This window comes from Aestuariivita boseongensis, assembly GCF_001262635.1.
Taxonomy (GTDB): domain Bacteria; phylum Pseudomonadota; class Alphaproteobacteria; order Rhodobacterales; family Rhodobacteraceae; genus Aestuariivita; species Aestuariivita boseongensis.
In genome coordinates, this window is the sequence record NZ_JXYH01000025.1 from 1 (window position 1) to 55,919 (window position 55,919).

General features: G+C 62.1%; 52 protein-coding genes and 1 pseudogene. 18 read left to right on the top strand and 35 right to left on the bottom strand.

Features of this window, described 5'->3' with window-relative positions; all coding sequences use genetic code 11:
- Window positions 1-350: 350 nt before the first annotated feature.
- Window positions 351-1,268, bottom strand: coding sequence for a DMT family transporter (locus tag TR61_RS11085; protein ID WP_082181940.1), 918 nt, complete (start codon window positions 1,266-1,268; stop codon window positions 351-353).
- A 225-nt stretch (window positions 1,269-1,493) separates the two neighbouring features.
- On the opposite strand from TR61_RS11085, the gene dctP reads away from it, so the two are divergent.
- Genes dctP through TR61_RS11105 form a run of 4 tightly spaced genes read left to right on the top strand, consistent with a single transcriptional unit; the run spans window position 1,494 to window position 5,910 of the window.
- Window positions 1,494-2,525, top strand: a complete 1,032-nt coding sequence (dctP, locus tag TR61_RS11090; RefSeq protein ID WP_050930058.1) for a TRAP transporter substrate-binding protein DctP — start codon at window positions 1,494-1,496, stop codon at window positions 2,523-2,525.
- Entirely contained in the window at window positions 2,525-3,070 is a 546-nt protein-coding gene (locus TR61_RS11095) for a TRAP transporter small permease (protein ID WP_050930059.1), read from the top strand. The genes dctP and TR61_RS11095 overlap by 1 nt, the downstream gene beginning before the upstream one ends.
- Entirely contained in the window at window positions 3,067-4,374 is a 1,308-nt protein-coding gene (locus TR61_RS11100) for a TRAP transporter large permease (RefSeq protein WP_050930060.1), read from the top strand. Before TR61_RS11095 ends, TR61_RS11100 begins: the two co-directional genes overlap by 4 nt.
- Window positions 4,375-4,377: 3 nt before the next feature.
- The gene (locus tag TR61_RS11105) at window positions 4,378-5,910 is read left to right on the top strand and encodes an AMP-binding protein (protein WP_050930061.1); all 1,533 of its coding nucleotides are present in this window, start codon (window positions 4,378-4,380) and stop codon (window positions 5,908-5,910) included.
- On the opposite strand, the gene TR61_RS11110 is transcribed toward TR61_RS11105, so the two are convergent.
- Window positions 5,892-6,827 carry an NAD(P)H-dependent flavin oxidoreductase gene (locus TR61_RS11110; protein WP_050930062.1) on the bottom strand — a complete coding sequence of 312 codons (936 nt, stop codon included), beginning with the start codon at window positions 6,825-6,827 and terminating at the stop codon, window positions 5,892-5,894. The two genes, TR61_RS11105 and TR61_RS11110, sit on opposite strands and share 19 nt — an antisense overlap.
- A gap of 200 nt (window positions 6,828-7,027) precedes the next feature.
- On the opposite strand from TR61_RS11110, the gene TR61_RS11115 reads away from it, so the two are divergent.
- Complete coding sequence (locus TR61_RS11115) at window positions 7,028-8,587, top strand: class I adenylate-forming enzyme family protein (protein ID WP_050930063.1); 1,560 nt, start codon at window positions 7,028-7,030, stop codon at window positions 8,585-8,587.
- 35 nt (window positions 8,588-8,622) lie between these two features.
- Window positions 8,623-9,321: a hypothetical protein gene (locus TR61_RS11120; protein ID WP_050930064.1), complete on the top strand. Its 699-nt coding sequence runs from the start codon at window positions 8,623-8,625 to the stop codon at window positions 9,319-9,321.
- Between the two features lie 30 nt (window positions 9,322-9,351).
- Here TR61_RS11120 and TR61_RS11125 read toward each other — a convergent pair whose 3' ends face one another.
- A complete protein-coding gene (locus TR61_RS11125; RefSeq protein ID WP_050930065.1) occupies window positions 9,352-10,029 on the bottom strand; it encodes a TetR/AcrR family transcriptional regulator in 678 nt (225 codons plus the stop codon).
- Window positions 10,030-10,121: 92 nt separating this feature from the next.
- Between TR61_RS11125 and TR61_RS11130 the strand changes: the two genes are divergently transcribed.
- A complete protein-coding gene (locus TR61_RS11130; RefSeq protein WP_050930066.1) occupies window positions 10,122-10,925 on the top strand; it encodes an enoyl-CoA hydratase/isomerase family protein in 804 nt (267 codons plus the stop codon).
- A gap of 6 nt (window positions 10,926-10,931) precedes the next feature.
- Here the strand turns inward: TR61_RS11130 and TR61_RS11135 are convergent, their stop codons facing one another.
- The 16 genes from TR61_RS11135 to TR61_RS11210 all read right to left on the bottom strand — a co-directional run bounded on the left by TR61_RS11135 (window position 10,932) and on the right by TR61_RS11210 (window position 31,032).
- Window positions 10,932-12,191 (bottom strand): thiolase family protein, encoded by a 1,260-nt coding sequence (locus TR61_RS11135; RefSeq protein ID WP_050930104.1) that lies wholly within the window; start codon window positions 12,189-12,191, stop codon window positions 10,932-10,934.
- The gene (locus tag TR61_RS11140; protein WP_050930067.1) at window positions 12,184-13,173 is read right to left on the bottom strand and encodes a zinc-dependent alcohol dehydrogenase family protein; all 990 of its coding nucleotides are present in this window, start codon (window positions 13,171-13,173) and stop codon (window positions 12,184-12,186) included. Before TR61_RS11140 ends, TR61_RS11135 begins: the two co-directional genes overlap by 8 nt.
- Complete coding sequence (locus TR61_RS11145; RefSeq protein ID WP_050930068.1) at window positions 13,170-14,840, bottom strand: AMP-binding protein; 1,671 nt, start codon at window positions 14,838-14,840, stop codon at window positions 13,170-13,172. Before TR61_RS11145 ends, TR61_RS11140 begins: the two co-directional genes overlap by 4 nt.
- Window positions 14,841-14,846: 6 nt before the next feature.
- Complete coding sequence (locus TR61_RS11150; RefSeq protein ID WP_050930069.1) at window positions 14,847-16,088, bottom strand: cytochrome P450; 1,242 nt, start codon at window positions 16,086-16,088, stop codon at window positions 14,847-14,849.
- Window positions 16,089-16,188: 100 nt separating this feature from the next.
- The gene (locus TR61_RS11155) at window positions 16,189-17,790 is read right to left on the bottom strand and encodes a TRAP transporter large permease (protein ID WP_245626876.1); all 1,602 of its coding nucleotides are present in this window, start codon (window positions 17,788-17,790) and stop codon (window positions 16,189-16,191) included.
- Complete coding sequence (locus TR61_RS11160; RefSeq protein WP_050930070.1) at window positions 17,787-18,299, bottom strand: TRAP transporter small permease subunit; 513 nt, start codon at window positions 18,297-18,299, stop codon at window positions 17,787-17,789. Before TR61_RS11160 ends, TR61_RS11155 begins: the two co-directional genes overlap by 4 nt.
- Before the next feature lie 69 nt (window positions 18,300-18,368).
- The gene (locus TR61_RS11165) at window positions 18,369-19,466 is read right to left on the bottom strand and encodes a TRAP transporter substrate-binding protein (RefSeq protein ID WP_082181944.1); all 1,098 of its coding nucleotides are present in this window, start codon (window positions 19,464-19,466) and stop codon (window positions 18,369-18,371) included.
- 218 nt (window positions 19,467-19,684) lie between these two features.
- The gene (locus TR61_RS11170; protein WP_050930072.1) at window positions 19,685-21,286 is read right to left on the bottom strand and encodes an AMP-binding protein; all 1,602 of its coding nucleotides are present in this window, start codon (window positions 21,284-21,286) and stop codon (window positions 19,685-19,687) included.
- Window positions 21,287-21,312: 26 nt separating this feature from the next.
- Window positions 21,313-21,771, bottom strand: coding sequence for a DUF3237 domain-containing protein (locus TR61_RS11175; RefSeq protein ID WP_157440893.1), 459 nt, complete (start codon window positions 21,769-21,771; stop codon window positions 21,313-21,315).
- A 34-nt stretch (window positions 21,772-21,805) separates the two neighbouring features.
- Entirely contained in the window at window positions 21,806-22,984 is a 1,179-nt protein-coding gene (locus TR61_RS11180) for an acetyl-CoA C-acetyltransferase (protein WP_050930073.1), read from the bottom strand.
- A gap of 33 nt (window positions 22,985-23,017) precedes the next feature.
- On the bottom strand, window positions 23,018-23,239 hold the full coding sequence (locus tag TR61_RS11185) for a biotin/lipoyl-binding carrier protein (RefSeq protein ID WP_050930074.1): 222 nt from the start codon (window positions 23,237-23,239) through the stop codon (window positions 23,018-23,020).
- Window positions 23,240-23,252: 13 nt separating this feature from the next.
- Window positions 23,253-24,818 (bottom strand): acyl-CoA carboxylase subunit beta, encoded by a 1,566-nt coding sequence (locus TR61_RS11190; RefSeq protein ID WP_172676968.1) that lies wholly within the window; start codon window positions 24,816-24,818, stop codon window positions 23,253-23,255.
- Between the two features lies 1 nt (window position 24,819).
- Window positions 24,820-26,811 carry an acetyl/propionyl/methylcrotonyl-CoA carboxylase subunit alpha gene (locus tag TR61_RS11195; protein WP_050930076.1) on the bottom strand — a complete coding sequence of 664 codons (1,992 nt, stop codon included), beginning with the start codon at window positions 26,809-26,811 and terminating at the stop codon, window positions 24,820-24,822.
- On the bottom strand, window positions 26,808-27,623 hold the full coding sequence (locus TR61_RS11200; RefSeq protein ID WP_050930077.1) for an enoyl-CoA hydratase-related protein: 816 nt from the start codon (window positions 27,621-27,623) through the stop codon (window positions 26,808-26,810). Before TR61_RS11200 ends, TR61_RS11195 begins: the two co-directional genes overlap by 4 nt.
- 11 nt (window positions 27,624-27,634) lie before the next feature.
- Window positions 27,635-29,257, bottom strand: coding sequence for an acyl-CoA carboxylase subunit beta (locus TR61_RS11205; protein WP_050930078.1), 1,623 nt, complete (start codon window positions 29,255-29,257; stop codon window positions 27,635-27,637).
- Window positions 29,254-31,032: an acyclic terpene utilization AtuA family protein gene (locus TR61_RS11210; RefSeq protein WP_245626877.1), complete on the bottom strand. Its 1,779-nt coding sequence runs from the start codon at window positions 31,030-31,032 to the stop codon at window positions 29,254-29,256. The genes TR61_RS11205 and TR61_RS11210 overlap by 4 nt, the downstream gene beginning before the upstream one ends.
- Window positions 31,033-31,142: 110 nt before the next feature.
- On the opposite strand from TR61_RS11210, the gene TR61_RS11215 reads away from it, so the two are divergent.
- Genes TR61_RS11215 through TR61_RS11225 form a run of 3 tightly spaced genes read left to right on the top strand, consistent with a single transcriptional unit; the run spans window position 31,143 to window position 33,828 of the window.
- Entirely contained in the window at window positions 31,143-31,883 is a 741-nt protein-coding gene (locus TR61_RS11215; RefSeq protein WP_172676969.1) for a TetR/AcrR family transcriptional regulator, read from the top strand.
- Window positions 31,880-32,641, top strand: a complete 762-nt coding sequence (locus TR61_RS11220) for an SDR family NAD(P)-dependent oxidoreductase (RefSeq protein WP_050930081.1) — start codon at window positions 31,880-31,882, stop codon at window positions 32,639-32,641. The genes TR61_RS11215 and TR61_RS11220 overlap by 4 nt, the downstream gene beginning before the upstream one ends.
- Window positions 32,638-33,828 carry an acyl-CoA dehydrogenase family protein gene (locus TR61_RS11225; RefSeq protein WP_050930082.1) on the top strand — a complete coding sequence of 397 codons (1,191 nt, stop codon included), beginning with the start codon at window positions 32,638-32,640 and terminating at the stop codon, window positions 33,826-33,828. Before TR61_RS11220 ends, TR61_RS11225 begins: the two co-directional genes overlap by 4 nt.
- 7 nt (window positions 33,829-33,835) lie before the next feature.
- Here TR61_RS11225 and TR61_RS11230 read toward each other — a convergent pair whose 3' ends face one another.
- From TR61_RS11230 to TR61_RS11295, 15 genes and pseudogenes are all read right to left on the bottom strand, one after another.
- Window positions 33,836-34,210 (bottom strand): EthD domain-containing protein, encoded by a 375-nt coding sequence (locus tag TR61_RS11230; RefSeq protein WP_050930083.1) that lies wholly within the window; start codon window positions 34,208-34,210, stop codon window positions 33,836-33,838.
- A 412-nt stretch (window positions 34,211-34,622) separates the two neighbouring features.
- Window positions 34,623-35,417 carry an ATP-binding cassette domain-containing protein gene (locus TR61_RS11235; RefSeq protein ID WP_050930084.1) on the bottom strand — a complete coding sequence of 265 codons (795 nt, stop codon included), beginning with the start codon at window positions 35,415-35,417 and terminating at the stop codon, window positions 34,623-34,625.
- On the bottom strand, window positions 35,414-36,286 hold the full coding sequence (locus TR61_RS11240; RefSeq protein ID WP_050930085.1) for an ABC transporter ATP-binding protein: 873 nt from the start codon (window positions 36,284-36,286) through the stop codon (window positions 35,414-35,416). Before TR61_RS11240 ends, TR61_RS11235 begins: the two co-directional genes overlap by 4 nt.
- A complete protein-coding gene (locus TR61_RS11245) occupies window positions 36,283-37,134 on the bottom strand; it encodes an ABC transporter permease (RefSeq protein WP_050930086.1) in 852 nt (283 codons plus the stop codon). Before TR61_RS11245 ends, TR61_RS11240 begins: the two co-directional genes overlap by 4 nt.
- Window positions 37,127-38,137 (bottom strand): ABC transporter permease, encoded by a 1,011-nt coding sequence (locus TR61_RS11250; protein ID WP_172676970.1) that lies wholly within the window; start codon window positions 38,135-38,137, stop codon window positions 37,127-37,129. The genes TR61_RS11245 and TR61_RS11250 overlap by 8 nt, the downstream gene beginning before the upstream one ends.
- Window positions 38,138-38,198: 61 nt before the next feature.
- Entirely contained in the window at window positions 38,199-38,792 is a 594-nt protein-coding gene (locus TR61_RS11255) for an ABC transporter substrate-binding protein (protein ID WP_342669429.1), read from the bottom strand.
- Window positions 38,793-38,797: 5 nt separating this feature from the next.
- Window positions 38,798-39,063 (bottom strand): annotated as a pseudogene (locus tag TR61_RS20380) (phosphonate C-P lyase system PhnL family protein); the annotation flags it as partial.
- A 277-nt stretch (window positions 39,064-39,340) separates the two neighbouring features.
- On the bottom strand, window positions 39,341-40,423 hold the full coding sequence (locus TR61_RS11260; RefSeq protein ID WP_050930087.1) for a protein-glutamate methylesterase/protein-glutamine glutaminase: 1,083 nt from the start codon (window positions 40,421-40,423) through the stop codon (window positions 39,341-39,343).
- Between the two features lie 6 nt (window positions 40,424-40,429).
- Complete coding sequence (locus TR61_RS11265) at window positions 40,430-41,287, bottom strand: CheR family methyltransferase (protein WP_050930088.1); 858 nt, start codon at window positions 41,285-41,287, stop codon at window positions 40,430-40,432.
- The gene (locus tag TR61_RS11270) at window positions 41,284-41,814 is read right to left on the bottom strand and encodes a chemotaxis protein CheW (protein WP_050930089.1); all 531 of its coding nucleotides are present in this window, start codon (window positions 41,812-41,814) and stop codon (window positions 41,284-41,286) included. The genes TR61_RS11265 and TR61_RS11270 overlap by 4 nt, the downstream gene beginning before the upstream one ends.
- Window positions 41,804-44,002 (bottom strand): HAMP domain-containing methyl-accepting chemotaxis protein, encoded by a 2,199-nt coding sequence (locus TR61_RS11275; protein WP_050930090.1) that lies wholly within the window; start codon window positions 44,000-44,002, stop codon window positions 41,804-41,806. The genes TR61_RS11270 and TR61_RS11275 overlap by 11 nt, the downstream gene beginning before the upstream one ends.
- Window positions 44,003-44,019: 17 nt before the next feature.
- Window positions 44,020-44,550, bottom strand: coding sequence for a chemotaxis protein CheW (locus tag TR61_RS11280; RefSeq protein WP_050930091.1), 531 nt, complete (start codon window positions 44,548-44,550; stop codon window positions 44,020-44,022).
- Between the two features lie 14 nt (window positions 44,551-44,564).
- The gene (locus TR61_RS11285; RefSeq protein WP_050930092.1) at window positions 44,565-46,550 is read right to left on the bottom strand and encodes a chemotaxis protein CheA; all 1,986 of its coding nucleotides are present in this window, start codon (window positions 46,548-46,550) and stop codon (window positions 44,565-44,567) included.
- A 4-nt stretch (window positions 46,551-46,554) separates the two neighbouring features.
- Complete coding sequence (locus TR61_RS11290) at window positions 46,555-46,920, bottom strand: response regulator (protein ID WP_050930093.1); 366 nt, start codon at window positions 46,918-46,920, stop codon at window positions 46,555-46,557.
- Window positions 46,917-47,201 carry a hypothetical protein gene (locus TR61_RS11295; protein ID WP_157440894.1) on the bottom strand — a complete coding sequence of 95 codons (285 nt, stop codon included), beginning with the start codon at window positions 47,199-47,201 and terminating at the stop codon, window positions 46,917-46,919. The genes TR61_RS11290 and TR61_RS11295 overlap by 4 nt, the downstream gene beginning before the upstream one ends.
- Before the next feature lie 206 nt (window positions 47,202-47,407).
- On the opposite strand from TR61_RS11295, the gene TR61_RS11300 reads away from it, so the two are divergent.
- From TR61_RS11300 to speE, 4 genes are all read left to right on the top strand, one after another.
- Window positions 47,408-49,042, top strand: a complete 1,635-nt coding sequence (locus TR61_RS11300; protein WP_050930095.1) for a hypothetical protein — start codon at window positions 47,408-47,410, stop codon at window positions 49,040-49,042.
- Window positions 49,043-49,351: 309 nt separating this feature from the next.
- Window positions 49,352-49,651 (top strand): PilZ domain-containing protein, encoded by a 300-nt coding sequence (locus TR61_RS11305; RefSeq protein ID WP_050930096.1) that lies wholly within the window; start codon window positions 49,352-49,354, stop codon window positions 49,649-49,651.
- A 355-nt stretch (window positions 49,652-50,006) separates the two neighbouring features.
- On the top strand, window positions 50,007-50,525 hold the full coding sequence (gene speD / locus TR61_RS11310) for an adenosylmethionine decarboxylase (RefSeq protein ID WP_050930097.1): 519 nt from the start codon (window positions 50,007-50,009) through the stop codon (window positions 50,523-50,525).
- On the top strand, window positions 50,522-51,367 hold the full coding sequence (speE, locus tag TR61_RS11315) for a polyamine aminopropyltransferase (protein WP_050930098.1): 846 nt from the start codon (window positions 50,522-50,524) through the stop codon (window positions 51,365-51,367). The genes speD and speE overlap by 4 nt, the downstream gene beginning before the upstream one ends.
- Before the next feature lie 36 nt (window positions 51,368-51,403).
- Here speE and TR61_RS11320 read toward each other — a convergent pair whose 3' ends face one another.
- Window positions 51,404-52,735 (bottom strand): CoA transferase, encoded by a 1,332-nt coding sequence (locus tag TR61_RS11320; protein WP_050930099.1) that lies wholly within the window; start codon window positions 52,733-52,735, stop codon window positions 51,404-51,406.
- A 287-nt stretch (window positions 52,736-53,022) separates the two neighbouring features.
- Here TR61_RS11320 and TR61_RS11325 point away from each other — a divergent pair, with 287 nt between their 5' ends.
- From TR61_RS11325 to TR61_RS11335, 4 genes are all read left to right on the top strand, one after another.
- Window positions 53,023-54,219 carry a tyrosine-type recombinase/integrase gene (locus TR61_RS11325; RefSeq protein ID WP_050930100.1) on the top strand — a complete coding sequence of 399 codons (1,197 nt, stop codon included), beginning with the start codon at window positions 53,023-53,025 and terminating at the stop codon, window positions 54,217-54,219.
- On the top strand, window positions 54,209-54,919 hold the full coding sequence (locus TR61_RS11330; protein WP_050930101.1) for a peptidoglycan recognition protein family protein: 711 nt from the start codon (window positions 54,209-54,211) through the stop codon (window positions 54,917-54,919). The genes TR61_RS11325 and TR61_RS11330 overlap by 11 nt, the downstream gene beginning before the upstream one ends.
- A 70-nt stretch (window positions 54,920-54,989) precedes the next feature.
- A complete protein-coding gene (locus TR61_RS19930) occupies window positions 54,990-55,166 on the top strand; it encodes a helix-turn-helix transcriptional regulator (RefSeq protein WP_157440895.1) in 177 nt (58 codons plus the stop codon).
- 110 nt (window positions 55,167-55,276) lie between these two features.
- Window positions 55,277-55,543 (top strand): hypothetical protein, encoded by a 267-nt coding sequence (locus tag TR61_RS11335; RefSeq protein ID WP_050930102.1) that lies wholly within the window; start codon window positions 55,277-55,279, stop codon window positions 55,541-55,543.
- Window positions 55,544-55,919 lie beyond the last annotated feature (376 nt).

Below are 55,919 nucleotides of genomic sequence, written 5' to 3' on the forward strand. Positions count from 1 at the left end.
ACCACATTGACGGACGTGACCAAGCGAAGAAAATTCAAATATATAAATGTCTTATGCAGAGTCTGAGATGTTCCTGTTAAGTTTCGCGCGCTTCCGATAGTCGCGTTCTGCGAGAGGTAGAATGCAGCGCATCCCACAAGACCCTTGCGCTCCCGACAACGATCAGCGAACTGCGGTTGCGCAGTTCGCCGAGCACAGGAGACACCTCAGGCCTGTGCCCTGACCTGGATCGACCCACGCGTTTATCTTTGGCAGCCGACCAGGCTGGAGGACCACGCGTTGCGCGAGCGACGGCGGGCGATGTGCGGGGTTCAGGCGACGCATTTGGTTTCGCGCTTTTCGCTTGATGGTCAAAGGCTCGGCCGCTGACCGCTTTTCCTTTCGCGATAGGCAATCAGCAACCCGGATGAGAAGATCACCGCGCCGCCGATCCAAGTGTAGATGTCCGGTATCTCGGAGAAAACCAGCATACCGATTAGGGCGGTCCAGATCAGTTTCAGGAAATCGAACGGCATCAGGGCGGTCGGGTCGGTTTCCTTGAACGCCTGGCTTAATGACACCTGAGCCAGCGATCCGCACAGCCCGATCAGTGCCATCCATGCCAAATTCTCCCACGATACCGGTTGCCAGACCCAGATCGCGGGGCCGATGGAAAAGAGGCACAGGAAGATGCCCATATAGGCGACGATGGTGATGCTGGAATCGGTCCGCGACAGGATCTTGATCTGCATCATCGCAACGGCCCAGAGCAGGGCGGATCCCGTGACCAGAAGCGCGCCGGTATCGAGTGGGATGATCCCGGGCCGCAGGATGATCAGCATGCCCGCAAAGCCAAACGCGATCGCCAGCCAGCGGTAAATTTGAAACCTCTCACCAAGGAACAGAACGCTCAGAACCGCCATGAACACGGGCGCTGTGAAGCTGAGGGCCGTGACAGTGGCCAGCGGTGTCAGGCTGAGCGCGGTGAAAAACAAAAACATCGCGAGGATGTTGATGATGCCGCGCGCGGCGTGCAGGCCGAGGCGGGTGGTGCGCAGCATCGCGAACCGCGACCGGATCAGCAGCGGCATCAGAACAGCCAGGCCAAAGACGTTGCGGAAAAAGGCAACCTGAACCGGCGGCAGCTCTTGCGAGACAAAACGGACAAGAGCGTGCATCACCGAAAAGGCGATGGTGGAAAAGCACATCAGTTGAATGCCGCGCAGCGTGGGTGATTGCTGACGCCAGCGCGCAAAAAGGCCGGCTGTCGTCAGGGGGTCGCGGGGCACAGTGATGCCGTTTCTGCGCAAGGATTGACACGGGTCGCCCCTGAGCGGGTTCGATGCCGCGGCAAAGCAATCCGAGGTTGAATGGCAGGCGAAATGCCCAGCAACTTGAGCCTCCTGGTGTTGACAAAACAAAAAACCAAACGATTGTTAGGTTAAGGGGTGTAGCTGCTGCGGCGCAGACTGTCGAGTGTGCCATCCCGCTGAGCGTTTTTTAGGGAGGAAAACATGTTCAAATCTGCTGCGCGTTTTGCTGGCGCTGCCGTTCTGTCCTTGCTGGCATTTCAGGCAACCGCCGAAGAATATCCTGATGTGACCTTGCGCATGGCGCATCCGCTGCCGGAAAGCTGGCCTGCCGTTCAATGGGACAAGTGGTGGGCCGAAGAGGTCACGCGCCGGTCGGACGGCAAGATCAAGATCGAGATTTTCTGGTCTGGCCAATTGGGTGGTCTGTTGGAGATCAAAAACCTTGTGTCCTCTGGTGCGGTCGATCTGGGTGTGTTCGCGCAAGCTGTGCACGCCTCAGAAATGCCGATGACGTCGATCGCAGCGGGTCTTCTGAACCGGGTGTCGGCTGATGCGCCTACAGCACAAAAGCTGGCCGGTGAGGTCTATGGCGCGGAATCGACCCAAGCTGAGCTGGCCGAGCTGAACCTGCAGCCGATCAAATGGACCGTCACATCGCCCTATCGTCTGACCTGCAACAAGCCGATCAACCAGATGTCGGATCTGGAAGGTCTGCGCGTGCGTGCGGTTGGCGGGGCCTATGTTCCGATCTGGATGGAAGCCTATGGCATGGTGCCCACACGTGTGCAGGCGCCGGAAATCCGCGAAGGTCTGCAGCGCGGGACGCTGGATTGCAACTTTGGCCCCATCGAATGGGTGCCGTTCTTTTCACTGCAATCGGTGGCGCCCTATATCTCGGACATCAACACGGGCACGTTCACCACGTTCCAGCTTTATGCTCCGCAAGATCGCTGGAACAGCTGGCCGGAAAGCGTGCGTAGCCTGATGACCGAAGTGGCGCAGGAGGCGATGATGAAAGACCTCGAATGGCTGGAAGGGGCCGAGGCCGAGGCCTATGCCACCTTTGAAGAGGCTGGCGGTCAGCGCATCGAACTGGCCGATATGGACGCCTTTGTCGCCAAATCGCCCGACATGATCGCGATCTGGGAAGAGCGGATGACAGCCGACGGCATGGGCGACGCGATCGCACCGATCGTGCCGATGCAGCGCGAAGCGGCCAAAAGCTTCGAGTAATGGCTGACGCCGAAAAAAACGCCGCGGGGGGGCATCACGCCGATGCCTCCCCCAATGCCTTGGGGGCTGGAGCGACATTGGCTGAACGTGTGGCAATTTCGATTTGCGCCGCGGTTCTGTTCGTCGTGATGATTGTGGGCGCGGCCGACATCATATCGGGTGAGATCTTTGGCACGTTCTTACCCTTCAAGGTCGATATGTCCGGAACCTTGGCTGCGGCTGCCATTTTCCTCGCCTGGCCTTTGGTGCAGCGCAGGCGCGATCATATCGGCGTTGATCTGTTTCTGCCGTTCCTGCCGCGCAGCCTGCGCTTGCTGGGCTGGTGGCTCAGCCAGGCAGCGGGGCTGTTGGTCTTTGGACTGATCGCCTATGGAACGGCGCAGCTGGCCATCGACAGCGTTGAGATCTGGGAAGTGTCTGCGGCGACGCTGGGCTATCCGATCTGGCCTGCGAAAGTGGCCTGCGCCCTCGGGGCTGCGCTGACCATCATGGTCTTTGTGCTGCAATGTCTGAAGGGACCGAAAGAGGACGCATCCACCAAATGAGCGGTCTGGAACAAGGCGGTGTCGCCTTTGCCTGTCTGTTGCTGCTTTTGGCCGTCGGCGTGCCGGTGGGCTTTGCCCTGGCCAGTGTGGCCGCGATTGGCCTTTACCTGAGCGTTGGCGCGTCTTTCGTTCTGACAACCTTCAAGACCACGCCCTATACTTTGGCCAGCGATTACACCTTTGTCGTGGTGCCGATGTTCGTGCTGATGGGGGCGATTGCCGGGCGCGCGGGGATCATTGGCGATCTTTATTTCGCGGCGCAAGCCGTGCTGAGCCGGGTGCGCGGCAGCCTGTTCATGGCCACGATCATGGCGCAGGCGGGGTTTGCGGCGGCCTCGGGCTCGACCGTGGTGGCGTCGGGTGTTTTCACGCGCATGGCGCTGCCCGAGATGTTGAAGTTCCGCTATGATCCCGGTGTCTCCGCCGGCTGCATCGCGGCGGCGGGCACGCTGGCGGGGCTGATCCCGCCCTCCATCGCGATGGTGCTTTACGCGCTTTTGACGGGCGAGCCGGTGGGCGCGCTGCTGATCGCGGGCATCCTTCCCGGGGTGTTGACGGCCGGGGCCTATATGTTTGGCATCCGCCTGTTCCTGATCGTGCGGCCCGAATGGGCGCCGGAGGTGAAAGAGACGATCACCTGGCCCATGCGTTTCCGCGCCCTGTCCAAGGTGTGGAGCGTTCTGCTCCTGATGATCCTTGTGATGGGGGGCATTTATTCGGGGCTCTTCCCACCTTCGGCGGCGGGCGCAGTAGGTGCTGCGGGTGCACTGTTCATCGCGCTGTCGATGCGCCGGATCGGAGGAAACCAGATCTGGGAGGCACTGCTCGAATCCGCGCGGATCACGGCGATGATTTTCCTGATTGTCATTGGCGGTCTGGTCTTCTCGCGCTTTTTGCTGATCAGCGGGTTCATTGGCGATATCCGCGCCTTTGTCACCGCGACCGAGCTTGGCGTGGCCGGGTTTCTGGCGATGACGGTGGTGTTGTTCCTGCTGCTGGGGATGTTCCTTGATTCCGTCTCGCTTCTGGTGATCGCGGTGCCGTTTCTCTATCCGATCAGCCAGACGCTGGGCATTGATCCGATCTGGTTTGCGGTGATCATCGTCAAGCTGATCGAGATTGCGGCGATCTCACCCCCTGTGGGGCTGAACCTTTATGCGGTGTTGGCCTCGGCCGATGGGCGGGTGAAGACGGGTCAGCTTTTCAAAGGGGTGCTGCCGTTTCTGGCCATCGAAATGGTGGTGCTGGCGCTTTTGCTGGCCTTCCCTGCGATTGCGACCTTCCTGCCTGCCACAATGGGGTAAGCCATGCGCCTGATTGACTTTTTCGACCGATCCGCCGCCCTGACGCCCGAGGCGGTGTTCGTCAAACACGGCGATGTCAGCCGCAGCTATGCGCAAAGTCAGGCGGCCACCGATCGCATCGCGGCCGCGTTGATCCGCGACGGGTTTGGCCCCGGCACGCGCGTGGGTGTCTACATGCCCAATGACTGGCGCGGGCTGGAGGCGATGTTCGGCTTCTGGCGCGCGGGCTGCGTGATGGTTCCCGTGAACGCGCGCAATGCGGTGACGCAGAATGCGCAGATCCTGGCGGATGCGGGGGCCGAGGTGGTGTTCTATCACTCAAGTTTCGCGCGGGAATTGGACGAGGTGCGCGCCGCTTGCCCCAAGGTGACGCTGACCATCTGCATCGATGACGGGATGGCGGACTGGATGGCCCCCGACGGCACGCAGGCGCCGCATATCGCGCAGGCGCCTGACGATCTGTGGACGCTATATTCCACCTCTGGCACCACCGGGAAATCCAAGGGGGTGCGGCACACGCATCTGAGCAACATGGTCGCCTGCATGGATATGCTGCACGCCCTGCAGGTGCATGGGGCGGTCAATCATCTGGTCGTGGCCCCGATGACCCATTTCGCGGGGTCATTTATCTTTGCGCTGACGGTGACGGGCGGCACGCATATTCTGCTGGACAGTGTTGAGCCGGAGGCGATCCTGGCCGCGATTGAGGCGGAGCGCGCGCAGATCCTGTTTCTGCCGCCCACGATCATCTATCGGATGTTGTCCTCGCCCGATTTGGGGCAGCATGACTATTCCAGCCTGCACCGCTTTGCCTATGGCGCAGCCCCGATGGCGCCGCAGAAGCTGCGCGAGGCGATCGCTGCCTTCGGCCCGTTGATGACCAATTTCTTTGGCCAGGCCGAGGGGATTGGCCCGATCTGTTTCCTTTCGCCCGAGGATCATCGCCCCGATGCGGGCGGTGTGTGGGAGGATCGGCTGATGTCCATCGGCAAGCCGTCGATCCTGCGGCAGGTGGCGATTGTGGATGACGACGGCCAACCCCAGCCGCCCGGCACGCGGGGCGAGGTGGCGGTGCGCAGTTGGGGCGTGACGCAGGGCTATGAGAACAATCCGCAAGCCACGGCCGAGGCGTTCAAGAACGGCTGGTACCTGACCGGCGATATAGGCGTGGCGGATGCCGAGGGTTATGTCACGCTGGTCGATCGCAAGAAGGACATGATCGTGTCGGGCGGGTTCAACATCTATCCGGCGGAGGTGGAGCGGGAGCTGCTGTCGCACCCGGATGTGCAGGAGGCCGCCGTGATCGGTGTGCCGGACCCTGATTGGGGGGAGGCGGTCAAGGCCTTGGTCGAGCTGCGCGCAGGGGGAGCGGTGTCAGAGGCGGAGCTGATTGCGCTGTGCAAAGACCGGCTGGGCAGCATGCGCGCGCCCAAATCGGTGGAGTTTCGCGATGAATTGCCCCGCAACGCGACCGGCAAGGTTCTCAAGCGTGAGATCCGCGCGCCGTTTTGGGAAGGCTACGACCGCGCGATCTGACGGGCCGTCTGGTACTGCCGGGCCAGATCGTCAATCAGATCGGCGGCGGGCCGGATACCCGTCACTTGGCCCACACCGTGGCCCATGCTCCAGACCGTTTTCCACGAGGCCAAGTCCAGCGCGCCGTGATGAAGCGCCTGGCCTTTCTCGTCGATAATCCCTTCGGCGATCAGGCTGTCGCGTGCGAAATTGGCCGGGATGCCGGTGACCAGATCAGAGAGCATGATGCCGTCTGCGTCCGTCGTGGTGACCATGTCCTTGTGCCCCGGCTGGGCGAGGCTTTCTTCCGTTGCGATAAAAGGCGTTCCGGCATAGCCCAGATCGGCGTCCAGAACCTCGACCGCGTGCAGCGCGCGGCCTGTGCCGATGGCTCCCGCAACGGCGATGGGGCCGTCAAAGAACTCGCGCACCGCGGCGACAAAGGCAAATGGGTTGAGCCAACCGGTGTTTCCACCCGCGCCCGCGGTCAGCAGCACCAGCCCATCCGCGCCCGCGGCCACGGCCTTGCGCGCGTGGCGCAAGCTGGCAACATCGGAAAAGACCAGCCCGCCATAGTCATGCACCGGCCCCGTGACCGCATCGGGCGCACCGACCGAGGCCACCACCAAAGGGGCCTGCGCGCGCACGGTGGCGGCCAGATCATGTTCCAGCCGTGCGTTCGAATGATGCACGATCAGGTTGACGCCCCAGGGGGCGGCGCCGTCGGCTCCTTCTGCAATCTGCGCAAGCCACCGGTCCAGATCCTGCGGAGTGCGCGCGTTTACGGAAGGAAAAGCCGACAATGCTCCGGCGCGGGCGGAGGCGATGATCAGCTCAGGCCCCGAGATCAGAAACATCGGCGCCACAAAGAGCGGCAGGCGCAGCCGCGCCTTCAGATCTGCGCGCAGGGCGGGTCCGGTTCGATCCTCTGGCCACATGGTTTGTCCTCCGATCTGCCTTCAATATTCTAACAATCAACTGTTTGGCAACTGCGCAAAAATGCGCTAAGTTTTCAGGTGGGAGAGAGAGGCTTGTCACCGACGGTCGCGCGCATCCGGGCGCGGGGTGTCGGACGTGCCCAAAATGACGCTGACGCACCGATGCGCAGCGCACTGACAGGATGGGGAAGACGCAATCCATGACTGATCGACTGGACGACCCGCAGGTCTATTTGCCCGATCTTTTCGCTACGCATGCGCGCCACTATCCCGGCAAGGATGCCGTGATTTGTGGCGATCAGACGCGCAGCTGGGGCGATTTTGTCGGCAATATCAACCGCGTGGCCAATCACCTGATCGCGGCAGGCGTGCAGAAAGGCGACCGCGTTGCGGTGATGATGGGCAATTCAGTGGACATGCTGGAATGTCTGTTCGGAGTGGTGCGGGCGGGGGGCTGTGTCGTGCCCTTGTCGGGGCTTTTGACCGCGGAGCAGCTGGAAAGCCTGCTGAGCGATTGCGATGCGGTTGCCGCTTTTGTGTCGGCCGAGTTCGAAGAGCGGGTGGCGCCGCTGGCCGCCAAGCTGCCGGGGATCCGGACCTGGATCGCCCATGGGTTCCAGACTGACGGGTGGGGCAATGTCGCCGATATCTATGCGACATCGCCCGACACGATGCCTGATATCCGCCACGCGCTGACGGATGCGTTCAACATCATCTATTCCTCGGGCACCACGGGGCTGCCCAAGGGGATCGTGCAGACCCACCGCGCGCGCCTGCATTGGGCGTTTTCCAACGCGGTGGAGATGAGCTTTTCGTCAGACAGCCGCGCGCTGACGACCACGCCGCTTTACTCGAACGGCACGTGGTTGATGATGCTGCCCATTCTCTTTGCCGGGGGAACGCTGCATGTGATGCCCGCGTTTGATGCGGCCGCGTTCCTGAAGACGGTCGAGCGGGAAAAGATCACCCATACCTTCATGGTCCCCGCGCAATACCTGATGGTGCTGGAGCGGCCCGAGCTGGATAGCACGGATTTAAGTTCCCTGCGCACGGTTCTGTCGGCCGGATCGCCCCTGCGCCGCGACACCAAACGCCAGATTATCGAGCGGATTTCACCGGGCTTGTTTGAACTTTATGGCTTTTCCGAGGGCTTCGCCTCTATGCTGAAGCCGCATCAGCATGCGGAGAAATTCGACACCGTCGGCACCCCGGTTCTGGGGTTCGAGGTGCGCATTCTGGATGACGAGGGCAATGAATTGCCGCCCGGCGAACCGGGGGAGATCGCAGGGTACGGCGCGGGCATCATGTCGGAATACAACAAGCGCGATGCGCAAACGGCCGAGCTGATCTGGCGGGATGAGCGCGGGCGCACCTTCATCCGGTCCGGCGATGTCGGCGTGATGGATGAGGACGGGTTCCTCAAGATCGTGGACCGGAAAAAGGACATGATCATCTCGGGCGGGTTCAACGTGTTTCCCACGGATGTAGAGGCCATCGTCGGCCAGCATCCTGACGTTATGGATGTCACGGTCATCGGCGTGCCGCATCCGAAATGGGGCGAAAGCTGTCTGGCGCTGGTGATCCCGGCCTCCGGCGCGTCGCCTGATCCGGAGGCGATCAAGGCCTGGTCCAATGAACGTCTGGCGAAAACGCAGCGCCTTGTTGCCGTCGAACTGCGTGAGGACTTCCCGCGCAACGCGCTGGGCAAGGTGATCAAGAAAGACCTTCGCGCCCCGTATTGGAAAGATGCTGCGACCTGAGGGGGGTGGGGCGCCGCAGCGTATGGGAGGAAATTATGAAGACATTTGTTAAACCGCTGGCCGCGGCCTCGTTTGTTGTGTCCGGGCTTTTGGCCTCAGCCGCTGGGGCAGAGACGGCCCCGCCGCCGCCCTATCTAATGACCGGGGCCAACACCGTCACCATCGCCGTGACCTGGGATGCGGACAGCCTGGACGGTTTGCTGCCCGATGGCGTGGAACCTGCTGACGATCTGTCGGGCGGTTTGAACGTTTATGATGCCGAAGGCGGCTTTGGTCTGACGCCCTACAGCGCGGCCTATGCCTATATCAACGTGAAGGGGTTTGATTCCGCCATCGGCGCGCCGGCGCGGTATATCATTGGCGGCTGGTATGGCCCGGATCCCAAGGTCGCGGCGGCGATGAACACCCATTTCAACGCGGGCGTTGGCACCGGGGATGCCAACCAAAGCGGGTCGGGCGACACATGGACCGGCACCGGCGGCGATGGCACCGGGTCGATCACGATTGTCATCAAACCGGGCAGTGAATGCGGCCCCGCGGCAGGCACGCTGAATTACGTGGGCACAACAGGTGAGGCCGGGCTGAAGATCCCGTTCACCGGGTCCTTCTGCGGGGGCGAGGCCGTGTCCGTCGATATTCAGGGCGCAGAAGGCAGCGCCTTGGCACAGGTGAAAGTGGATCAGATCCTGGGCGGTGGCCGCCTGCTGGACGGCATCTTTACCTTCGCCGATTAAGTGAGTTTTGCGTGACGTCCCGCCGGGGCGTCACGCCGCATCGGGGCGGATGGCCCTGACAAAGGATGTCGCGATCTTCTCGGGCGATGTTCCGCGTTTCTTGGAGTACCACACAGGCACCCAGTTCAGCGCACCCAGCAGCTGAAGGCGCAAAAGCCTGCGATCCGCATCATCCGGCAGGTCGATATCCTCAAACAGGCGTTTGAAGATCTCCTCATATTCGCGGCGATGCGCTTTGAGCTTCTGGTTCAGCTCTTCACGGTCCTCGGCGAAATTGGGTGAGATGATCGTGACCAGATTGCCGCTGCCCAGAAGCGCCTTCAGGTGAGCGACGGCGGCACGTTCCAGCCGATCCCACGGCGTTGTGCCCTTGGCGATGGCGGCCTCGGTATCGGCGATCATGTCCGTGACCACCCGCTCGTGAATGGCCAGCAGCATGTCTTCTTTTGACGGGAAGTGATAATAGAGCGAGCCCGGCAGCATATCGACAGCAGCTGCGATATCGCGCATGGAGGTGCCGTCAAACCCGTGGCGCGCGATCAGTGCAGATGCTTTGCGAAGAACATCTTCGCGCTTGTTTCTGCGACGCGGTCGCTGTTGAGTTTGCGTGTCGTCTTGCGCGCGCGCACGTGCCTGTTGCGGTGCCAAAGACCCGGCCTCCCTTTTTGCTGGCCCGCGGGCGAGACGGGCGGCTGTGATCAGGCGCATATATGTACGCCTTGGCCGTTATTCTACCGATTGTTTGTTTGAATTTCGAGGATGAAAATTCTAGGCTTGGTTTGCATTTGGGGAGGTGTGAAATGTCCGGTGGTCAGACGGTTTTGACGGTCAATGGCGCGATTGCAGAGATCGTGTTTCACAATGCCGATCAGGGGTTCATGGATCGCGCGATGGAAGCCGATCTGCTGAAGGCGATAGAGCAGATTGCAGGCGATCCGTCGATCCGGGTTTGTGTTCTGTCCGGGGCTGAACCGGGCGTGTTTATCCGGCATTACGATCTGAAGGTGCTGGCCCCGCAGGCCGCGCAGATGGCTGCGCGCGAGATGGTTTTTACCACTGACCGCCCGGTGCCCGAAGCGCCCATTCATATCGCCATGCGGCTGATGGAGGGCAGCGAGACGATTTTTATCGCGGCAATGACCGGCACCGCGATGGGGGGTGGGTTCGAATTGGCGCTGGCCTGTGATCTGCGCATCGTGCAGGCGGGCGATCACGAATATGGTTTGCCGGAGATCAATCTGGGCATCCTGCCGGGCGCGGGGGGCACGCAGCGCTTGCCGCAGATTGTCGGCCAGTCGCGCGCGCTGCACATGACGCTAACCGGCGATACGCTGAGCCCGGATGAGATGGTGGCGGCGGGCCTTGCCTCGGCCTCAGTGGCCGATGCGCGGGCGGAGGCCTTGGCGCTGGCGCAGCGCATGGCGGGAAAGCCCGCGCGGGCGGCCAGTCATATCAAGCGGCTTGTGCGTCAGGCGATGTCGGCGGGGCCTGAGACTTTTGCGGATGAACGCACGCTTTTCTGCGATCTGATGGTGCAGCCGGACGCAAACCGGCTGCTGACCGAAGGGGCAGAGGGCGCGCGGCGGATCACCGACGAGCCTTGAGCCGGCTCACGCGGAGGGCGCTTCCAGAAGGATGACAGAGCAGGCGGCCTCGTCAAAGCCGATCACACCGCCGCCGTTTTCCGCCAGCGCGATGCGCGCGCGGCCCGTTTGCCGGTCACCCGCTTCGCCGCGCAGTTGCAGCGCCAGTTCATGGATCATCGACAGGCCCGTGGCACCGACCGGGTGCCCCTTGGACACCAATCCGCCCGACAGGTTGACCGGCAGGCGGCCGCCCAGCTTGGTCGCACCATCTTCGACCAGCTTGCCGCCTTTGCCATCCTCGGCAAATCCCAACATCTCCAGCTGGAAGATCTCGCAGAACGACGTGGCATCGTGGAGTTCGATCAGGTCAACATCCGCTGGCGTCAGCCCGGATTTGGCATAGGCCTTTTGCGCCGCCACGCGGCTGAGGCCCGGTTCGGATGGATCGCGATACTTGCCGCCCGTCAGGACCGAAGCGCGGACCTTGACCGCGCGGTCGCGGATGTCCTTGGGTTGGCGCGCAAGGACCTCTTCCGACACGAGGATCGCAGCGGCCGCCCCGTCGCCGATGGGCGCGGCCATGGAGCGCGTGATAGGCCAGGAGACCTCACGATCGGCCAGAGCCTCTTCCACCGGAACCTCGAAGCGATACTGCGCCTTTGGGTTCATCGATCCGTGCCAGTGGTTTTTCGATGCGGCGATGGCAATCTGTTCCTGGGTGGTGCCATAGGTCTTCATGTGCCAGGCGGCCTGCATGGCATAGGTGTCCATGAAGACGGTGCCGCCGGCGGCGTTGGGGTCAAAGGGTTTACCTGCCTCTTCCCCGCGCTTGGCGTAGTAGTCGTGCCATTCCTGCGGGTCCATCTGGTCGATGCCGCCTTCGAAAATTTCCAGCGTGCGGGCGGCGTCGCCTTGCACGAAGGTTTTTTCGACGCCGATGGCCAAAGACACATCCATATCGCCCGAGGCCACGTCTTTCCACGCGCCGTGGAAGGCCATTGACGCCGTCGCGCAGCCGCCTTCCACGTTGATCATGGGCACCCGTTCGGGGAAGAGCCCCTCGCGCACCAGTGGGGTGAAGCAGACCTGCCCGCGGATGTTGCGTTGACCAAAGGTGCCCATGCCGCAATTGCCGAACCAGGCCTGTTCGATGGCGTCGCCGTTGTCCCAACCGGCATCGGCGATCACGTCCAGATATGCCTCGCGACTCAGGTCTTTGAAGCTGTCCCCGGGGCGTTTGCCGAAGGCGGTGCAGGAGGTGGCAAGCACATAAACATCACGCATTGTGGTCTCCTTCCAGAAGGATTTTTCCGTTGCGGCCACCGCGCGCGGCATGGGCGACGGCCTCTTTGATCTGATCGAGCGGATAGCGCGCGTCCACGTCCGTTTGCAGCACACCTTCGGCCAGTTTGGCCTCAAGGAAGGCATGCAGGTCGCGCATCTTTTCGGGGGTCGCGGTGCGGTACCAATCGAAAAGCCAGAAGCCCTGCAGCCGCACATCGCGGAAGACGACATCGCGTGCGTCCATCTCGTTCGGTTGGCCCGAAAGGAGGCCATAGGCCACCACCGTGCCGCGATCGGCCAGTGCGGCGCCAAGGGCGCGGGTGGCGGTGCCGCCCACGGCATCCAGCGCGAGTTTTGGCGCGCCGTCTGCGGCAGCGGTGATGGCGGCGGCGAGGTCCTGGCCCTCGTCCACGATGACGACGTCCGCGCCGTCAGCCGTCAGCGCCTCGGCCACATCGGCGCGGCGGACGATGTTGACCGTATGCAGCCCGCGTTCACGGGCAAAGCGGATGACCATGCGCCCCACGTTGGAATTGGCGGCGTTCTGCACGACCCAATCGCCCGGTTGCAGATCGACGATATCGCTCAGCATCAGGTGGGCGGTGCCCGGATTGGCGCGCATCAGCGCCGCCTGTTCGGGATCCGCGCCCGCCGGGGCCTTTGGCGCCATGCGTTCGTGCAGGATCAGGGTATCGGCCCAAAACCCACCGCCTACGGGCAGCACGGCATCGCCAACGGAAAGCCGTGTGACCCCTTCGCCCACCGCATCCACGATACCATAGGCCCCCACGCCGGGAGTGGCCGGCAAGGTGATAGGTTCGGCGCCATAACGGCCCTCGATCGAGAGTAGATCGGCGGGGTTGATCGTCATCACCTGATTGCGCACACGCACCTCGCCGGGGCCGGGGGTGGGGTCGTCTTCTTCGATGATCTCGATCACCTTGGCCGGGTCGCCATGCTGTCGGAAGATCGCGCGTTTCATGCCTTGCTCCGTTTCTTGAGATCGCGCAGGTCCACCACGCCCGGGGCGCAGCGCGGGTCGTCCACATCGGGAAAGATCAGGCCCTTGCGCACTTTCTGCGTGCCGGTGCGCGGCAGATCATCGACGAAAGCCACCCAGCCAGGCAGCTTGTAATAGGCCACCAGTTCACGCGCGCTGTCAAAGATGGCCCGAGCGGTGTCCGCGTCGCGGGGCGTGCCCGATTTGGGCAGGATGCAGGCCATCACTTCCTCGTCGCGCATCTCGTCCACAACGCCTATGACGGCGACGGCCTCGACCGCCGGATGGCCGATCAGGGCGTTTTCCACTTCGGCGGCCGAGATGTTTTCGCCCGAGCGCCGGATGATGTTTTTGCGTCGTTCCACGAAATGCAGCATGCCGTCGGGTTCCTGCACCACCACATCGCCGGTGTGAAACCAGCCTGAGCGCCACGCCTCGGCGGTGGCGTCGGGGTTTTTCAGGTATTCGCGGAAGAAGCCTTGGCGCGGGTCGGGGCCGTGGGCGCGTACGACCAATTCGCCTTCGGTGCCGGGGCGGACGGGCGCGCCAGCCTCATCAACGACGCGGGCATCGAGATCAGGGGTCGCTGTGCCAAAGGCGCGGGTGTGGATGCGGCGCGGCTCGATGCAATCGCCGAGGAAGCGGCCGGTTTCGGTCATGCCCCAGACCTCGACCATGGGCACGCCGAAGCGATCTTCGAACTCCTGATGGATGCGCGGTTCAAGCCCTGCGCCGAGGCCGAAGCGCAGATTGTGTTGCTCCTCGGCCGGCTCAGCGTCGCGTTTCAAGAGGATTGGCGGGATGATCCCGAGGTAGTGCATCGCGGTCGCGCGGGTGGTGACGATGTCCTGCCACCAGCTGGCCGGGTGGAACCGGTCGGGCAGGATCAGGCAGTTGCCGGTCAGGATCAGCGCGGTCAGCGTGTTGATGCCCGCGTTCACGTGGAAAACCGGCAGCGGTACAAAGATGCGGTCGGCGCGCAACTGCAGCGCCAGCCGTCCGCCGAGGCGGGCATAGGCGAGGCCCACGGCGAAATGGTATTCGTGATCGATCACGCAGCCCTTAGGCCGCCCCGTGGTGCCAGAGGTGTAGATCAGCGCGGCCTCGGCCTGCTGTCCGGTGCCGCGGGGGTGAGGCGCGCTCGGCGCTTGCGGGAGCGGATCGGTCTCCAAAACCGCCGCGACGCCCAGCTTGCCCGCAACACGCTGAAGCTGATCGATATTGTGGGGCAGACCAAGGGCCAGGTCGGCCTCGGAATGCTCCAGCAGGTAGGTGAGTTCGTGGTCCAGATAGTCGGGATTGACCGGCACCTGCGTGGCCTGCAGCGCATAGAGCGCGAGCTGGGTGAAGATATGTTCGGGCCGGTTATCAAGCATCAGCGCCACGCGATGGCCCGCGCCGTAGCCTGCGGCGCGCAGCCGGTCGATGCGGCGCTGAACCTGTGCCAGCGCATCGCCGTAGGTCACCTCAAACCCGTCCGGGTGATAGGCGCGCCCCTCGCGTGGCGGCACGCACAGGAAAGGCAGATCGGGATGCATCTGAGCGGCTTCGACAAAGGCCTCATAGGCGGTGTCGCACCGGGTGGCGAGCGCCTCGGCCGCCTCGCGGGCGGGCGTGCCGTCGATCTGTGGGGGAAGCGCGCGGGCCATCGCGGTTCAGCCGCGCAACAGGACAGGCAGGCGGCGTGTGCCGCGCGGCACCATCGCGTCGAGCCATTCGGGCGGCGCAGACGGATCCAGGGCGAGGTTCGGGAAGCGGGCAAAGAGCCGTTCGACGGCGATGCGCCCTTCCTCTCGCGCGAGTTTCGCGCCAAGGCATAGGTGGATGCCTTGTCCGAAGGTCAGGTGGCGGTTCTGCTGGCGGGTGATGTCGAAGCGGTCGGCATCGTCAAACATGCGCGGATCGCGGTTGGCGGAATTGACCATCACAAAGACACGCTCGCCCTCGCGGATCTGCCGCCCGTGCAGGTCGTGATCCTGCGCGGCCACGCGCACAAGCGCATTCGTGGGGCCGTCAAAGCGCAGCACTTCTTCGATCGTGCTGTCGATCAGGGCGGGGTCGGATTTGAGCTTGGCCAGCTGATCGGGGTGGCGCAGCAGCAGAAGCGTGGCGTTGCCGATCAGGTTGGTCGTCGTCTCGTGCCCGGCAAAAAGGACAAGGATGCAGGTGGCGATCAGCTCGTCCTCGCTGAGTTTGTCGCCTTCGTCGCGGGCGTTGATCAGGTCCATCAGGAAGCCGGGCTTGGGGTTTTCCGTGCGTTCCTTGATCAGCTGGGCGAAATAGGATGACATTTTCTGGCAACCCCGCGCGGCGCGTTCGTATTTGTCACCTGAATTGCGTGCGCCGCCGATGAAGACGGCCATGTCGTCTGACCATTCCTTGAAGTCGTCCAGCATGTCGCGCGGCACATCCAGCAGGTCCATGATCACAAAGGCGGGCAGTTGCAACGCGTATTCGCGGATGAGGTCCACGTCATTTTTGCCCGAGGCTTCCAGCCGGTCCAGCAGCATATCCGTGATCTCGATAATCTGCGGGCGCATGTCTTCGATGGCCTTGGCCGTGAAGGCGTGGCGCATGATCCGACGGACGCGCGTGTGATCGGGCGGATCGCGGAAAGCAAGCCAGAGGTTGAGATAGTGGATGATGTCCTTGAGCAGTTCGGCATCGGCTGGCGGCAGGGCGTTATAAAACTGCGTCAGCCGCTTGACCGACAGATCGTCAGACAAGAGCAGGTCGCGCACATCGGTATAACGCGTGATGATCCAGGATTTCAGAGAGGGGCTCCAATGCACCGGGTCGTCTTCGCGCAAGCGGGCATAGACCGGGAACGGATCGGCCATGACGGCAGGGTCCGAGGGATCATAGATGATATCCTCTGCGGTATGCGCGGCGGTCATGTGATGTCCTCCCAGAGTAATCGCATCTACCAAACGTTCGTTTGATTAGTACAGTAGTTCTAGTCGTCCTCAGTCCAATATTCAAGCGCCTGGCCCGAGCTCATTGCAGGATCAGCGACGGCAGCCAGGTTGCCGTGGGCGGGTAAAGCGCCAGGATCAACAGGGTGAAGAGCTGCAACCCGATGTAAGGTGTGGCACCGCGCCAGATCTCCATCGTGGCCACGCTGGGCGGGGCGACGCCGCGCAGATAGAAAAGCGCAAAGCCAAAAGGTGGTGTCAGGAACGAGGTCTGCAGGTTCAGCGCGATCATCACGCCCAGCCAGACGGGATCGGCCCCCATGACGATCAGGACCGGGCAGAGCACGGGCACGAGGATGAAGATGATTTCCAGGAAATCCAGGAAGAAGCCCAGGATGAACATCAGCACCATTGTGAAGATCATCGCGCCGGTGAGGCCTGCGGGGATGCCGGACATGAATTCGTGAATGGTGTCCTCGCCTCCCAATCCCCGGAAGACGAGGGTGAAGAGCGTTGCACCGATAAGGACAGTGAAGATCATTGCCGTGATGCGGGCCGTGCGGAAGGTGACATCCATCAGCGATCCGCTGCGGAAGGTCACCCAGAGGCTGGCGATCACACCCAGACAGATGATCCCGCTGAGGGCGAAACTGGCCCAGATCGCCAGTTGTTCGCCTGCAGACGTGACCTCGCGGCCCAGGCGCATGTCGAAGATCATCAACAGGATCACGATGATCGTCGCACTTGCGACCGAGGCCATGATTAGAGGCCGTGCGCGCGCGCTTTCGCGCCAGGCCGCAAGAAAGAGCGCGCCGACCGCACCCACGCCCGAGGCTTCGGTCGGTGTGGCGACACCGGCGAGGATGGATCCCAGCACTGCGACGATCAGAAGAAGGGGTGCGGCGAGCGCGCGGATGATCAGTTGGGCGGTGGTCTCGGCCTCCATCTCGACGCCTTGCGCGTCAAGGCGGATGGCTTCGGGGGGCAGGGCGGGGGCCATGTGCGGATTGCGCCAGGTGAGTGTCAGCTGCCACAGCAGATAGAGCCCCACCAGGATCAGACCGGGGATCAGGCATCCGGCGAACAGATCCGCCACACCGACGCTGCGGCCCGACGGATTGCCCATGGTCAGGTTGGCTTGCTGGTTCGCGAAGGTCAGGAAATCGCCCAAAAACACCAGCACGATAGACGGCGGAATGATCTGGCCCAGCGTACCCGCCGCACAGATCGCGCCCGAGGCGCTGGCCGGGTCATAGCCGTTGCGCAGCATCACGGGCAGCGCCAGCACGCCCATGGTCACGACCGTCGCCCCCACAATGCCGGTGGATGCCGCCATCAGCGCGCCCACCAGCGTGGTGGCGATCAAAAGGCCGCCAGGTTTTTCGCCGAAGAGCCGCGCCATGGCGGTCAGCATCTGTTCGGCCACTTTGGAGCGTTCCAGCAAAAGCCCCATGAAAATGAAGAGCGGGGCCGCAACGATGACGCTGTTGTTCAGAACGGCCCAGACCCGTTGCGGCAGGAAATTCAACGTGGCGACGCGGAAAAGACCCAGCTCGCCCGCCAGAAAGGCAAATCCCAGCGCCACACCGGCCAGAGTGAAGGCGACCGGAAAGCCCAGAAGCATCAGGCCGATCGTTACGATAAACATCCAGATATCCGGATGGGTCATCAGCCAGTCGATCACGGTGTGTCCTCTCCGCCGGTGATCACGTCATTGAGCGCACGGAGCACAAAGGCGATGGCCGCCAGCCCCAGCACGACGCAGAACATCAAAAGGCAGGTCTTCAGAAGCCAGACATAGGGAATGCCCGAGATTTCCATCGACCCTTCGCGGGTTTTCCAGGACCGTTGCACATATGGCAGCGACCGATCCCACATGAGCCACAAGAAGGGGCCGATGAAAAACACCGTGCCAAGGATGTCGATGATCGCCTTCTTTCGGCGGCTCATCATCGAATAGAAGATGTCCACGCGCACATGTTCGTTTTCCTTCATGGCCCAACCGGCAAGGCCCACCGCAAGGATGGCAAAACAATAACCGATCGCCTCGAACAGCCACACATGGCCCAGCCCGAAGACATAACGCAGGACCGCATTGGCAAAGACCAGCAGCACAAGCGGGATCATCAGGCAGGCCAGCACTTTGCCCACCAGAACGGTGATCCGGTCAATCATGTCGGCGATAAGGAGCATTGAGAGGGTTCACATGCCTTGAAGATAGGCGCGCACCCGCACTTGGCGGATGCGCGATAGGGTGCGAGATCAGCCTTTCATCGCCTCGGCCTGTTGGGCGCGGGCACGATAGAACGGCACCTCGGCCGCCATCGAATACTCGACAGCCTTGTTCAGGTAATCCGAATAGCTGGCATAGATTTCGCCCGACATCTCATCGACCTCACCCAGCTCGGCGACGGTTTCGGCGGATTTTTCGACCAGTGCGTCGATCACATCCTGCGGATAGCTGCGCACATCGACGTTATGCTCGTTCTTCAGCGTCTGGAAGAACTGGGCGTTGTTGTAGGCCCATGCGCCGACGTTGATCGAGTTGATGGATTCGATCACGCGCTGGACGATGGCCTGGTTTTTCGGACCCAGCTCATCCCAGACATCCGCATTGATGGCGATTTCACCGGCGGAGTTGGGCTCCTGGAAGCCCGGCGCATAGTAGAATTTGGCGTGCTGGTAGAAGCCCGACACGGTATCCAGCCACGGGCCCTGCAGCTCGGTCGCATCCAGCGCACCCGATTGCAGCGCCGGGAACACCTCTTGCGCGGGGATCAGCACCGCGTTGGCGCCCACGCGGCGCATGACCTCGCCACCCAGACCGGGGATGCGCATGGTGATGCCGCGCAGGTCTTCGAGGTTGTTGATTTCCTTGTTGAACCAACCGGCCATCTGGATGCCGGTCTGGCCGCAGGTGAAGGGGATCACGCCGACCATTTCGCGGAAGGCTTTTTGCTGCAGCTCCTGACCGCCGCCGTGATACATCCAGCCCATATGTTCGACCGCAGTGAGGCCAAACGGGATCTGCGAAAAGAAAGCCGCCGGTTGCCACTGGCCGGTCAGGTAGACGGGGGTGGAGTGCAGACAGTCTGCAGCACCTGAGCCCACGGCGTCATAGACCTCGAAGCTGGCCACCAGCTCGCCTGCTGCGGCGACATCGACGGTGAGTTCGCCGTCGGTCATCTGATCGAGGAAATCCCGGAAATTATAGGCCATCGAGGCCAGGCCGGGGAAATTATGTGGCCAGGACATGACCATCTGCAGGGTGCGTTTGCCTTGCGCATATGCCGGCGCAGCCAGTGCGGCAGGCGCCGCAATGGCCCCGGTTTTCAAGAACTTACGGCGATTGAGTGTCATGCTTTTCCTCCCTAAGCATTTGCCGGAGCAAGCTCCGCTAAAGCGCTGCACGGTTTTATTTTTGCAAGACCGGATTTATGTGCAGCGTCGGTCTGGCCTTGCAGGTGAGTGTCAGTGAGATGCGGCATTTAGTCAACCAAACGATTGCTTGGTAAACTGCGCCTTGGTGTTCTTTTTTGTGTCATCCTCCCATCTGATCACGACCTGGTGCGGCCGCGCTAGCTGCCGATCTTCTCGCGTTTGACGGTGATGCCGGCGGCTTCCCTGTTCCAGGTATCCTTGGTCACCCCTGCATCGCGCAGGATGTGTTTCTGCACCTTTTGGGTGGGTGTTTTTGGCAGATCGTCGATCACGCGGATGTAGTGCGGCAGCATGAAATGGGCCATGCGGTCGCGCAGATGGTCGAACAGTGCTTCGGGGTCGATCGTGCGGCCCTTGGCTGGGACGACGACGACCAGAACCTCGTCTTCGTTGAAGGCGCTGGGCACCGGGACGGCGGCGCTTTCGGCGACATCGGGGTGGGCGTTCACCTCGGCCTCCACCTCGAATGACGAGATGTTTTCGCCGCGCCGCCGGATCGCGTCTTTGATGCGATCGACGAAATAGAAATACCCGGCCTCATCGTATTTGAACGCGTCGCCCGTGTGGAACCAGCCATTGCGCCAGGCTTTGGCCGTGGCTTCGGGGTTTTTGTAATAGCCGTGGTTCAGCCCCCAGACCGTATCGGTGCGCACGATCAGTTCACCCGCGACGCCGGGGGGCAGCTCGCAGTCGTTTTCATCCACCACGCGCGCCTCGACCCCGGGGCGCAGCACGCCGCAGGTGCCGTTTTCAGGCGGGTAGGGGTCTGACACCATGGGCGAGGAAATCTCGGTCATGTTGAAGGTGGTGCGCACCGTGATGCCGTGCCGCTTGCCCAGCTTGCGCGCATCGTCGTTCCACGGCACGCAGATGGATTTTTTCAGCGTATGATCTTGATCGTCATCGCGTTCGGGCAGCCCGTTGAGAAAGGTGATGATCGCGCCCAGAAGCAGGGTGTTGGTGATCTTTTCGCGCCGCACCGTGTCCCAGAAGACATCTGTTTTGAAATGCGTATCCAGATGGCAGGAGCTGCCGGTGCCAAGCGCGATGTTGAAAAAGACCGTTCCGCCCACATGAAAAAGCGGCAGGTTGACCAGCGTATGATCGCTTTCCTCGGTGTAGTCATGCGCCACCGGACCCATGGCGTGACCCTGCACATAAGAGGACAGCACGGCTTTGGAGGGTCCGGTCGTGCCGGAGGTGAAGATGATGTATTGCGTGTCCCAAGGCGCGATCTCTTCGGGAATGCCGGGCAGGCCGGTATCGGCTTGCAGGGCGCTGGCGGGGTGGCAGGTGAACCCGTCCAGCGTGGCCTCACCACCGGTGACGATCACGTCCGAGAGAACCCCGCAATCGATCTGGGCCAGACGGTCCAGCAGATCGGCATGGCAGACCATCAGTTTGGCGTCCGACAGCTTGACCACATGTTCCAAGAGCGCGCCTTTATAGGCCACGTTGACCGGCACATAGACCGCGCCGAGGTAATTCAGCCCGAACCATGTCAGCAGCGCCTCCCATGAGTTGGGCTGCCACGAGAGGACGTGATCGCCCTTTTTCACGCCCATCGCCTGAAAGGCTGCGGCGGCGCGGCGGGTCTGATCGAGGGTTTCGGCCCAGCTCCACCGTGGGCCACCTTCGAAACTGACGAAGAGATCATCGGGTTTGCGGGCCGCCCAATGTTCCAATTGATAGGCCAGAACACACTCTTCCTTGGCGGGTATGCGCGGGTCGTAAACCATGGTGTGATCTCCTTTCTGGTGGGGGCCTAGAGGATCTGATGCACGCGGTAGGTGACGCCGCCGGGCCGGTCCTGGCCGATGCCGACGGAAACGATGCCATTGAGCCAGGCATAGGTGTCCGCCCCGGTTTCGAAATAGGGCGTGGTGCGGAAGTAATACTCGTCTGCGCGCACGGGCTCTCCGGCGGCGATCCGGCGCATGACATCGGCCGAGCCGTGCCGCGCGCCGCGATATGTGGTGTAGATCAGCGCGCCATCATCGGTTTCCAGCGTGATGCGCACATCCAGTTGGAACACGCGGTCAGACCGCACCAACACCCAGTCACCGCCGCCCGGCAGGACGCGACCCTTCAGGCGCGGGCCTTCGAACGTGCCGCCGCGCACATAGGCGATATAGCGTTTGCCGGCCGGGGTGGCGCCCACGGGTTGGGGCGGCTCGATCTCGGCCGACATCTCGAACAGGAATTCCGATTTCAGGTGGTCCAACGCGCTCTCCTCCCAAATTGCGCGGCCGGTGGTGTCAGAGCCTTTCGACGATGGTCACATTGGCCTGCCCGCCGCCTTCGCACATGGTTTGCAGGCCATAGCGTTTGCCGCGGTCTTTCAGGGCGTGCACCAGCGTCACCATCAGCTTGGCCCCCGATCCGCCCAGCGGGTGGCCCAGGGCAATGGCACCGCCATGCACGTTCAGCCGCTCAGGGTCAGCATCGACGCCTTTCATCCAGGCCATCGGGATCGAGGCAAAGGCCTCGTTTACCTCGTAAAGGTCGATGTCGTCGATGCTCATGCCTGCCCGGTCCAGCGCCCGCTTGGTCGCCGCAATGGGTGTGTCGAGCATCACCACCGGGTCGCCCCCGTGGACCGAGATGTGGTGGATGCGCGCCAGCGGCTCGACGCCTAGGTCTTTCAGCCCCTTTTCGCTGACGACCATCAGACCGGCAGCCCCGTCGCAAATCTGGCTGGCCGACGCGGCGGTCAAACGTCCGCCCTCCTGCAACAGCCGGACCTGAGAGATCGCCTCGTAACTGGCGTCATAGCGGATGCCTTCATCCGCCTCGGCCATCGGGCCGGGCACCGATCCGTCGTGGAGGCGCTGTTCCACCGCCACGATCTCGTCCGTGAATTTGCCCGCCTTGGTGGCAGCGGCGGCCTTCTGATGGCTTTCCAGCGAGAAACGATCCATGTCTTCGCGTGACAGATCCCAGTTCTTGCAGACCATCTCGGCCCCGGTGAACTGGCTGAAGAAGACATCAGGGTACCGTTTTTCCATCAACGGGCTTTTGTAGAACCCAAGCCCCGCCTTTTCGGGCAGGTCCATCGGCGTGCCGATGGGCACGCGGCTCATGCTTTCCACACCAGACGCAATCACGCAGTCCATCGTGCCCGACATCACCGCTTGGGCCGCGAATTGCAGCGCCTGTTGCGAGGATCCGCATTGCCGGTCGACCGAAGTTGCGGGCACCGTCTCGGGCAGGGACGAAGCCAGCACAGCCCCGCGCGCCACGTTGGTGGATTGCTCTCCGATCTGGGAGACGCAGCCCATGATCACATCATCGATGCGGGCAGGGTCAGCGCCGGTGCGGCGGACAAGATCATCCAGCACCTGTGCGGCCAGATCGACCGGATGCCAGCCGGAAAGCTGGCCGCCCTTGCGGCCTCCGGCGGTGCGGGTTGCGGCGACGATATAGGCTTCGGGCATGGTCAGTTCCCCTTTTCCTGCGGGTTTGGCATGTCAGCTTTCCAGTATCACGACGACCTGACCAGCGCTGATCAGATCGCCCTCGGCGACTTTGATTTCCTTCACCACGCCGTCGCGCGGGGCGGAAATCGGGATCTCCATCTTCATCGATTCAACCATCACCAGCGGGTCGTCTTCTTCGACCGTCTCACCGGGAGAGACGGGGATGGACCAGACGGTACCGGCCAGTTCGGATTCAACATTGATCAGGCTCATCTTCTCTCCGGTCTCAAATGGGCGATATCGGTCTCAGCCGCGCTGGCGCAGGATCGGCGCGGCGCGCGGGGCTGTTGGCGAATGTGTCGATCAGGATGCGGCGCGTGTCGCGCGGGTCGATGATGTCATCGAGGCCGAAACCGCTGGCCGCATCCAGCGCGCTGGTCTGGCCCCGGATCATCTCAATCAGCTCGGTCCGGCGCGCCTGCGGGTCGGGCGCGGCCTCGTAATCCTTGCGGTAGGCCACGTCGACCGCGCCTTCGATGGACATGGCGCAGATCTCGGCCGTGGGCCAGCCCAGGGCGATGGTGGCGTCAAAAGCGCGTCCGCCGCCCATGGCATAGTACCCCCCGCCATAGCCCTTGCGCAGCACGACCGAGGCCAACGGCACGGTGGCAATCCCCATCTCGAAAAACAGCCGCCCGCTGCGGCGGCCCAGCCCGGTATCCTCGGCCGCGGGGCCGATCGAGATGCCCGGAATGTCGATGAGCGACACAAGCGGCAGGCCAAACGCATCGCACATGGCGATGAAATGCGCGGCCTTCTCGCAGGCGGCCGCGTCCAGAATGCCGCCCTTGCGCATCGGCTGGTTGGCGAAGATGCCCACGGGCCGCCCGCCGAGGCGCGCAAAGGCGGTGATCATGTTGCGGGCGTATCCGGGTTTCAGCTCGAACACGCTGCCTGTGTCGGCGATCGCCTGGATCACCTTTTTCATGTTGTAGACCTTGCGGCTGTCTGCAGGCACCAGATCCAGCAGCCCATCGTCGCGCCGGTCGGCGGGGTCGTCGCAGGGGATCACCGGGGGCGCTTCGCCCGCGTTTTGCGGCAGGTAGGAGAGGAACCGGGCGATGGCGTTCAGGCACTCTTCCTCTGTCTCCACCGCAAGATCGGCGATACCCTGCGCGTCGGCCTGGCGATCCGCGCCGCCCAGTTCTTCCTTCGTGATCTCGGTCGTGGTGCCCGCTTTGACGAGCGCGGGGCCCGCGATCCCCATGGTTGATTTGCCGCGCAGCATCACCACGAAATCGCAAAGCGAGGCATAGGCGGTTGGCCCAGCAAAACCTTGACCCATGATCGCGGTCACCATCGGCACCCATCCCGAGAGCGAGGCCAATTCGCGAAAGACCGGCGAGGCGGCGGCGAAATGCGCGGCGTTCATGCCGTCCTGAATGCGGTGCCCGCCGCCTTCGAGCAGCATTACCATCGGCTGGCCGCGCTCGCGGCTGAATTTGACCAGCCGCCCGCATTTGGCATCCGCCACCGTGCCGATGGAGCCACCCAGTACGGTGAAATCCTGCGCCAGCGCGTTGACTGGCCGCCCGCCGATGCGGCCCGTTCCGGTGACCGCGCCATCTGCCGGGGCAACCAGATCGCGGCTCATCTCATGCCCGCGATCCGGCTCCACCAACCCGCCGATTTCCTGAAAACTGCCCGGATCAAACAGCTTGTCGATCCGCTCGCGCGCGGTGGCCATTCCAACGGCCCGACGCTTGGCAACGGCCTCGGGCCGGCCCGCATCGCTGATCGCGTCGCGCGCGGCCTGCAGGGCGGCCAGTTTATCGGCTGAGGTTTCCGTCATCTTATCCATCCCCGTCGATCTGCAGCAGCCTGTCTCCGGCGGTGACCTGCAAACCCTGCGCCGCGTCGACCGCCGCCACGACACCGTCCATGTCGGCGCGGATCTCATGCTGCATCTTCATCGCCTCGATCACCGCCAGCACATCGCCCTTGGCGACCTTTGCGCCGACGGCGACGGAAACCTCCAGCACCAGACCGGGCATCGGGGCCGCGATGATCCCGCTGCCGGCGGCGTCTTCCGCGGAAGCCGCCAGCGCGATCTGGTTTTGAAAGTCATGGACTCTCCCGTCGCGCGACAAGGTGATCGCGCCCCCGTCCTGCCAAATGTATCCCATGGAGCGGGATTTTCCATCCAGCCGCACTGTGCAGCGGGTGTCGGTGAGGGTCAGCACCTCGATCATATGCCGCGTTTCGCCTGCCTCGATCCGCAAAAGCCCGTCTTTATCTGGTGTCACTGTCACGTCAAAGCGCGTGTCGCCCGCGCCCATCACGAACCGGGTGGGCATTGGCCCACCGCTGGCCCAGTTGAGAAGCTCTGCCGGGACGCCCAGGCTGGCTGCGTGATGCGTGTCGCGTTCCAGCCGATAAAGCAGGGCCGCGGCGCAAGCGGCGTCTTGCAGCGTCGCCTCAGGCGCGGCGCGGCGGGCTTTCGGGAACTGTTCATCGATAAAGGCGGTGGTGGCCTGACCGTCGACAAAGGCGGTGTCCTCCAGCACGTCGATCAGGAAGCGCTGGTTGGTGGTCAGACCGATCAGCAGGCTGTCTTTCAACCCGCCCACCAGCTGGCGTCGCGCGGCCTCGCGGTCAGGACCCCAGGCGATCATCTTGCCGATCATCGGGTCGTAGAAGGGTGAGATCTCTTGCCCCGTCTCGACGCCCATATCGAAACGCAACCCATCTGAATGGGCCGGTTCCCAAAGGCGAATATGCCCGGTGCGAGGCAGGAAGTTCTTTGCCGGATCCTCGGCGTAAAGCCGGACCTCGATGGCGTGGCCGTTCAGGCGGATGTCGTCCTGCGTCAGCCCCAGCGGGCGGCCTTCGGCCACGCGCAACTGCAACTCGACCAGGTCGAGGCCAGTCACCAGTTCGGTGACGGGATGTTCCACCTGCAGGCGAGTGTTCATCTCAAGGAAATAGAACTGCCCGTCATCGCCCAGCAGGAACTCCACCGTGCCTGCGCCGCGATACCCGATGGCGCAGGCGGCCTCTACCGCAGCGGCGCCCATATCGGCGCGTAGTTTGGGCGTCATCACGGGGCAGGGGGCCTCTTCGACCACCTTCTGGTGCCGGCGCTGTACCGAGCAATCGCGTTCGCCCATATGAACGGTGGTGCCATGGTCATCGGCAAAGACCTGCACCTCCACATGGCGGGGCCGCAGGATCGCCTTTTCCAGGATCAACTCGCCCGAACCGAAGGCGTTTTCCGCCTCCGACGCGGCGGCGCTGAGCGCCTTGGGCAGCGTTTTCAGATCCTCCACCAGCCGCATGCCCCGGCCGCCACCGCCCGCTGCCGCCTTGACCATGAGCGGCGCGCCGATCTTTTCGGCTGCGGCCAGAAGGGCGGCTTCGGACTGGTCTTCACCCTCGTATCCCGGCACGCAAGGAACGCCCGCGGCCAGCATGCGCCGCTTGGCCTCGGCCTTGTTGCCCATCAGCGCGATGGCCTCGGCGGGCGGGCCGATGAAGACCAGCCCGGCGTCATCGCAGGCGCGGGCGAACTCGGCGCTTTCCGACAGGAAGCCATAGCCGGGGTGGATCGCCTCGGCCCCAAGCTCTTTCGCGGCTTTGAGAATGGCCTCGATCGACAAATAGCTTTGCGTGGCGGGGGCCGGGCCGATGCAGGCCGCGTCATCGGCTGCGCGTACATGCGGTGCGCCCGCGTCGGCCTCGGAATAAACGGCCAGCGTGCGATAGCCCATCGCGCGGGCGGTGCGGATGACGCGCAGGGCGATCTCGCCCCGGTTGGCGACGAGGATGGAGGAGAAACGGCTCATGCCTGATCCTCCGGCGCGCGGGCCCAGGAGGGCGGGCGTTTTTCAAAGAACGAGGCGATGCCTTCGCGGCCTTCCTCAGACAGGATGCACCCGGCAAAGGCGCGGGCGGCGGTGGCGATGCCGGCGTCCTTATCATCGGCCTGACCCAGCAGGATGTCCTTGGTCACGGCCACGGCGCCGGGGGCGCAGCGGCGCAGCGCCTCGCGCAGCTTGGCTTCTTCGGCGTCCAGCGCCTCGGCATCCGCAACCACGGTGCTGACGAGGCCCAGTTTACCGGCGTCCAAACCGGTAAAGCGCGGGGCGGTCAGCATCAGTTGGCGCGCCTTGGCCAGGCCGACCCGTGCGCGCACGTAAGGTGCGATTTGGGCCGGTGGGATGCCCAGCGTGGTTTCGGTGAGGGCAAAGGCCGCGTCCTCGGTCGCGACGGAGATATCGCAGGCGCACATCAGCCCCAGCCCACCGGCCATCGCGCCGCCTTCGACCAGCGCGACCGTGACCTGAGGCATCCGATCCAGCAGGTGAAAAAGCGTGCCTGCCGCGCGGCTGGCGGCCTCGATATCGGCGCGGTCGGGCGGGCCGCTTTGGAAATCGGCCTTGGATTCCGCCAGATCGCCCCCGGCGCAGAACCATCCGCCATTGCCGCGCAGGGTGATGCCGCGCACGGTGCGATCTTCGCGCAGAGCCAGCAGCGCCTCGGTCAACTCAGACGTCATCTGCCGGGTCATGGCATTGCGCCGTTCGGGACGGTTCAGGCGGAGGGTCATCCAGTGACCATCCCGGATCAATTCTATGGTTTGAGGGGTGTTTTTCATGCCTGTCCCCCTCACATCCGCGCCACGCCAAAGGCGTTGGGGCGCACGGTCCGCCGCCGCGCCTCGGCGCAGGTTTCCAGCGCAAAGCCCAGAACCTTGCGGGTGTCGCGCGGGTCGATGATGCCCTGATCCAGCATCCGCCCCGAGGTATAAAGCGCATCCGATTGGCCGTCGAAATGGGCGATCAGGCGCTCTTTCTGCTGGGTGAGCTGGTCTTCATCCACCTCAACGCCGCGCCTTGCCGCACTGCCACGCGCCACCTGATCCATGGTCAGGGCGGCCTGCTGGCCGCCCATCACGCCGGTGGTGGCGTTGGGCCAGGAAAACAGGAAATCCGGCGCGAATCCCACGCCCGACATCCCGTAATTGCCTGCGCCGAAGCTGGCCCCGATATAGAGGGTGATCCGCGGCACCCGCAGGTTGGACACCGCCTGGATCATCTTGGCGCCATGTTTGATCATGCCCGCGCGCTCATAATCGCGGCCCACCATGTAGCCGGTTGTGTTCGACAGGAAAATCACCGGCATATCGGCCTGATCGCAAAGCTGGAAGAACTGCGCCGCTTTGGTGGCGCCGTTGGGGTCGATCGGGCCGTTATTGCCGACGATCCCGCAAGCCCGGCCAAAAAGGGCTGCCTGCACGCAAACGGTGGAGGCGCCATAGCGCGGCTTGAACTCTTCAAAGACGGACCCGTCCACGATCCGCGCGATCACCTCACGCACGTCATAGCTTTTGCGATAATCCACCGGCACCAGCCCCGCGATCTCATCCGGGTCGAGCGTGGGGGGATCATAGGCGCGCATGGAGCCGGGCGCGGAGTTTTTGTTCCAATCCAGCCGCTTGACCAGATTGCGCGCGATCAGCAGGGCGTGGGCATCGTCCTCGGCGCTGTATTCCACAAGGCCCGAGACGGTGGCGTGCATTTCGGTGCCGGCCAGATCTTCCTCATTGGTTTCCTCACCGGTTGCGGCGCGGACAAGCGCAGCGGCGGCCAGGGAGGCCCGCCCGCGCCCTTTGACGGAGATCACATAGTCGCTGAGCCCCGGCATATAGGCCCCCCCGGCTGTTGCGGGGCCGTGCAGGACGGCGATTGTCGGAATGCCCGTCGCGCTCAGCTGTGCCAGTTTGCAGAACATGCGGCCCGCAAAGGCCCAGCTTTCAACGGCATATTGCAACAGATCCGCGCCCGCGCTTTCCACCAGATGCACGAAGGGCAGTTTGTACCGCATCGCGATATCCAGGCAGGCCTGAAATTTGTCCGAGGTCTTGGCCACGGCAGAGCCTGCCGCAATGCCGCTGTCATCCACGAAGATCACGCAGCGGGTGCCGTTGATGAACCCGATGCCCGACAGTGCGCTTGCGCCGGGGATGGATGCGTCCCGATCAGCGGTGTCCACAAGGTAATTGGCCAGCGCGTAAAGCTCCAGATAGGGCATGCCGGGATCCAACAGGCGGTGTAACCGTTCGCGCGGGGTCAGCTGACCGCGTTCGTCAAAGCGCGGGCGGCGGCGTTCGGAGAGGGCGGCTGCGCGGGCTTTCAGGTCGTGCACCTTGTCCATCAGCGCCAGCATGTCGGCGCGGTTGCGCTGGAAGGCGTCGGACTTGGGGTCAATAATGGTGGTAAAGGGGGTCACGACAGAGCCTCCAAAAGCGATCTGGGCACCGTCACCGGCGTTTGCAAAAGGATCTGGGCAAAGCCTTTGCCCAAGGCATCGTTGCGCAGGCTTGCCACGCCGCCGCCGCCCAGAGCACGGGTCAGAACCACGTTCATGGCGTTGCAGCCGGGCAGGAGATAGCGCGTGACCTCTCCCTCCAGAACATGCGCGAAGCGGTCTTGGAGGGTTGTTTCGTCCAGGCTGTGCCAGATGTGGGGCAGGGCGTCGGGCGTCCGCGCGATGATGCCGATATTGGCGCTGTCACCCTTGTCGCCGCTGCGCCCCCAGGCCAGCCTTTCCAGCGGCACGGTGACCGGATCGACAGGTGCGAGCGGGCGGTTTGGCGGCGTCGGGCGGGTGAGCGTATCGGGGTCAAAGGCCTGACCCTCCGCCACGGCGCAGGGCAGGCGAGTGTTACCAAGGTCAATCTCGACCGGCACATTCGCCTTGGGCAAAAGGAAGGAAAAGAGCCGGACCAGCGGCGAGGGCCGCGCCCGCGTGCCAAAAAAACCCGAAAGCCCCGGAGGCGCGGAGAGACCCATCCCCGAGGCCGCGCGCAACAGTACGTCCAATCCGCGTTTGTCGGGATGGCGGGCGGCGTATTTGACGACGACCTCGGTTGCCTCCCCCGCCATGGCCGCATTGCCGGTCTGACTGCCCGCGCCAAGGATCTCGACACTGGTTTCGGTGAAATCGGCAAGGTTCATCCGCCGCAGCGCCATGCGGGCCCGCGAAAACACCGCGTCGCAAAAGGCCTGCGCCTTGGCGGCGGCGTCGCTGCCATAAAACGTCGCGGTGCTGCCCACGCGCCAGCCATCCAGATAGGTGGCCGAGACCTTGTAGTCGGTGGTTGGCGGGGTGCCGCGGGCCCCGGTCAGGCGCACCCGGTTTTCGGCGACTGGCGTCAGCGTTACGGCAGAGACATCGCAGATCACGTCCGGCACGACATAGGCCTGAGGGTCGCCGATTTCGTACAGCATCTGCTCGGCCACGGTGCCGACCGAAACGAGCCCACCGGTGTCATCGGGCTTGGTGATCTCGATCGTGCCATCGGCGGAGATGTCGCAGATCGGATAGCCGATGCGATCCAGGCTGTCGGCCACCAGATGCCAGTCGGTAAAGTTGCCCCCCGTCGCTTGCGTGCCGCATTCGAGGATATGGCCGGCCAGGGTGCCCGCGGCCAGGTGGTCATGATCATCCGCGCCCCAGCCGAAGGCATGGATGCAGGCCCCCAGCGTCACGGCGCTGTCCACACAGCGCCCGGTGATGACGATATCCGCGCCGGCCTCTAGCGCCCCGGCGATGGGGAAGGCCCCGAGATAGGCGTTGATGGAAAAGACCGCCTCCGCATCGGGGAAGGGCGCGCCGGTGAACATCTCTTGCGGGGACAGCATGGGCGCGTGCTCTGTCAGGTCATCGCCCAGCACCACGGCTACGGTCAGGTCCAGCCCCATTTCGGCAACCATCGCGCGGACCGCCGCAGCACAGGCCTGCGGGTTCACGCCGCCCGCGTTCGAAATCACCCGCACCTTCTGGCGCGAGATCTCGGGCAGGGTCTGGCGCATCACCACATCGACAAAATCGCGGGCATAGCCCTGATCAGGGTCCTTGGCCCGGGCGCGCGCCATGATCGACAGCGTCACCTCGGCCAGATAGTCGAAGACCAGATAATCCAGTTCGCCGGCATCCAGCAGTTGCGCCGCCGCCGTGGGGTCATCGCCCCAATAGCCGCTCGCGCCGCCGATCCTGATCACTCCCTCGCGCATCCCCTGAACCGTCTCCCCTCGGTAATCGGTATTGCGTCAGGACTGAAATGAAAGCATATTCAGTATAGATGAATCAAGTTCATTTTTTTGGAGCCCCCATGCCCGAGGCCGCATCCAAGACCCGCCGCGAGAAAGTCGAAGAGAAGGAACGCGCCATTCTTGCCGCCACACGGGCGGTGTTTCGCGACAAGGGGCCGGAGGATGCCAAGATCACGGCGATTGCGCAGGCGGCCAACCTCGCCGAAGGCACGGTGTATCTTTATTTCAAGAACAAGCAGGCGTTGCTTATGGCGGCGGTCAGTGAGTTTTACGCGGAACTGACACAGGACGCGGAAGCCGCTGTGCGGGCCGCGCATGAGACCGAGGGGCGACTGACAGCGCTGGCGCAGCTGCATTTCAGCCGGGTGCTGGATGAATGGCCCCTGATTGCCGAGGCGATGGGGCCGTATCTGCCGTCGCCCGAATACCGCGAAACCGAAGCCTATGCGCTGAACAGGCGCTATGTTGCGGTTTTTGACGGGGTCATTCGCGATGGCGTATCGCGCGGCGAAATCCGCGCCGATGTCTCGGTGGCGGTGATGCGCGACGCCTTCTATGGCGGGTTGGAGCATTTTGCGCGGAGCGCGCGGCTGCGCGACTCCCTACCCGACACACAGGCCGAGGTGGCCCAGTTCCTGACGGTGTTTACGGCGGGCATCATGGACCGTCCGTCGGCGGGTGTTCTGGACGGCGCGCGCGTGATCCGGCGACTGCAGGGTGTGATCACTGATATCGAAGACCAGTTGCGCGCAGGCCAGCAGGATGATGTAGAGATGCAAGACGGGGAGGGTACGCAATGAAGATCGACGGACAGGCCGCCATTGTCACAGGCGGCGCATCGGGCTTGGGTGGGACCACGGCAGAGAAGCTGGCCGCCTCGGGCGCCAAGGTCGCCATATTCGACATGAATGTTGAGAAAGGCGAGGCGCATGCCAAGGCAATCGGCGGCGCGTTTTTCAAGGTGGATGTCACCGACGCAACCGAGGTGCAGGAGGCGATTGCCGCCGCCGAGGGCTTGCACGGAAAGGCGCGCATTCTGGTGAATTGCGCCGGGATCGGACCGCCCGGCAAGGTCGTCGACCGCGACGGGCTGCCCGCGTCGCTTGAAGTCTTCAATACGGTGCTGAACGTGAATTTGAGCGGCTCGTTCAACGTGCTGTCGCAATTCGCCGCCGCCCTGCACAAAGCCGACCCGGTGGGAGAGGAGCGCGGCGTGATCATCAATACTGCGTCGGTCGCGGCCTTTGACGGCCAGATCGGGCAGGCGGCCTATTCTGCGTCCAAGGGCGGGGTGGTTGGCATGACCCTGCCCATTGCGCGGGAACTGGCGCGCTATGGCATCCGGGTGATGACGATTGCGCCGGGCCTGTTCCTGACCCCGCTGCTGGAGACGCTGTCGGAGGAGATCCGCGCCTCGCTGGGTGCGCAGGTGCCGTTCCCCAGCCGGTTGGGCGATCCGGCGGAGTTTGCGCAACTTGTTGGATCGATTGTTGAAAACCCCATGCTGAACGGCGAAACGATCCGTCTGGATGGCGCAATACGGATGGCCCCGAAATGAGTTTTGCGATGGAACGCAGCGGTATCTCGGACCGTGCATTGGACCTTGCTGACCGGGTAGAGACCTTCGTGCGGGAAACCGTAGTGCCGTTCGAGCGTGATCCGCGCCTTGGCGCGCATGGTCCTTCGGAAGAGCTGTCGATGGAACTGAAGGCACTGGCGCGGGAGGCGGGCCTGATGACGCCGCATATTCTGGAGGATGGTGGCCACCTGACCCAGCGCGAAACGGCGGCGGTGCTGATCCGCTCGGGCCTGTCGCCACTGGGGCCTCTGGCGTGCCATACCTGTGCGCCGGACGAAGGGAACATGTACCTTCTGGGCAAGGTCGCCTCGCCCGAGCTGAAAGAGCGGTTCCTGGACCGGATGATCACTGGAGAGATCCGCTCGGCCTTTTTCATGACCGAACCGGCCGAGGATGGCGGCGCGGGATCGGACCCGTCGATGATGCTGACCACCTGCAAACCGGATGGCAATCACTGGGTCATCAATGGTCGCAAGACCTATATCACCGGTGCCGATGGGGCGGGCATGGGCATCATCATGGCCAAGGCCGAGGAAGGGGCCTGCATGTTCCTGGTCGATCTGCCGCATCCGGATGTGCGGATCGAACGGGTGATGGACACGATCGACAGCTCCATGCCTGGCGGTCATGCCGTGGTCAGCATCGACAACCTGCGCCTGCCCGCCGATCAGATGCTGGGCGAGGCGGGTGAAGGCTTCCGCTATGCGCAGGTCCGACTGGCGCCGGCGCGGCTGAGCCATTGTATGCGTTGGCTGGGGGCCTGCATCCGCGCGCACGAGATTGCCGTGGATTACACCAACCGAAGGCAGGCTTTTGGCAAGCCACTGATCGACCACGAAGGCGTGGGCTTCATGCTGGCCGAAAACCTGATGGACCTGAAGCAGGCCGAGTTGATGGTCTATTGGTGTGCTGACGTGCTGGACAGCGGCGCGCGCGGCACGGTCGAAAGTTCGATGGCGAAGGTGGCCGTGTCCGAGGCGCTGATGCGTGTGGCCGATCGCTGCGTGCAATGCATGGGCGGGCAGGGCGTGACCGGCGATACCATCGTCGAACAGGTCTTTCGTGAAATCCGCGCCTTCCGCATCTATGACGGCCCGACCGAGGTGCATAAATGGAGCCTTGCCAAAAAGCTCAAGCGCGATTGGACGAAAGCTCAGGAGGGCTGAGCGCCTTTCAGTCCGAGGTCAGGCCAAAAGCGACCTGACCCAGGCTGATCGGAGAGTGCGCCAGATCGATGAAGCGTTTTTCATCGGCCAGCAACTCTCGACCCGCGGCGCGGCCTTCAGGGCTGGTCATGGCCGCGTCCAGATCGGCGCGGTCGGACCAGGTCATCTCGGCGAAGCCATCGAAGGGCTCTGGCGCGTTGCGGATCTCTCCTAATGCCGTGCCCATCGCATCTTCGATCGTGTGGATCTGGTTGTAGACGGCAAAACGCAGGGCCTTACGGTGTTTTTCCACCAGCGGACCATGCGTTTCGCGCCAATAGGTCTGAAAGTCTTCGCGCGTTAGGTGCGGCTGTCGCCGCAGGCAAAAAATCAGTCTCAACATCTGGTTCCATTCCTGTTTTGAACAATGCCACGAGTTTGCAAGGATCACCCCTGACGCACTTTTACCAGTGTTCCGGTCGGACGGCACGCCGCTTGTCTCAAACCTGCAAAGCGGCGGTGTCCCTGGTATTTGGGCTCGACTGCGCCGTTGGTCTTGTAGCGTGGTGTGGTCTCTGAGCCGAAACAAGGACAGCTCTGCCGCCCTTGTAGAGACGAGTTCGAACTGGTTTGCCAGCACCGCCACCCCCCCCTGACTTCGCAGTTGAGCTGGATCCGTGACAACAGGACGATGAGAGCCAGTCGGCCCAGCGAAGAGGCGGTGTTGTATGAAGACGAAGGAACCACCGGCAACACCGAATTCTCCCGGATGTTCTTGGGGCGGGCCGGCTGCTTGCGCGCGATGCGCACGCGCTTCAGACCCAGCGCTGGTGCGGATCGGGCAGCGGGATCGCCGACAGCAGCTCGCGCGTATAGTCCGCCCTGGGTGCGTCGAACAATTGGGCCGTGTCCGCTTCTTCGACGATCTCACCCTGGTGAAGCACCAGAACCCGCGTGCAAAGGCGGCGGATGACGGACAGATCATGGCTGATGAAGGCAAGGGTAAGGCCAAGATCGCGCACCAGCTCACCCAGAAAGTTCAAAACCTGGGCTTGCGAGGATACATCGAGGCCCGACACGATTTCATCGGCGAGGATGAAATCCGGCCGCAACGCGATCGCGCGGGCAATGCCCACCCTCTGACGCTGGCCGCCGCTGAGTTCATGCGGATAGCGGGCGGCGAAAGACTGTGGCAGACCGACCATGTCGAGCGCCTCTTTCACCCGCGCGTCGACATTGTCCATGCGATGCAGGCGCATCGGTCCGGCGATCAGACCGCCCACCCGGCGGCGCGGGTTCAGAGAGGACATGGGATCCTGAAAGATCATCTGGAACCGCCGGCGCATGCCGCGCAGCGCGTCTTCGTCCATGTGAGTGATGTCGGTGCCGTCGAACCGGATCGATCCGGCATCGGGTTTCAGCAGCCGAAGCATCGCCCGGCCCAGCGTGGACTTGCCCGAGCCCGACCCGCCGACGATCCCCAGCACGGTGCCCTTGGGCAAATCGAAACTGATGCCTTTCAAGACTTCGACCCGTGGCGCGGCGCCCAGGAGCGGTTTATGCGCGAGGTCCGGAAACGACAGCCGCAGATCTCGGATTTCGTACATCATCGGGTGCCCGCCCTTATGTCGTGAAACCGCACTTCCTCCTCTACCGCATCGATCACATTGGCCGGCACCGGCATCAGACTGCCTTCAGGGTCCAGATAGGAGGGCGTCGCGGCCAGAAGCGCTTGCGAATAGGGGTGAATGGGCCGCATGAAGAACCGCTGCATACGGGCCTCTTCCACCACTTTGCCTGCGTACAGCACAGACAGCGTGTCGCAGATTTTCGAGACCACGCCCAGATCATGTGTGACGAACAACAGCGCTGTGCCGTGGCGGTGCTGCATGTTCCGTATCAGGCGCAGGATCTGTTTTTGGACAGTGACGTCCAGCGCCGTGGTTGGCTCGTCCGCAATGATCAGCTTGGGTTCGGCGGCAAAGGCCGAGGCGATCAGGATGCGCTGGCGCATGCCGCCCGACAGCTCATGCGGATAGCTGCGCATTACCCGGGAGATCTGGGGAATCTGGACCTCATCAAGCAATTCGCGCGCGCGCGCATCGGCATCCGCCGCAGTCCAGCCGAGGATATCGACCAGGCGCCGGGTGATCTGCGGACCGATGCGTTTGGAGGGGTTGAGCGCGGTCAGAGGGTCCTGCGGGATCAGGGCCGCCGTTGCGCCGATGCGCCGGCGCCGGTCAGCGGGTGACTGCGACAAAAGCTCGGTTCCGTCCAGCCAGATCTCGCCCGCCGTTATCTCCATCGCGCGCGGAAGCGTGCCCAGCAAGGTCTTGCCGATCATTGATTTGCCGGCCCCGGATTCCCCAACCAGACCATGCACCTGTCCCGCCGCCACCTCCAGCGACACTGACCGCAGGATCACCGGCCCGTTCTTCAGCCGGACGGTCAGATTTCGGATGGACAGATACGCGCTCATCGCAGCACCGGGTCGAAGCGGTCTTTCAATCCTTCGCCCAATTGCGAAAAGCTGAGCACGGTCAGAAACAGCGCCACCAGCGGGAAGACCAGAACCCACCAGGCCTGATGGACTGATGTGCGGCCCTCGGCGATCATGCCGCCCCATGTGGGGCTGTCGGTAGAAATCGACAGGTTCACGAAACTCAGAATCGCCTCGACAATCACGGCAATGCCCATTTCCAGCGTGAGCAGAGCCACCACCGTGGGCAGTACGTTGGGCAGAATTTCGGCCAACATCGTGCTGAACCGCGTGCGACCGGCAACCTGCGCGCTGGCGACGTAATCCATGGCGCCTTGCGTCAGGGCCTCGGCCCGTATCACGCGCGCGAAGCGGGTCCAGTCGATCACAATGATGGCAATGATGATCGACATCAGGCCGGGGCCAAGCACCGCGATCAGAAGGATTGCGAACAGCACCGGCGGAAAGGCCATCCAGATGTCGACAAGCCGGCTGATCACGCGGTCGGCCCAGCCGCGGTAGTACCCGGCCATCAACCCCAGGCTCGCCCCGATGACGCAGGTGATCGTGCCCGCCACCAATGCCACGATCATCGCGATCTGCGCACCATGGATGATCCGAGACAGCACGTCCCGGCCAAGGCTGTCGGTGCCCAGCCAGTACCCCGGTTCGGCCCCGTCCATCCAGAACGGCGGCATGCGCCCCAGAAACAGATCTTGCGCCAGAGGATCGTGCGGCGCGATTAGGGGCGCAAAGATCGCCGCCAGCGCCAGCAGCGCAATCCAGCCGCCCGACAACCACAGGCGCAGGCCAATGGGGCGTTTGACCTCGGCGCGCGCGTCACGCATGGCGCAGCCTGGGGTTCAGCACGACATAGAGCATGTCGACCAGCAGGTTGATCACCGTGAACAGAAGGGCAAAGAGGATCACAATCCCCTGGATCAGCGGCAGGTCGCGGTTGATCACTGCGTCGATGGCCATATTGCCCAAACCTTCATAGCTGAATAGCCGTTCGATGATCACCGTTCCGCCGATCAGGAAGGTGAACTGAACGCCGATCAGCGTCAGCGTCGGAAGAACCGCGTTCGGCAGCGCCTCGCGCGTGATTACGTGCTGTTCGCTGTATCCCTTGGTGCGCGCCAGCGTCACGTAGTCCAGATGCATCGTTTCCTTCAGCGATTGCTTGAGCAATTGCGCGATGATGGCCGCCAGCGGGATCGCAAGCGCCAGTGCGGGCATGAAGGAATGCGACAGAAGATGTCCAACGACATCGAAGCGCAAGCGCAACAGCGCTTCGAACAGGTAGAAATTAGTGGCGAAATCGAAATCGAGGCTGGGAGAGACCCGCCCGGAGATGCTGAAGATCGGCCACAGCACGCCAAACAGCAGGATTAGCACCAGACCCCACAGGAAATCCGGGATCGACAAGGCCATGCCCGCCGTCACATCCACCGCCGCCTCGGTTGTCGTGTCGCGGTAAAGCGTCCCCATGAGCGCGAGGGCCCCGCCCAAGAGCATTGCCATGACCAAGGCCACGATCGACAGCTCCAGTGTGGCGGGCAGGCGGCCCAGCACCAGATCGGCCACCGGCTGACGCAGCGAGATCGAGGTGCCGAAATCGCCCTGCAAGACGCCGGCGCCCCAGATCAAAAACTGCTGAAAGATCGACTTGTCGAAACCGTAAAGCGCTTCAAGCCGGGCTATATCGTCGTCGGTGGCGCCTGGCGGCAGCATCATCGCGATCGGATTGCCCGGTACAACGCGGATGACCACGAAGACGATCACCGCCACGCCGAATAGCGTCACGGCGGTGGTCGAAAGCCGGATCAGGATGTTGCGCAGCGCTGTCACTTTGGTTCTTTCCTGTGGAACGGGGCCGCGCAGGCAGCCCCGTTCGATCTGGTATGAGGCCTCACGCCCGGGTCATCAGGTGTGGCAGCAAGGCGCCCGAGCGGTGTGGCGTGACCTTCACCGCAGCACTGTGCAGGATCGGCTGGACGTATTGCAGAAGCGGGATCACCTCGGCGTTTTCCGCAATGTGGCGGTCGACCTCTTTCCAACCGGCAATGCGCTTGTCTTCGTCTGCTTCCCCCCAGAGAGGCAGGATCATGTTGAACGTGTCCTCGCCATCCCAGACTGAATGCGGCGAAGGTCCGAACATCGCGAAACCGGTCGAGGTCGTCGGATCCCCGACCGAGTTGCCCCAGTTATAGAAAGCCGCAGGCGCCAGCTGGTCGGCGGCGCGCAGTTCGAAATGCTTGGCGATCTCATAGACTTCGATCTCGGCCTCGATACCGACCCGGCGCCAAAGACCGACAATGGCCTGGATCATCTCGTAATCCTTGGGTTTGAAGCCACGTGTCGTCTGAATGGTGAACCGCACCGGATTGTCGGGGCCATAGCCCGACTCGGCAAGAAGGGACTTGGCGAGTTCGGGGTCGTAAGGCACTTCGATGCTGGGGTCATAGGCGACATAATCCGGCGTTTGCAGCGTATCGATTGGGATCCCGTAAGCGTCAGGACCACTTGGCGATTGGCCGCATCGAGGATGGCGATTGGCTCATCCGGCGGCCTGCCGGGATTGGCATGAACCAATCCGGGGGCGATGTTGACGCGCTGTTGCTCGCCTCTGGAAAAGGGTGTCGGCGACAGAGTCCAGAGCCGCTGAGGGGTATTGAGCTGCCGCAGCAATGCACTTGAGCGAGCCCGCGCGCTTCGACCGAAACACCCATGCTGCGCAAAGGCTCGGTGACCACAACCAGCGTCGGGACCCGCGGTTCATGCGATTGCCCAAGCCCCTGCGCCACTGTCCAATCGCCAAACGCGGCACTGCCCCCGGCCCATCCTTCCTTAGGGTTTTGGACTGTTGCACCGGATTTTGCCTTTCTGTTGATCGGCCCGTGCTTTCTCCAGCCCGGTCGCGAGAAGGAAGAGAGTTACCAGTCTTTTGCAGGCCGCAGCAAACTTGGCTGCATACACCCAAACTGCTTCCGTGCCACGGCTTTGTCAGGTTTTCCGAGGGTCGTGCAGACGTGTCGTCATCTGAAGACATCCTCATCCACCGGACTGCCCGGCGATGCGGTTGATCGTGTTTGCAATGCCGTCCAGATCAAGTTCGCGCGACACTGCGCCGATTTTCTTGGCCTCCGCCGGCATTCCATAGACGACGCATGATTCCTCGTTTTGTCCAAAGGTGTGTGCGCCTGCATTGCGCATTTCCAGCAACCCCTTCGCGCCATCATCTCCCATGCCGGTCAGGATGAACCCACTGGCGTTTGGTCCGGCATATTGCGCCACGGACCGGAACAGCACATCGACCGACGGACGGTGGCGATTGACCAGCGGCCCGTCACGGACCTCAACGCAATATGTCGCGCCGCTTCTGCGCAGAAGCATATGGCGGTTTCCCGGAGCGATCAGTGCTTGTCCGCGCAGCAAGGTGTCCCCGTTTGCGGCTTCTTTGACGGTAATTGCGCAAGATGAATCCAGCCGTTTGGCGAAAGCGGCAGTGAAACTTTCTGGCATGTGTTGGACGATCACAATCGGTGGCGAAAACGGCGAGAGCCGCTCAAGCACCAAGCGCAAAGCATCTGTTCCGCCAGTCGAAGCGCCGATGGCGATCACTGTTTCTGTTGTTTTGGCCATCGCGCGACCGGTCGGGGCCGGCAGCACCGCGTCCGCGCTGGCCTTCGATCTGTGCGATGCGCCGCGGCCGAGGCGTTCGGTCCGCGCCTGCGCGGCGCCAAGGACGGCGTTCTGAATCATGATTTTCTGATCCAGAAGGGCATCTCGCACGCCCAGGCTTGGCTTTTGGATGATGTCGACAGCACCCGCGGCAAGTACGCTTTCAAGCGTGGCGGTGCCGTCGCCAACCAGAGATGAACAAACCACGACCGGCATCGGGTGCTGTGCCATGAGCCGGCGCAAGAAGGTCACCCCGTCCATCCGCGGCATTTCCACGTCCAGAGTGATGACATCGGGCTTTTCGCGTTTGAGGATCTCGGAGGCGCGGAAAGGATCCGCAGCGGTTCCCATAACCTCGAGCGCGGGATGGTCACTGATGATGCGCACCAGCGTTTCGCGTACAGAGGCACTGTCGTCCACGATCAGGACGCGGATGTTTCGCTTCGGCGTCATGTGCGATCAACCTTTGATGTAAATTGAGGGCTCGATGACCTTCAGGTCGCGATGGGAAAACCCCGTTTCGCTGTGTCCAGTAAGTAGATAGCCGCCGGGTTTGATCCGGCCGACAACGCGATTGATGACCTGTGTTTTCACATCGTCGGGAAAGTAGATCAAAACATTCCTCAAAAAGGCGACATCGGCTTGAATGCCAGTGAGACCGTCACCGGTGACCAGATTGCCCGGCCGCCATTCGGCCGCGGCCCTCAGTTCCGGAACAATGCGTAAGCGTCCGTCGCCCGACTTCGAGTGCATGAAATAGCGTCGGACCGTATCTTGCGGAATGCCGTTCACCTCATCAGCATCGTAGATCGCGCGCTTGGCAAGATCGACGACCTTCCGCGACAGGTCAGTCGCAATCAACTTGGCGCGGAACGGGGTGTTGATATTGCGCCGGACTTGGTCGGCAACCATGAGAGCCGTCCAACCCTCCTGGCCGCTGGATGCTGCGGCACTCCAGAACGTGATGGTGCTTCGTTCACGCGTCAGCCTCGGCAAGCCTTCTGCCTGCAGCCAGTCATATTGGCGTTTGTCGCGGAAGAAGCTGGTCGTATGCACGGTCAGCGCCTCGACAAAGTCGCGGCGCAGGCTCTCTTCGGTGCCCAATGCCGCAATATAGAGGCCGAGGCTGCTGTATCCGCTGCGCGCCAAGAGAGTCGGCAGGCGGCGTTTGAAGAAACCTTCATTTCGGTCGGTCAGCCGGATGCCCGTGAAGTCCAGCGCGTAGCGGGCCAGGGCAGAGACTTGCGCTGGCCCGCAGTTCAGCCGTGCTGGTTCGGACAGGTCGGTAAGCACATGCTCTTTCGGAAGCGCTGTCACAGAGCAAGTCCCATTTCTGCAAAGACATGCGACAGATCAATGATCACGACCAGCCCTCCTTCAAGGCGACACATACCCGTCACAGCGCCTGGTCTGAGGGCGCTGTCGCCGAAATCCGGCGGAGCCTCGATCTCGTTTGCTTCGATCTGACAGACATCTCGAACACGGTCTGCGACAACGCCGACCGTCAGCAGCTTGTCGCTGGCGCTAGGGGTCTCGAACACGATGATCCGGCTGTCTTCTCCCATCGGATCGCTTGATGCGCCAAGCGCCCCGCTCATATTCACGATCGGAATGCTGACGCCACGCACGTCAACCACACCCTCCACCTGATGCGGGCTGTTCGGCAGCGGCGTGACCTCCTGCATATCAAGGATTTCCCGGACCCGTGTAACCTCTACCGCAAAGATCCTGTTCGCGATGTCGAAAGTCAGGAACTTTGAAGCGGAGTCGTCCAGGTCCTCGATGGCCGCCCCGGAAACAGCCTGGTATCCGGGGCGGATCGAATGCGCCTTGTCAGCTTGCATAGCGCATGAACTCCTTGTCGAGCTCGTCATCCGATGCCGACAGATCAAGGTCGATTCCACCACCTTCATGGTTGGACCGCGCTTCGGCGCCGTCAGCTGCCGGGCTGGCCATCCGCTCAGAAGACAGAACCAGCGGTCGCTTGGCCTTGGTTTTCTTCGCGGAAGCGCCGCCCTGATCGATCGCGAAGAACCCGATCACTTCGGCCAGTGTCTCAGCTTCCTGAGCCAGCAGTTCGCTGTTCGCGGCTGATTCTTCAGCTGCAGCCGAATTCTGCTGGATCACGCGATCGAGTTCACGGATCGCCTGATTGATCTGGTCGGCACCGACATTTTGCTCGCGTGTGGCGGAACTGATCTCCTGCACCAGGTCTGCGGTCCTTTGGATGTTGGGAACCAGGGTTTCGAGCATCCGGCCGGCCTCGCTTGATACCTGAACCGTTTCGCCGGACAGCTGACTGATCTCCGCCGCGGCGGCCTGGCTGCGTTCGGCCAGTTTCCGAACCTCGGAAGCAACCACCGCGAAGCCTTTCCCGTGTTGGCCAGCCCGCGCGGCCTCAACCGCAGCGTTGAGGGCCAGAAGGTCCGTCTGACGGGCGATTTCCTGGATGATGTTGATCTTGTCCGCGATCGTCTTCATCGCAGTCACAGCGCGTTCAACGGCGTCACCGCTCTTTTTGGCTTCTGCCGCCGACTGGGTCGCGATTTTTTCGGTCTGCGATGCATTGTCTGCCGTCTGGCTGATATTGGCCGTCATCTCTTCGATCGAGGCCGAAGCCTCCTCGGCCGCCGCCGCCTGGCTGCTTGCGCCCGAGCTCAGTGATTGCGCTGTCTGGCTCATCTCGGACGAACCGGTCGACACGCGGTCGGCACTTGCATTCGCGCGGCGGATGACGTCGCGCAGACGCATCGTCATGTCGCGCAGAGCGAGACCCAATCTATCCTGTTCGGACCTTGGAGAAACCTCGACGGTCAGGTCGCCTTTGGCGATCGACTCGGCCGAGCCGCTCATGCTGTTCAGATCCGCAACCATTTTCTGCATGGCGTTCAGCAGATCACCGATTTCGTTCTTCTTGTCGGTGTGGGTGTTGACCTGAAGGTTGCCGCGCGACACGTCGTTCACCACACCAACAGCCTGGGCAAGACCCCGCCCGATGCTGACAGACAGATACAGTGCAGCGGCGATTGCGATCGCGGCGGCAACAGCGCCGACGGTGATCAATTCGGTACGTGCGCGATTGTATTCGGCAAGCGCATTCTGGCGGGTGATGCCAAGGATCTCTACCGAGCGATCAGCCATGTCGACCGCGGCATCGAACGCAGCGCCAAAGGCGGGTTCCAGTTCGTTATTCAGCTTTTCATCTGCGAGGAAGTTCGTGTTTTGCAGTGTCAGGGCAATGACTTGCTGCAAGGCCGGCTGCCATTCGCCAAAGGCGCTGCGGATGCGTTCAACTGCCGCGCTGTGAAGCGGCCCCACAGCTTCGGAGAGATCCGCCAGCTGCGTCTCGGCCGAGCGCGTCAGTTGCTCCAGTTCGGCATGAACCTGCGCCATACTTTCCGGGGACGTATCGACCATCAGGTTTGTCTTGGCGACTTTGATCTCGAACAATGTGGCTTTCAGAGTGCGCAGATTCCCTGCAAGACCCGTTGTCGCTGTGTCGAAGCGATCTTCACGGGCTTCGATCGCGCTCTGAAGCGCGGTGACTTCTTCCATGAGTGCCTTTGAAAGCGGTGCGCTTTCTGCTTTGTAGCGATTTACGGCCTGATAATTTGTGTTCTGCACGGCGATTTCGCGCAGTTCGGCCTCGATGTTGCGGAACTCGGCAATCCGATCCTCCAAATTCGCCAGAAGTGCACGGGATGCCTCCGTTTTCAGGAGCGGGCGCATCTCTTCTACATATTCGAGAGGCTTGTCCAGCCAGATGTCCGCCTTTGCCGCCGCCGCCGCCACGGCCTCGGCTTCGTCGAGGATAATGTAGCTTTTGATGAGGCTCATGGAGCGTGCCAGCGCGGCTTCGATGGCAACGCTGCGTTCCAGCTGAATGGCGGTTTCGTCGGCGAGGCCCACGATCTCATCCCGCAGGTTGGCTGTTTTTTGTAGCGCCAGGAAGCTTGATACCCCCAGCAGCAGCACCAGTGTTACGAAGACGGCAACAAGTTGCGTCTTAATTTTTAATTTGTTCAGGAACATTTAAACACTCCGTTCAGTCAAAGTGCGGCGTCCGAGCCGCGGGTATCGAGAAAGCTGAAGGTTTCTTCCAGCAGGATGATCAGGTCACCTTTGTGCTTGATTGCGCCCCGAAAGCATTCGGTCGGCCACCGAACGCCAAGGTCGGGGATCGGTTCAACTTCGGCGGTGGCGGCGTCGATCACGTCCTCCACCGCGTCGGCCATGATCGCGATTTTGGTCAGTTCACCGTCAATCGCGATTTCAATGACCAGCAGACGACTGCTGTGCAGACGTTCACCGCTCTCCATGCCAAGGCGATGACGCAGGTCGATCAATGGCACGATCGTTCCGCGAACGTTCAGCAGGCTGGGTGCGAGTGACCCGCTGTTTGGCACCCGCGTTGTGCGCTGAGGGTCAATGATTTCCGCAACGGCGCCTACGGCGATGGCGAAGCGTTCGCCGTCCATCCGGAAGGTCAGCAGCGTTTCGGTGGCGTCTACCGGCACGCCGTCCACAGTGGCCAGGCCGATGGGTGCGGTGTCAGTCTGCGAGTGGATTTCCTGTTGCATGACGAGTTTCCCTTTCAGGCTGCGATCTGCCGCACCGCGTCGGCACGGCGTACGATGGCATTGGCGTCCAGGATGAGCGCAACCGAGCCGTCCCCGAGGATCGTCGCCCCGGCCAGGCCCTCGACTGAGCGGTGAAAACGGCTCAGCGGTTTGATAACGGTCTGCAATTGCCCCACGACATCGTCGACGGCGAAGCCAATGCGGCGTCCATCCGCGGTGACGACAACGACACGGCGACCTTTCGCCCCGCTCTGGCCGAAGCCAAACAGCTGATCGAGATCGATATAGGGCACCCAGCTTTCGCGGATCTGAAGCATCCGGCGACCGTTGTCATGCACCATGTTCCTGTCGGGAAGATCGACACATTCCTCGACGGCGGCGAGCGGAATCACGAAGTGATCGTCATCGACCCGCACCATCAGACCGTCGATAATGGCGAGGGTCAGCGGCAGCCTGAGGGTGACTTCGGTGCCTTCGCCAGGGCGCGACCGGACATCAATGGTCCCGCGCAGAGCGTCAATCACTCCGCGGACGGCATCCATTCCCACACCTCGACCAGAGACGTTCGAGATGGTTTCGGCAGTGGAAAACCCGGGCTCGAAAATGAGTTGATGCAGTTCGGCGGCGCTCAGGGACTGATCGCTGCTGATCAGTTTGCGTTCGATCGCGCGCGCACGGATCGCCTCGGTATCGAGGCCTCCACCGTCGTCCGAGACGGTGATCAAGACCTCACCGCCGGCTTGTTCAGCGCGCAGGCAGATGGTTGCTGTTTCAGGTTTGCCCTGTGCGGCCCGGATGTCTGCGGATTCGACACCGTGGTCGATCGAATTCCGCACCATATGCACCAGCGGATCAGTCAGCGCGTCTATGATGTTCTTGTCGACCTCGGTCTCGCCCCCTTCGGTGGTCAGGGCAACCGCCTTGCCCAGATCGCTGGACAGGTCGCGCACAAGCCGGCGGAATTTGCCAAACACCATGGATACCGGCAGCATACGGATCGACAACGTGGTGTCGCGCAGCCCGGTGACCAGAGCCTCGATCTCTTCGGCTGTTCCAGACAAGCGGGGGTCGTCGATCTCGGATGAGATCGCCTTGAGACGTGCTTGTGCGATAACAAGCTCGCCCAGTTGGTTCATGAGATCGTCCAGACGGCTGGCCTGCACGCGCACGCTGTCGCCGCCCGAAGCCTGGCCTTTGGCGGGTGTGCTGGTCTTTTCAGCACCGCGGTCCGGAAGAGCGGCATCATTTTCCGCAGGCTCCGGCATGTCCTGCGCCTCAAGCTGTGTTTCCTCGATGGTCAGTTCAGCATCCATCTGGAACAGGAACACATCCTCGATCGCGGCGCGGTCAACCGGGCCAACCAGCTCGATGATCCAGGCGATGTAGCACTCCGCCGGGTCATAGCTGTCCAGTCCCGGCACCGCGTCGAGTTGGGGCGTCACCATTGTGCGGCCCAGCCCACTGAGTTCCGCCAACAGAAGATCAGGGCGGACACCCATGCCAAGGGAGCCCGGCTCGGGACGGAACCGGATGTGCCATCGACGTTCTATCACCGGCGCATTCGGCTGGTTGGAACTGGCGGTATCCTCTGACGGGCGGTCCGCGGCAGACAAAGTGTCAGATCCGGTGATCTCCCCCAGCTTGGCCAACAGGTTTCGGTCGGTTTCCGCCAGTTCTGGCGTAAGCGCGGTATCCGGGCCCAGGTCCAGCAACGCGGCTATGTGATCACGCGAGGCAAGAGCAACGGCAACCAGGTCGGGTGTCACAAACGCACTGCCATTGCGCACCTTTTCGAAGCAATCTTCGAAATGATGGATGAAGTCGCCCAGCGCGCGGAACCCGAACATATTGCCCGAGCCTTTCAGCGTGTGCAGCGCACGGAACGCATTTGCGATATTGATCGCGTCCTGCGGGTTCTCGTCGAGCTCAAGCAGGGCTTCTTCAAGTGCGGCCAGCAGATCGTCGGCCTCTTGGAGGAAGGTATCAGTCGGGCTGCTCATGGTGTTATCCGATCATTTTCGACACGACCGCACAGATTTTCTGCTCGTCGAAGGGTTTCACGATCCAGCCGGCCGCGCCGGCCTGTTTGCCTTCCAGCATTTTTTCCTTCTGCGACTCGGTCGTCAGAAGGACGATCGGCACGCCATCCAGCGTTCGGTCGCTGCGCACCGCGCGGATCATCTCGATCCCGTTCATGTTCGGCATGTTGAGATCCGTGATGACCATGTCCACGGCGTTCGCCTTCAGTGCGGCCAGGCCCGCGCGCCCGTCCTCGGCCTGGATGACCTTGTATCCCTTGGGTTGCAGCGCAAAGGCGATTGCGCTGCGAATGCTTGCGCTGTCGTCGACTGTCAGGACTGTCTTGCTCATCCTGTTGCTCCTGTTTGTGATGGGCGGCCGAATGCGTCCAACGCGGCCTTGGCCGTTTCGCCCAGCCGAATCCCCGATTCGGATGCCGTGTTGCTGACAGAGGCCAGAAGTTGCACGGTTGAGATCGATACCTCCTCCGTGGAATTGATCAGGTCCACGGTCAGCGACCCGGCATCAGCTTTCAGCCGTGTCCTCAAATCCTCGACAACGCCGCGCGCTTCGGCAGCGGACAAATTTGCGGGAATCTGGACGATCCCAGGCGAGTGTTCTGAATCAGGCACCGGAAGCTCCCTCAGTTGCGTTTGCCAGAACGATTAGCCGCCGAATCTTAAGCAATCGTGCAGACCGCCAACAAACTGCCCCGCATTGATCGAACCACGGCAGATCGCCTGGGATTTGCGAATTATTAAGGTCTGTCGTCGCAGCTAAGAGCCTGGGATTCGGGTAGTGAGGGTTCGCGATGGCCGTAAGAGCCAAAGTCAAAAGCATGAATTCGATCGAAAAGTCTTTCGAGGATGGTCTGAATGCGGTCCGCGCAACGTCGGATCCGCTTGTTGCAAATCTGAATGCGGTCCGTGACAGGGCTGGTGCGGTCTCAGATCGGGCCCAGTCTCTGGTGGCGTCTATCGACGCGATCAATTCCGCCGCGACGCCGTCCCAGACGGAACACGACCCGCTGGCGCTTCTGTCGATGACGCTTGAGGCGACCCAAGGCCTGCAAAGGTCTGTCTCGGCGCTGGAAACCATAAAACTTGGACATCTTGTCGACATGCTGGGCAGGCAGACCCAGACGAACCGGATGATATCGACCTGTCTGCAGGTGGAGGTCACGAAGATTTCAGCCCAGGACGCGGGCCTTGGCGAGTTTTCCGAGGCGCTGTCCGCCTTTTCGAAGCGTTTCCTGGTGCTGGTGTTGAAGGCCAAGAAATCCGTTGCAGCGATCTTCAGAAACATCGAGAAATCCCGACTTCAGCTGAATGGCGAAGTTGCGCGACAGCGCCAGCAGATCGGGGTTGTCGAGGCGCTGGTTGCCTCGCAAAAGACAGGTCACGACCTGCACCAGGAAGTGACCCAGACGCTTCAGGCGCGGGTCGAGAACCTTCTGGACGCAACGCATTCGGCCATCTGTGATCTGCTGCGCAGTCTTCAGTTCCTCGATGCATTCACCCAGCGTCTGGACAACGCACGAAAAATCGTCGGCCAGGCCAGTGACATGTCGCCGGAAATTCGTGGGCAGGCACACGCTCTTGTCATCGCACAGCTTGGTCAGTTGCTGACCGATACGCGCGACATTCGCGCCCGATCAAAGCGGGCGCTGAAAGATATCCAGGATGCGTCCCAGACGGCGCAGACGGACCTGGCCGGAGGATCGGGGTTCAACGCGCAGCTCAATACATGGATCGAATCGCAATCAAAGGTCACGGTTTCCATAGAACGCTGCGCTGCCGACAGCCGCGTTGCGCTTGAGGCTGTGTTTTCCATGATCGACGCGCTCGACCGGGAGAGTGAAGTGATGGCGACAGAGCTTGGACACTTTGCCGACCTGGCCCAGGATTTCCGCATCGTCGGAATGAACGGAGCGATTGCAGCTGCCCGGCAGAATGCCTCGACCAATGCGATGAGCAGCAGCGGCTTTCTGGCCAAGGAAGCCGGTACGCTGGCGCGGGAAGCAACCAATATTCTTGAGGAATGCAGCGGGATCGTTCACGGGCTTCGAACCCGGATATCGCATCTGGACAAGCAGACGCTTGGGGACATCGTGGCCAAGGTCAGTGCCTATAGTGATGCGACGGCGAATTCGATTGCCGAATTCCGAGAGTCCAAGATGGCGGTCAATGACGGATTGGCGCAACTCGGGGCGGCGTTGAAGGACCTTCTGCGAGCCTGCGAGGATGCGCGGTCTGTTGATTCCCAGTATGTGAAGATGGAAGCGCTGCTTGAAAACGTTGTCGCCCTGATGGATTCGCCTGGCGTGTCATTGAAACAGACCGATGCGCTTGAGTGGGTGTGGGCATGTTACACAACCGAAGACGAACGGCGTTTGCATGCGGCGTTGATTGGTCCGCGCACAGACGACGCTAATGTTCAGCTGGACGATGAATTGGACGATTTCTTGCTTTGATCTGTTCGTACAGCGCGGGTCTCAGATCGGCCGATCCGCAGGCATCTTGCGTCCCTCTCCCCCAAGACACAGCAGGGCCCATCCTGTTCTCACCGGCCCGTACCGCGTTGCTTGCTTTCGCATGCGGGGCGTCTTTTCGGAAACCCCGTGCCTTGGGCGCTGATTTCAGAACATGGCAGTTCTGTTTCGGCCGCGGCCAATCACATGAAGATCGTTCTGCCATCCCGTTAACGGTTTCTACTGTTGTGGCGGGTAACACTCAGATTCGTATAGATGGTGTTTTTGGAGGTTACTTTGAACAACAGGGTCATGATCCGCCGCGCAGATACGCGGTTTGACGCGGAAAACAGTTGTACGGCCTACTTCAACGGCCATCCGATGCACGGTAGATTGATTGACCTATCGCAGGGCGGTGCATCGTTCAGGTTGAATTTCGGCTCTCTCGACAATCTGGGCAACCAGATCGAAACCCTGATCATCGACGGTATCGGTCGGTTCAGCACAGAAAAGAGATGGTCGGCAGGCGAACGTTTCGGCGTACGGTTTATTCATGATGACGAAACCGCCGCTGCTGTCCGCGATTTCCTGAAGGACCGCCGTAGCAGCTAACACAACCGCGCCGCAATACGGCGCAGGTTGCCACCGGCCATTGCTGGGGCGGCGTTGCGGGCGCGGGGCGCATCGGCAGAGCGCCGGTTGGGCCCATCGGAAAAACACTTTCTGAAGAAATGGGTAAATAACTGATTTTCATAGTGAAATCTTGAGTGGCGTCTTTCGCGGATTGCAAACCGGCTATGAAATCCGAACCTGCCTCAAAAAAGTGCTTGATCGAATCCGGCCCGACCAATAAACGCGCCGAACATTTCGGATCCGAACCCAACTCGGAGCATGTCTCGCACAGGCTCATTCCCGGGGGGCGCTAAGGACCGGCTGGATGCGATCTACTGGAACGAAGGGGAGTGTCATGAAGGACATCGACCTCTTCCAACTGGGGCTCGGTCTGGAGACAGGCGCCCAAGAGGAAGGAACCATGTGCGGGGTAATTCCCGCCAATGAGAATGCTGCTGCCGTCGTATTGGACGACAGCCGCGACGATCACTTCATTCGCCGTGACGGCGATGTGTTTGCGGGCACGCATCTGATCATCGAGGTCGTGAATGGTCACGGTCTGGATGACGAGGCGCGCATACAGCAGGCATTTCGCGACTGCGTCACCGAATGCGGTGCAACGCTGCTGCATATCCACACCCACAAGTTCAGCCCCCAGGGCGTGAGCGGTGTGGCGGTGCTGGCGGAAAGCCATATCTCGGTCCATACCTGGCCCGAGATCGGCTATGGCGCGTTTGACGTGTTCATGTGCGGCGACGCGCAGCCCTGGCGCGCGGTTGACGTACTGAAGGCGGCCTTTGCCACCAATGACGTGCGCGTGCAGGAACTGCGCCGCGGGTCGGGCCTGGTCAGCGACGAGGGCCTGGCGGCATGACCGATTGGGTGCGCGAAAGCCTGCATCCCGACTATGCGCAATCGCTGCGCGTGGACGAGATGCTCTATGACAGCAAAACCGATCATCAACGGCTGAAGGTGTTCCAGAACGGTACCTTCGGCCGGGTGCTGACGCTGGACGACGTGGTACAGACCACCGAGGGCGACAACTTCATCTATCACGAGATGATGTCCCATGTGCCGATCCTGGCCCATGGCGCGGCTTCACGGGTTCTGATCATCGGCGGCGGCGATGGCGGTATGGCGCGCGAGGTCTTGCGCCATAAAACCGTCACCCATGTCACCATGGTCGAGATTGATGCGGGCGTGGTGGAGTTCTCCAAGACCTATCTGCCGATGCTCAGCCAGGGGGCGTTTGACGACCCGCGCCTTGAGCTGGTGATCGCGGATGGCGCGGATTTCATCCGGTCGACCAGCGGCGGTTATGACGTCATCATCGTGGATTCCACGGACCCGATCGGCCCGGGCGAAGTCCTGTTCAGCGACACGTTCTATGGCCACGCCAAGCGAGCCCTGACCCCCGATGGCATCCTGGTCACGCAGAACGGCGTGCCTTTCATGCAGGGCGATGAACTGACGAACACCATGCGTGCCTTTACCGCCCTGTTCGTGGATGCGACCTGCTACCTCGCGACGATCCCGACCTATGCAGGCGGGCCGATGGCCTTTGGCTGGGGCACTGATGGCGATGCGCGGCATACTCCGCTTGAGGTGCTGCAGGGCCGGTTCGATGCCGCGGGGATCGACACCGGGTATTACACGCCCGCGGTGCATCAGGCGGCCTTTGCCTTGCCGCGCTATGTGCAGAAACTGATGCCCTGAACGGATCGCCCCGGCCCCCGAGCCGGGGCCTTTCATTTATGCCCGGCGCCAGACGGCGTCATGCCGGCGCACCGGGCCTGCGGGCTCGGGCCACTGAGGTGGTTTTCCATCCAGCGTCACCGGAAAGGCGATGCGGCGCGCGGGGCCCCATCCGGTGTGTTCGACGTCAGGTGACAGGTCTTCGGCCCCTTCAGACTTCATACCGTCTGACAAGGGCTGCGCCCCGCCGCGGATCAGCAGATGCGCCGTGCGCGCCAGCGACAGCTGCGCCTGCAGAACCCGGCCCGAATCCGTGCGGTGGCGCAACGCGCGCAGGATGGCGGCGGCCATCAGATAACCGGTCGCATGATCAAGCGCCTGAACGGGCAGGGGGCGCGGGCGATCCGCACCGGCGCGCGCCATGCCTTCGGCGGCAATCCCAGTGCTCATCTGCATGAGGCTGTCAAACCCGCGCCGCACGGCCCAGGGGCCGCTCCAGCCATAGGCATTCAGGCTGACATCAATCAGACCGGGATTGAGTGCGCGGCGCTGGGCAGGATCAAAGCCCAGCCCCTCCAGCGCGCCGGGACGATAGCCGTGAACGAGCACGTCGGCCTCGCTCAGCAGCTCTTCAAACCGGCTGCGGTCGGCAGCGTTTGTCAGGTCCAGCCCTGCGCAGCGTTTGCCCAGCGTCACTTCGGCTTCGACCGGGGGTTCGTTCCAATGCGGCGGGTCAATCCTGAGAACGCGTGCTCCGAAGCCAGCCAGAAACCGTGTGGAGACCGGCCCTGCCAGAACGCGCGTCAGGTCAAGAATGCGCAGGCCCTGCAGATCTTTTGGCGCGGGTGCGACGCGGCCATGATCGCGCCACGCGATCAGCGGTTCTGCCGCAACCGCCACTCCTTGCGGGTGGGCTTGCCAGTCGGCCAGCCCGCGCATCTCGGCCGCGCATCCCCCCTCGGCCACGATGGCGTTTTCCAGATCCGTGCCGGTCCATCGGGCCACTTCTGACGTCACCGTTTCGCGATCCCCCGCACACCCCAGCGCCCGCAGCGCCGCATCGCGGTGATGGGGCGCATTGGTGTGCAGCCTGATCCAGCCATCGGCGGTTGGGTAATCCCCGGCAATCGGATCCCAGATCCCCGGCAGATCCCATCCCTGCGGCCGGATCGTCATGTCGAACCATTGCAGCGCATGGCGGCGATTGATCGTGACGGTGTCTGCGCCAGTCAGCGCCGCCAGCTCTCCGGAAGCGGCGGAAATCGACGCCAGCGCGAGACCATTCACGTCGAAATATGACGGCAGGCTGCCATCCCCCTCGATCCGCGGGTCATGGCTTGGCAGGTCTGTGCCAAGCGCATTGGCGATCTGGCTGTCAAACTGTGTCATTGTACGGCCTCCTGCGCCCAGCTATCCGCAGGGGCCGGGCAGAGGCAAGACCGCCGACAAGGCAAAAGCCCCGCGCATATGGCTCGTGAAACGCGCCAAACCGCAGGAAACAAGAAGTTTGGGAGACATGGTGCTGCTGGAGCGCATTTAATATCTATATCTTGGTGGTTCATCTTGCACCAATTCTACAGTGAAGCTCAGAAAAACAGTTACTTAAGTGTTCCACACTGTTTCACCTTACACCAATGTACCCTATATTTATGGGTGGATAATAAGGTGGATGTACTGTGGCCCGTCCCAAACATAAGCTTACAAGCGCAGCGATAAAGACCAAACAGCCGGGTAAGTACTCTGACGGCGGTGGGCTGTGGTTGCACAAGCGGCCCGATGGCGGTGCGCAGTGGTTTTTGCGCTATACGATATTCGGACGTCGGCACGAGATGGGGCTAGGAAGCTATCCGGGCGTATCTTTGAAAGCCGCACGCGAACAGGCCGACAAGTGGCAAGCGGTGGTTCGCGAAGGAAAGGATGCCATAAAAGAGCGAGAGCGCCAGCGACGAGAGGCTGAGCAAAGCCTGCACATATTGAATGATATTGCCCTCGACGCCTTCGAAAGCCGCAAGGCCGAACTCAAGGGTGACGGAAAGGCTGGGCGTTGGTTTTCACCTCTCGAAATTCACGTCCTTCCCAAGCTGGGCAAAATGCCCGTGTCACAAATCGACCAACGCGATATCCGCGATACGCTTGCCCCTATTTGGCATTCGAAAGCCTCGACCGCGCAGAAAGCCATGAACCGTCTGAGCATCTGCCTGCGTCATGCGGCTGCTTTGGGGCTCGATGTCGATTTGCAGGCCACAGACAAGGCGCGCGCCCTTTTGGGTAAGCAGCGGCACAAGCTGCAGCACATTCCCGCGCTGCCATGGCAGGAGGTTATGTCCTTTTATAAAAGCCTCGATGGTGGATCGATTACAGAGCTGGCATTGCGCCTTCTCATACTCACCGCAGTGCGCTCCTATCCCATCCGACATATCCACCTGGATCAGATAGACGGCGATATTTGGACCATTCCTGCAGAGGCCATGAAGGGGCGCAAGGACGCCACGAGCGCATTCCGTGTTCCCCTCTCCGAAGAGGCCTTACGCGTGATTGAGCAGGCAAAGCCATTCGCGCGCGACGGCTTGCTGTTCCCCGGTGTTCGCAAGGGCGTCATATCCGACGCGACCATGAGCAGCTTCATGGCGCGACGCGGCATGGTTGAGCGCCCCCATGGCTTCCGGTCCAGCTTCCGTGATTGGGTCGCAGAGACGCAGAACGTGCCCTTTGAGGTGGCTGAGACTGCGCTTGGCCATGTCACAGGTGGGACAGTTGAACGGGCCTACCGGCGGACGGATTATCTTGAGCAAAGGCGGGCGCTGATGGAGCGATGGGCAAAAAGAATCTCTGACAGCAGCGAAAATCTAGTGGTGCTTCACCATGCCGAATGAAGAGAGCGATTGGCCCGAAGGCTGGTCACAGTTCAGGAAGGCTCGAGACTTTGCTCTGAAAAACTTTGAAAGTTTGCCAGAACACTTTGGTTCAGACCTTAGCCGCATGGCTGAATTGAGCTTCGCTGACTTGGCAATTTCTCTAAACCCCAGAATTAAAACAGAAATACCAACGTCCAACCGAGTCTTTCATATAGTTCCAGAAGATATCGCTGGCAGGCTCTCAGGTGCGGCCCATGACAATTGGGACGCTTACATGATTGCGCGGGAAATCTGTGAGCGGAACACCTACAACGGTGCGCCCTTGCCGCCCAGCCTTCGGGCATTTGCGGCACAACTGATATCTGGTCGGTTCCCGATCCCAAAACGCCGTGGAGCGAAGCCTTCTCAGGACTTTGGGCAGCGGTGGGTTCTCTGGGAAACGGCAAATTTCTTGGTGGATGCGTTCGAAATAACTCTGACTCGCAACGATGCATCCCATAACACCAGCGCCTGTGACGCGGTCGTGGAAGCGGCGCAAGCGGTTGGTTTTGAATTAAAATACACGACACTGCGCGACTGGTGTACCCACAAAGATTACGATGGTTTTCGGGTTCGCGCCCAAGCGCTATCAGATCTGGTAAAGGATGAATTTCTTCGCCAGGCCGGTATTCTGAGGAGAAATGGCCGTTCGGGGTTATTCGATTTTCGCCCCGTATGACCGCTATGCGAATCCATGGTTCCCTATGACCGACCGGGGATGACCGGTCAGGATTAGAGCAGGAACCAAAATGAAACGCTACATCACCCTAGCCCAGTTGCAAGAAAAGCTGGGCCACCGCAGCCGCAGTTCAATCATCCGCGATTACAAGGAGACCGGCTTACTGCCGGCGCCGATTAAGTTGGGCGCGAGGCTCTATTGGAGTGAAGCGGAAGTCGACGCGGCAATCGAAGCAAAGCGGGATTGACCCCACCCCGCCAAGTAATGCGCTTGGGCGGTGGGGCGGAAATGTCCTTTGCATGGAACGATAGCACCATACGCCCAGCGTCCTTCTGAAGCAATTGAAAGGACCGCGAGATGTCTAATCAGGAAACCTCGGACCACTACGCGCGCGTTGTTGTCCGCTTGTGTCCACGCCACCGGGTGATTGTCTGCAAAGACAACATCCAGTGGATATTGCAACGCCGGAAGAACGGTGGCGGGGAGTGGCCTTGGCGCGCGCTCGGGTACTTCCGGACCCGAGACGCCCTGATCCGGCTCTCCGCCAGCTTGTGTTCGCGCGTTGACCCGTCCGCAATGGTGGCGCTCTCCGCCCTGCCGGAGCTGATCGGGGGTGCAAAATGAGTGGCCGTACAAGAAAACGCCCCGGCTCTGTGTTGGAGCACGGAACCGGGGCTTGGGGGCATTATCAAGTGTTAGGAGATAATACATGCCAGTCATACAACACTCCGACGGATCTTCAAAGACAAAGACATCTGCGCAACCGGTATGGCGTGAGCGATACGCGCGCGGCCCTCATCGCAGCCTTGGTCTTCGGGGAGGTGAAATGATGGTCTTCGATCACCTGACCAAGGACCAGGCGTCCGCCCTGCACGTGATTGCCTGCGCGATGGTTCTCAAGTCACAAGTCCCTTCAATCAATCAGGTTGCGGAGGTACTGAAGCTCCGCCTGACGGCCGAAGAACGCGCGTCGCTTTTGCGGATCTTCTTCGCGGCCGCA

Coding starts and splice junctions, on each gene's coding strand:
- dctP (WP_050930058.1), top strand. CDS start 1,494: ATGTTCAAATCTGCTGCGCGTTTTGCTGGCGCTGCCGTTCTGTCCTTG.
- TR61_RS11095 (WP_050930059.1), top strand. CDS start 2,525: ATGGCTGACGCCGAAAAAAACGCCGCGGGGGGGCATCACGCCGATGCC.
- TR61_RS11100 (WP_050930060.1), top strand. CDS start 3,067: ATGAGCGGTCTGGAACAAGGCGGTGTCGCCTTTGCCTGTCTGTTGCTG.
- TR61_RS11105 (WP_050930061.1), top strand. CDS start 4,378: ATGCGCCTGATTGACTTTTTCGACCGATCCGCCGCCCTGACGCCCGAG.
- TR61_RS11110 (WP_050930062.1), bottom strand. CDS start 6,827: ATGTGGCCAGAGGATCGAACCGGACCCGCCCTGCGCGCAGATCTGAAG.
- TR61_RS11115 (WP_050930063.1), top strand. CDS start 7,028: ATGACTGATCGACTGGACGACCCGCAGGTCTATTTGCCCGATCTTTTC.
- TR61_RS11120 (WP_050930064.1), top strand. CDS start 8,623: ATGAAGACATTTGTTAAACCGCTGGCCGCGGCCTCGTTTGTTGTGTCC.
- TR61_RS11125 (WP_050930065.1), bottom strand. CDS start 10,029: ATGCGCCTGATCACAGCCGCCCGTCTCGCCCGCGGGCCAGCAAAAAGG.
- TR61_RS11130 (WP_050930066.1), top strand. CDS start 10,122: ATGTCCGGTGGTCAGACGGTTTTGACGGTCAATGGCGCGATTGCAGAG.
- TR61_RS11135 (WP_050930104.1), bottom strand. CDS start 12,191: ATGCGTGATGTTTATGTGCTTGCCACCTCCTGCACCGCCTTCGGCAAA.
- TR61_RS11140 (WP_050930067.1), bottom strand. CDS start 13,173: ATGAAACGCGCGATCTTCCGACAGCATGGCGACCCGGCCAAGGTGATC.
- TR61_RS11145 (WP_050930068.1), bottom strand. CDS start 14,840: ATGGCCCGCGCGCTTCCCCCACAGATCGACGGCACGCCCGCCCGCGAG.
- TR61_RS11150 (WP_050930069.1), bottom strand. CDS start 16,088: ATGACCGCCGCGCATACCGCAGAGGATATCATCTATGATCCCTCGGAC.
- TR61_RS11160 (WP_050930070.1), bottom strand. CDS start 18,299: ATGCTCCTTATCGCCGACATGATTGACCGGATCACCGTTCTGGTGGGC.
- TR61_RS11165 (WP_082181944.1), bottom strand. CDS start 19,466: ATGACACTCAATCGCCGTAAGTTCTTGAAAACCGGGGCCATTGCGGCG.
- TR61_RS11170 (WP_050930072.1), bottom strand. CDS start 21,286: ATGGTTTACGACCCGCGCATACCCGCCAAGGAAGAGTGTGTTCTGGCC.
- TR61_RS11180 (WP_050930073.1), bottom strand. CDS start 22,984: ATGCCCGAAGCCTATATCGTCGCCGCAACCCGCACCGCCGGAGGCCGC.
- TR61_RS11185 (WP_050930074.1), bottom strand. CDS start 23,239: ATGAGCCTGATCAATGTTGAATCCGAACTGGCCGGTACCGTCTGGTCC.
- TR61_RS11190 (WP_172676968.1), bottom strand. CDS start 24,818: ATGACGGAAACCTCAGCCGATAAACTGGCCGCCCTGCAGGCCGCGCGC.
- TR61_RS11195 (WP_050930076.1), bottom strand. CDS start 26,811: ATGAGCCGTTTCTCCTCCATCCTCGTCGCCAACCGGGGCGAGATCGCC.
- TR61_RS11200 (WP_050930077.1), bottom strand. CDS start 27,623: ATGAAAAACACCCCTCAAACCATAGAATTGATCCGGGATGGTCACTGG.
- TR61_RS11215 (WP_172676969.1), top strand. CDS start 31,143: ATGCCCGAGGCCGCATCCAAGACCCGCCGCGAGAAAGTCGAAGAGAAG.
- TR61_RS11220 (WP_050930081.1), top strand. CDS start 31,880: ATGAAGATCGACGGACAGGCCGCCATTGTCACAGGCGGCGCATCGGGC.
- TR61_RS11225 (WP_050930082.1), top strand. CDS start 32,638: ATGAGTTTTGCGATGGAACGCAGCGGTATCTCGGACCGTGCATTGGAC.
- TR61_RS11230 (WP_050930083.1), bottom strand. CDS start 34,210: ATGTTGAGACTGATTTTTTGCCTGCGGCGACAGCCGCACCTAACGCGC.
- TR61_RS11235 (WP_050930084.1), bottom strand. CDS start 35,417: ATGATGTACGAAATCCGAGATCTGCGGCTGTCGTTTCCGGACCTCGCG.
- TR61_RS11240 (WP_050930085.1), bottom strand. CDS start 36,286: ATGAGCGCGTATCTGTCCATCCGAAATCTGACCGTCCGGCTGAAGAAC.
- TR61_RS11245 (WP_050930086.1), bottom strand. CDS start 37,134: ATGCGTGACGCGCGCGCCGAGGTCAAACGCCCCATTGGCCTGCGCCTG.
- TR61_RS11260 (WP_050930087.1), bottom strand. CDS start 40,423: ATGACGCCGAAGCGAAACATCCGCGTCCTGATCGTGGACGACAGTGCC.
- TR61_RS11270 (WP_050930089.1), bottom strand. CDS start 41,814: ATGCAAGCTGACAAGGCGCATTCGATCCGCCCCGGATACCAGGCTGTT.
- TR61_RS11275 (WP_050930090.1), bottom strand. CDS start 44,002: ATGTTCCTGAACAAATTAAAAATTAAGACGCAACTTGTTGCCGTCTTC.
- TR61_RS11280 (WP_050930091.1), bottom strand. CDS start 44,550: ATGCAACAGGAAATCCACTCGCAGACTGACACCGCACCCATCGGCCTG.
- TR61_RS11285 (WP_050930092.1), bottom strand. CDS start 46,550: ATGAGCAGCCCGACTGATACCTTCCTCCAAGAGGCCGACGATCTGCTG.
- TR61_RS11290 (WP_050930093.1), bottom strand. CDS start 46,920: ATGAGCAAGACAGTCCTGACAGTCGACGACAGCGCAAGCATTCGCAGC.
- TR61_RS11300 (WP_050930095.1), top strand. CDS start 47,408: ATGAATTCGATCGAAAAGTCTTTCGAGGATGGTCTGAATGCGGTCCGC.
- TR61_RS11305 (WP_050930096.1), top strand. CDS start 49,352: ATGATCCGCCGCGCAGATACGCGGTTTGACGCGGAAAACAGTTGTACG.
- speD (WP_050930097.1), top strand. CDS start 50,007: ATGAAGGACATCGACCTCTTCCAACTGGGGCTCGGTCTGGAGACAGGC.
- speE (WP_050930098.1), top strand. CDS start 50,522: ATGACCGATTGGGTGCGCGAAAGCCTGCATCCCGACTATGCGCAATCG.
- TR61_RS11320 (WP_050930099.1), bottom strand. CDS start 52,735: ATGACACAGTTTGACAGCCAGATCGCCAATGCGCTTGGCACAGACCTG.
- TR61_RS11330 (WP_050930101.1), top strand. CDS start 54,209: ATGCCGAATGAAGAGAGCGATTGGCCCGAAGGCTGGTCACAGTTCAGG.
- TR61_RS19930 (WP_157440895.1), top strand. CDS start 54,990: ATGAAACGCTACATCACCCTAGCCCAGTTGCAAGAAAAGCTGGGCCAC.
- TR61_RS11335 (WP_050930102.1), top strand. CDS start 55,277: ATGTCTAATCAGGAAACCTCGGACCACTACGCGCGCGTTGTTGTCCGC.